The sequence below is a fragment of the Ferdinandcohnia sp. SAFN-114 genome (genome assembly GCF_059415045.1).
In genome coordinates, this window is sequence record NZ_JBPFDQ010000029.1 from 1 (window position 1) to 56448 (window position 56448).

At 36.7% G+C, this 56448-nt stretch carries 58 protein-coding genes and 2 pseudogenes; 21 read left to right on the forward strand and 39 right to left on the reverse strand.

The genetic code is table 11. The features are described from left to right. Positions 1 to 100: 100 nt before the first annotated feature. The gene (locus tag ACR65M_RS11080) at positions 101 to 289 is read right to left on the reverse strand and encodes a YkzI domain-containing protein (protein ID WP_121445020.1); all 189 of its coding nucleotides are present in this window, start codon (positions 287 to 289) and stop codon (positions 101 to 103) included. Positions 290 to 501: 212 nt separating this feature from the next. On the opposite strand from ACR65M_RS11080, the gene ACR65M_RS11085 reads away from it, so the two are divergent. Further along, positions 502 to 1137 carry a YktB family protein gene (locus tag ACR65M_RS11085; RefSeq protein ID WP_440273335.1) on the forward strand — a complete coding sequence of 212 codons (636 nt, stop codon included), beginning with the start codon at positions 502 to 504 and terminating at the stop codon, positions 1135 to 1137. 74 nt (positions 1138 to 1211) lie between these two features. On the opposite strand, the gene ACR65M_RS11090 is transcribed toward ACR65M_RS11085, so the two are convergent. Continuing rightward, positions 1212 to 1475 (reverse strand): UPF0223 family protein, encoded by a 264-nt coding sequence (locus ACR65M_RS11090; RefSeq protein WP_440273336.1) that lies wholly within the window; start codon positions 1473 to 1475, stop codon positions 1212 to 1214. Positions 1476 to 1487: 12 nt separating this feature from the next. Then, on the reverse strand, positions 1488 to 2447 hold the full coding sequence (locus tag ACR65M_RS11095; RefSeq protein ID WP_341332010.1) for an NAD(P)H-dependent flavin oxidoreductase: 960 nt from the start codon (positions 2445 to 2447) through the stop codon (positions 1488 to 1490). 257 nt (positions 2448 to 2704) lie between these two features. Between ACR65M_RS11095 and ACR65M_RS11100 the strand changes: the two genes are divergently transcribed. After that, positions 2705 to 4177, forward strand: coding sequence for an aminotransferase class I/II-fold pyridoxal phosphate-dependent enzyme (locus tag ACR65M_RS11100; RefSeq protein WP_341332011.1), 1473 nt, complete (start codon positions 2705 to 2707; stop codon positions 4175 to 4177). Between the two features lie 53 nt (positions 4178 to 4230). Here ACR65M_RS11100 and ACR65M_RS11105 read toward each other — a convergent pair whose 3' ends face one another. Further along, entirely contained in the window at positions 4231 to 4347 is a 117-nt protein-coding gene (locus ACR65M_RS11105) for a GapA-binding peptide SR1P (RefSeq protein ID WP_099363145.1), read from the reverse strand. 280 nt (positions 4348 to 4627) lie between these two features. Between ACR65M_RS11105 and ACR65M_RS11110 the strand changes: the two genes are divergently transcribed. Beyond that, entirely contained in the window at positions 4628 to 5056 is a 429-nt protein-coding gene (locus tag ACR65M_RS11110; RefSeq protein WP_440273337.1) for a DUF1885 family protein, read from the forward strand. 81 nt (positions 5057 to 5137) lie between these two features. Here ACR65M_RS11110 and ACR65M_RS11115 read toward each other — a convergent pair whose 3' ends face one another. Further along, positions 5138 to 5377 (reverse strand): hypothetical protein, encoded by a 240-nt coding sequence (locus ACR65M_RS11115; protein ID WP_121445026.1) that lies wholly within the window; start codon positions 5375 to 5377, stop codon positions 5138 to 5140. Positions 5378 to 5643: 266 nt separating this feature from the next. Here ACR65M_RS11115 and ACR65M_RS11120 point away from each other — a divergent pair, with 266 nt between their 5' ends. Next, positions 5644 to 6024 (forward strand): hypothetical protein, encoded by a 381-nt coding sequence (locus ACR65M_RS11120; protein WP_341332013.1) that lies wholly within the window; start codon positions 5644 to 5646, stop codon positions 6022 to 6024. 38 nt (positions 6025 to 6062) lie between these two features. On the opposite strand, the gene lpdA is transcribed toward ACR65M_RS11120, so the two are convergent. The 5 genes from lpdA to ACR65M_RS11145 form a co-directional block, all read right to left on the reverse strand. Continuing rightward, complete coding sequence (gene lpdA, locus ACR65M_RS11125) at positions 6063 to 7472, reverse strand: dihydrolipoyl dehydrogenase (RefSeq protein WP_341332014.1); 1410 nt, start codon at positions 7470 to 7472, stop codon at positions 6063 to 6065. 6 nt (positions 7473 to 7478) lie between these two features. Further along, positions 7479 to 8774, reverse strand: a complete 1296-nt coding sequence (locus ACR65M_RS11130; RefSeq protein ID WP_341332015.1) for a dihydrolipoamide acetyltransferase family protein — start codon at positions 8772 to 8774, stop codon at positions 7479 to 7481. Between the two features lie 136 nt (positions 8775 to 8910). Continuing rightward, positions 8911 to 9888 (reverse strand): alpha-ketoacid dehydrogenase subunit beta, encoded by a 978-nt coding sequence (locus tag ACR65M_RS11135; RefSeq protein ID WP_341332016.1) that lies wholly within the window; start codon positions 9886 to 9888, stop codon positions 8911 to 8913. Between the two features lie 3 nt (positions 9889 to 9891). Then, positions 9892 to 11001, reverse strand: coding sequence for a pyruvate dehydrogenase (acetyl-transferring) E1 component subunit alpha (pdhA, locus tag ACR65M_RS11140; RefSeq protein WP_121445031.1), 1110 nt, complete (start codon positions 10999 to 11001; stop codon positions 9892 to 9894). 723 nt (positions 11002 to 11724) lie between these two features. After that, positions 11725 to 12393, reverse strand: a complete 669-nt coding sequence (locus ACR65M_RS11145; RefSeq protein WP_341332017.1) for a YkyA family protein — start codon at positions 12391 to 12393, stop codon at positions 11725 to 11727. 194 nt (positions 12394 to 12587) lie between these two features. Between ACR65M_RS11145 and def the strand changes: the two genes are divergently transcribed. The 3 genes from def (at position 12588) to rnjA (ending at position 15602) form a co-directional block, all read left to right on the forward strand. After that, the gene (gene def, locus ACR65M_RS11150; RefSeq protein ID WP_440273338.1) at positions 12588 to 13142 is read left to right on the forward strand and encodes a peptide deformylase; all 555 of its coding nucleotides are present in this window, start codon (positions 12588 to 12590) and stop codon (positions 13140 to 13142) included. Between the two features lie 576 nt (positions 13143 to 13718). Continuing rightward, positions 13719 to 13928 carry a DNA-dependent RNA polymerase subunit epsilon gene (locus ACR65M_RS11155; RefSeq protein WP_099363155.1) on the forward strand — a complete coding sequence of 70 codons (210 nt, stop codon included), beginning with the start codon at positions 13719 to 13721 and terminating at the stop codon, positions 13926 to 13928. 6 nt (positions 13929 to 13934) lie between these two features. Beyond that, entirely contained in the window at positions 13935 to 15602 is a 1668-nt protein-coding gene (gene rnjA / locus ACR65M_RS11160) for a ribonuclease J1 (RefSeq protein ID WP_121445034.1), read from the forward strand. A gap of 257 nt (positions 15603 to 15859) precedes the next feature. Here rnjA and ACR65M_RS11165 read toward each other — a convergent pair whose 3' ends face one another. The 9 genes from ACR65M_RS11165 to ACR65M_RS11205 all read right to left on the reverse strand — a co-directional run bounded on the left by ACR65M_RS11165 (position 15860) and on the right by ACR65M_RS11205 (position 23950). After that, the gene (locus ACR65M_RS11165) at positions 15860 to 16525 is read right to left on the reverse strand and encodes a potassium channel family protein (protein ID WP_341332019.1); all 666 of its coding nucleotides are present in this window, start codon (positions 16523 to 16525) and stop codon (positions 15860 to 15862) included. A gap of 124 nt (positions 16526 to 16649) precedes the next feature. Beyond that, positions 16650 to 18467, reverse strand: coding sequence for an ABC transporter ATP-binding protein (locus ACR65M_RS11170; RefSeq protein WP_341332020.1), 1818 nt, complete (start codon positions 18465 to 18467; stop codon positions 16650 to 16652). A gap of 14 nt (positions 18468 to 18481) precedes the next feature. After that, entirely contained in the window at positions 18482 to 20236 is a 1755-nt protein-coding gene (locus ACR65M_RS11175) for an ABC transporter ATP-binding protein (RefSeq protein WP_440273339.1), read from the reverse strand. Positions 20237 to 20403: 167 nt separating this feature from the next. After that, positions 20404 to 20859: a TlpA disulfide reductase family protein gene (locus ACR65M_RS11180; RefSeq protein ID WP_341332022.1), complete on the reverse strand. Its 456-nt coding sequence runs from the start codon at positions 20857 to 20859 to the stop codon at positions 20404 to 20406. A gap of 70 nt (positions 20860 to 20929) precedes the next feature. Beyond that, entirely contained in the window at positions 20930 to 21478 is a 549-nt protein-coding gene (locus ACR65M_RS11185) for a peroxiredoxin (RefSeq protein WP_099363161.1), read from the reverse strand. A gap of 268 nt (positions 21479 to 21746) precedes the next feature. Continuing rightward, positions 21747 to 21995 (reverse strand): YkuS family protein, encoded by a 249-nt coding sequence (locus ACR65M_RS11190; RefSeq protein ID WP_099353608.1) that lies wholly within the window; start codon positions 21993 to 21995, stop codon positions 21747 to 21749. Between the two features lie 106 nt (positions 21996 to 22101). Next, positions 22102 to 22980 carry a transcriptional regulator CcpC gene (ccpC, locus tag ACR65M_RS11195; protein ID WP_341332023.1) on the reverse strand — a complete coding sequence of 293 codons (879 nt, stop codon included), beginning with the start codon at positions 22978 to 22980 and terminating at the stop codon, positions 22102 to 22104. A 115-nt stretch (positions 22981 to 23095) separates the two neighbouring features. Continuing rightward, the gene (cbpB, locus tag ACR65M_RS11200; protein ID WP_440273340.1) at positions 23096 to 23533 is read right to left on the reverse strand and encodes a cyclic-di-AMP-binding protein CbpB; all 438 of its coding nucleotides are present in this window, start codon (positions 23531 to 23533) and stop codon (positions 23096 to 23098) included. 180 nt (positions 23534 to 23713) lie between these two features. Then, positions 23714 to 23950: a YkuJ family protein gene (locus ACR65M_RS11205; RefSeq protein ID WP_121445041.1), complete on the reverse strand. Its 237-nt coding sequence runs from the start codon at positions 23948 to 23950 to the stop codon at positions 23714 to 23716. 180 nt (positions 23951 to 24130) lie between these two features. Between ACR65M_RS11205 and ACR65M_RS11210 the strand changes: the two genes are divergently transcribed. After that, positions 24131 to 25087, forward strand: coding sequence for an MBL fold metallo-hydrolase (locus ACR65M_RS11210; RefSeq protein ID WP_440273341.1), 957 nt, complete (start codon positions 24131 to 24133; stop codon positions 25085 to 25087). A 35-nt stretch (positions 25088 to 25122) separates the two neighbouring features. Here the strand turns inward: ACR65M_RS11210 and ACR65M_RS11215 are convergent, their stop codons facing one another. After that, on the reverse strand, positions 25123 to 25764 hold the full coding sequence (locus ACR65M_RS11215) for a DUF3993 domain-containing protein (protein ID WP_440273342.1): 642 nt from the start codon (positions 25762 to 25764) through the stop codon (positions 25123 to 25125). Positions 25765 to 26070: 306 nt separating this feature from the next. Here ACR65M_RS11215 and ACR65M_RS11220 point away from each other — a divergent pair, with 306 nt between their 5' ends. Next, complete coding sequence (locus tag ACR65M_RS11220; RefSeq protein ID WP_440273343.1) at positions 26071 to 26934, forward strand: metallophosphoesterase; 864 nt, start codon at positions 26071 to 26073, stop codon at positions 26932 to 26934. A gap of 28 nt (positions 26935 to 26962) precedes the next feature. Here ACR65M_RS11220 and ACR65M_RS11225 read toward each other — a convergent pair whose 3' ends face one another. Further along, positions 26963 to 28693 (reverse strand): sensor domain-containing protein, encoded by a 1731-nt coding sequence (locus ACR65M_RS11225; RefSeq protein WP_440273344.1) that lies wholly within the window; start codon positions 28691 to 28693, stop codon positions 26963 to 26965. Between the two features lie 181 nt (positions 28694 to 28874). On the opposite strand from ACR65M_RS11225, the gene ACR65M_RS11230 reads away from it, so the two are divergent. Next, positions 28875 to 29342, forward strand: coding sequence for a YkyB family protein (locus ACR65M_RS11230; RefSeq protein WP_341332029.1), 468 nt, complete (start codon positions 28875 to 28877; stop codon positions 29340 to 29342). Between the two features lie 141 nt (positions 29343 to 29483). On the opposite strand, the gene ACR65M_RS11235 is transcribed toward ACR65M_RS11230, so the two are convergent. Both ACR65M_RS11235 and ACR65M_RS11240 read right to left on the reverse strand, forming a co-directional pair. Further along, positions 29484 to 30134, reverse strand: coding sequence for a glycoside hydrolase domain-containing protein (locus tag ACR65M_RS11235; RefSeq protein ID WP_341332030.1), 651 nt, complete (start codon positions 30132 to 30134; stop codon positions 29484 to 29486). Between the two features lie 258 nt (positions 30135 to 30392). Beyond that, positions 30393 to 31661 carry a PLL family lectin gene (locus ACR65M_RS11240; protein ID WP_440273345.1) on the reverse strand — a complete coding sequence of 423 codons (1269 nt, stop codon included), beginning with the start codon at positions 31659 to 31661 and terminating at the stop codon, positions 30393 to 30395. A 320-nt stretch (positions 31662 to 31981) separates the two neighbouring features. On the opposite strand from ACR65M_RS11240, the gene ACR65M_RS11245 reads away from it, so the two are divergent. After that, positions 31982 to 32218, forward strand: coding sequence for an IDEAL domain-containing protein (locus ACR65M_RS11245; protein ID WP_341332032.1), 237 nt, complete (start codon positions 31982 to 31984; stop codon positions 32216 to 32218). Between the two features lie 70 nt (positions 32219 to 32288). Here the strand turns inward: ACR65M_RS11245 and ACR65M_RS11250 are convergent, their stop codons facing one another. The 3 genes from ACR65M_RS11250 to ACR65M_RS11260 form a co-directional block, all read right to left on the reverse strand. Then, the gene (locus tag ACR65M_RS11250) at positions 32289 to 34145 is read right to left on the reverse strand and encodes a PAS domain S-box protein (protein ID WP_341332033.1); all 1857 of its coding nucleotides are present in this window, start codon (positions 34143 to 34145) and stop codon (positions 32289 to 32291) included. A gap of 221 nt (positions 34146 to 34366) precedes the next feature. Next, positions 34367 to 34549 carry a hypothetical protein gene (locus tag ACR65M_RS11255; RefSeq protein WP_341333551.1) on the reverse strand — a complete coding sequence of 61 codons (183 nt, stop codon included), beginning with the start codon at positions 34547 to 34549 and terminating at the stop codon, positions 34367 to 34369. Positions 34550 to 34695: 146 nt separating this feature from the next. Further along, positions 34696 to 35583, reverse strand: a complete 888-nt coding sequence (locus ACR65M_RS11260) for an NAD(P)-dependent oxidoreductase (RefSeq protein ID WP_440273346.1) — start codon at positions 35581 to 35583, stop codon at positions 34696 to 34698. A gap of 139 nt (positions 35584 to 35722) precedes the next feature. Between ACR65M_RS11260 and ACR65M_RS11265 the strand changes: the two genes are divergently transcribed. Both ACR65M_RS11265 and ACR65M_RS11270 read left to right on the forward strand, forming a co-directional pair. Then, positions 35723 to 35824, forward strand: a complete 102-nt coding sequence (locus ACR65M_RS11265) for a YjcZ family sporulation protein (RefSeq protein WP_099353622.1) — start codon at positions 35723 to 35725, stop codon at positions 35822 to 35824. Between the two features lie 89 nt (positions 35825 to 35913). Beyond that, a pseudogene (locus ACR65M_RS11270) lies at positions 35914 to 35997 on the forward strand (YjcZ family sporulation protein); the annotation flags it as partial. Between the two features lie 63 nt (positions 35998 to 36060). Here the strand turns inward: ACR65M_RS11270 and ACR65M_RS11275 are convergent. Then, entirely contained in the window at positions 36061 to 36273 is a 213-nt protein-coding gene (locus tag ACR65M_RS11275; RefSeq protein WP_440273347.1) for a hypothetical protein, read from the reverse strand. A 109-nt stretch (positions 36274 to 36382) separates the two neighbouring features. Here ACR65M_RS11275 and ACR65M_RS11280 point away from each other — a divergent pair, with 109 nt between their 5' ends. Both ACR65M_RS11280 and ACR65M_RS11285 read left to right on the forward strand, forming a co-directional pair. After that, a complete protein-coding gene (locus ACR65M_RS11280; protein WP_440273348.1) occupies positions 36383 to 36574 on the forward strand; it encodes a DUF5370 family protein in 192 nt (63 codons plus the stop codon). 60 nt (positions 36575 to 36634) lie between these two features. Then, on the forward strand, positions 36635 to 37300 hold the full coding sequence (locus ACR65M_RS11285; RefSeq protein ID WP_440273349.1) for a GNAT family N-acetyltransferase: 666 nt from the start codon (positions 36635 to 36637) through the stop codon (positions 37298 to 37300). Positions 37301 to 38455: 1155 nt separating this feature from the next. Here ACR65M_RS11285 and ptsP read toward each other — a convergent pair. Then, complete coding sequence (ptsP, locus tag ACR65M_RS11290) at positions 38456 to 40174, reverse strand: phosphoenolpyruvate--protein phosphotransferase (RefSeq protein ID WP_440273350.1); 1719 nt, start codon at positions 40172 to 40174, stop codon at positions 38456 to 38458. Next, positions 40174 to 40440 (reverse strand): phosphocarrier protein HPr, encoded by a 267-nt coding sequence (locus ACR65M_RS11295; protein ID WP_099353628.1) that lies wholly within the window; start codon positions 40438 to 40440, stop codon positions 40174 to 40176. Before ACR65M_RS11295 ends, ptsP begins: the two co-directional genes overlap by 1 nt. Positions 40441 to 40941: 501 nt before the next feature. On the opposite strand from ACR65M_RS11295, the gene ACR65M_RS11300 reads away from it, so the two are divergent. From ACR65M_RS11300 to ACR65M_RS11310, 3 genes are all read left to right on the forward strand, one after another. Beyond that, entirely contained in the window at positions 40942 to 41739 is a 798-nt protein-coding gene (locus tag ACR65M_RS11300) for an HAD family hydrolase (RefSeq protein WP_341332040.1), read from the forward strand. Positions 41740 to 41839: 100 nt separating this feature from the next. Beyond that, a complete protein-coding gene (locus tag ACR65M_RS11305) occupies positions 41840 to 42607 on the forward strand; it encodes an alpha/beta fold hydrolase (RefSeq protein WP_341332041.1) in 768 nt (255 codons plus the stop codon). Between the two features lie 75 nt (positions 42608 to 42682). Continuing rightward, complete coding sequence (locus tag ACR65M_RS11310) at positions 42683 to 42808, forward strand: hypothetical protein (protein ID WP_440273351.1); 126 nt, start codon at positions 42683 to 42685, stop codon at positions 42806 to 42808. A 42-nt stretch (positions 42809 to 42850) separates the two neighbouring features. On the opposite strand, the gene ACR65M_RS11315 is transcribed toward ACR65M_RS11310, so the two are convergent. From ACR65M_RS11315 to ACR65M_RS11355, 9 genes and pseudogenes are all read right to left on the reverse strand, one after another. Continuing rightward, positions 42851 to 44068 carry a hypothetical protein gene (locus ACR65M_RS11315; RefSeq protein WP_341332043.1) on the reverse strand — a complete coding sequence of 406 codons (1218 nt, stop codon included), beginning with the start codon at positions 44066 to 44068 and terminating at the stop codon, positions 42851 to 42853. Then, positions 44058 to 45248: a DUF58 domain-containing protein gene (locus ACR65M_RS11320; protein ID WP_341332044.1), complete on the reverse strand. Its 1191-nt coding sequence runs from the start codon at positions 45246 to 45248 to the stop codon at positions 44058 to 44060. The genes ACR65M_RS11315 and ACR65M_RS11320 overlap by 11 nt, the downstream gene beginning before the upstream one ends. Then, a complete protein-coding gene (locus ACR65M_RS11325) occupies positions 45248 to 46198 on the reverse strand; it encodes an AAA family ATPase (protein ID WP_440273352.1) in 951 nt (316 codons plus the stop codon). Before ACR65M_RS11325 ends, ACR65M_RS11320 begins: the two co-directional genes overlap by 1 nt. A 150-nt stretch (positions 46199 to 46348) precedes the next feature. Next, positions 46349 to 48382, reverse strand: coding sequence for a glucose-specific PTS transporter subunit IIBC (gene ptsG, locus ACR65M_RS11330; RefSeq protein ID WP_440273353.1), 2034 nt, complete (start codon positions 48380 to 48382; stop codon positions 46349 to 46351). Positions 48383 to 48584: 202 nt separating this feature from the next. Then, positions 48585 to 49427, reverse strand: a complete 843-nt coding sequence (gene glcT, locus ACR65M_RS11335) for a glucose PTS transporter transcription antiterminator GlcT (RefSeq protein WP_440273354.1) — start codon at positions 49425 to 49427, stop codon at positions 48585 to 48587. 138 nt (positions 49428 to 49565) lie between these two features. Further along, entirely contained in the window at positions 49566 to 50840 is a 1275-nt protein-coding gene (locus ACR65M_RS11340) for an ATP-binding protein (protein ID WP_341332048.1), read from the reverse strand. 317 nt (positions 50841 to 51157) lie between these two features. Further along, a pseudogene (locus ACR65M_RS11345) lies at positions 51158 to 51913 on the reverse strand (VOC family protein). Positions 51914 to 51992: 79 nt separating this feature from the next. Next, positions 51993 to 53375: an L-cystine transporter gene (locus ACR65M_RS11350; RefSeq protein ID WP_440273355.1), complete on the reverse strand. Its 1383-nt coding sequence runs from the start codon at positions 53373 to 53375 to the stop codon at positions 51993 to 51995. Positions 53376 to 53532: 157 nt separating this feature from the next. Further along, a complete protein-coding gene (locus tag ACR65M_RS11355) occupies positions 53533 to 53940 on the reverse strand; it encodes a VWA-like domain-containing protein (protein ID WP_099353639.1) in 408 nt (135 codons plus the stop codon). Positions 53941 to 54278: 338 nt separating this feature from the next. On the opposite strand from ACR65M_RS11355, the gene ACR65M_RS11360 reads away from it, so the two are divergent. Together ACR65M_RS11360 and ACR65M_RS11365 are read left to right on the forward strand one after the other, a co-directional pair. Further along, positions 54279 to 54557, forward strand: a complete 279-nt coding sequence (locus tag ACR65M_RS11360; RefSeq protein ID WP_341332052.1) for a hypothetical protein — start codon at positions 54279 to 54281, stop codon at positions 54555 to 54557. Positions 54558 to 54632: 75 nt separating this feature from the next. Then, on the forward strand, positions 54633 to 55193 hold the full coding sequence (locus ACR65M_RS11365) for a thioredoxin family protein (protein WP_341332053.1): 561 nt from the start codon (positions 54633 to 54635) through the stop codon (positions 55191 to 55193). 107 nt (positions 55194 to 55300) lie between these two features. On the opposite strand, the gene ACR65M_RS11370 is transcribed toward ACR65M_RS11365, so the two are convergent. After that, complete coding sequence (locus ACR65M_RS11370) at positions 55301 to 55801, reverse strand: hypothetical protein (protein ID WP_440273356.1); 501 nt, start codon at positions 55799 to 55801, stop codon at positions 55301 to 55303. Positions 55802 to 56121: 320 nt separating this feature from the next. Between ACR65M_RS11370 and ACR65M_RS11375 the strand changes: the two genes are divergently transcribed. Beyond that, a complete protein-coding gene (locus ACR65M_RS11375; protein ID WP_341332055.1) occupies positions 56122 to 56352 on the forward strand; it encodes a hypothetical protein in 231 nt (76 codons plus the stop codon). Positions 56353 to 56448 lie beyond the last annotated feature (96 nt).

Below are 56448 nucleotides of genomic sequence, written 5' to 3' on the forward strand. Positions count from 1 at the left end.
ATGTCACAATACTTATCTCAAGTATTGCCATTTTGGAGGTGTTTTATATTGTCTCACTATTTTAGGTTAGTCCACATCTCAGGTTCGCTTTCGCTCTTTTTTATACTTCAATTTTAATCATTTCTTGGCTTAATTTTTGTAATTTCTTTTTACATTCTGCTTTTTTCGCTTCATCTTTTTCAATCATCGCATCATAAAGGGTTGCCAATTCATAATCTACTTCTAAACGTAACACAGCCAAGCGCTTTTCTCCGTCTTTTCGCTTTAAGTCATTTATCACTTGTTTCAATTTCCGCACCCCTTTCCACTATTTCAATCTACCACTTTCCCTCATTGACTAATTCTGCTAGTTACTTCTATCTTATGAAAAAACTAGAGCATTGTAACAAATATGTGCGTATACCTAGATAAGCTTTAGGTTTAATTATCGAGCAAGCTAGTTTAGCTTTTTTAATGTTTTTGCTAAAATACAAGAAGGAATATCATTAGGAGGAAAGTTCAATGGCTTTTACAGGGTTTACAAAAGAAGACTTTAATGTGTTTACAATAGATGGACTAGAAAATCGCATGGATGCACTAATTAAACAGGTTCGACCAAAATTAGAGGAATTAGGGAATCATTTTGCCCCTACACTCTCGAGTCTTTCAGGAGATGAAATGTTTGCTCATGTAGCAAAACATGCAAGAAGGACGATTAATCCACCTAAAGATACTTGGGTAGCTTTTGCAAATAATAAGCGTGGGTATAAAATGCTGCCTCATTTTCAAATCGGATTATGGAATACACATTTATTTGTTTGGTTTGCTGTCATTTATGAGGCACCTATCAAGGCAGAATTCAGTCATGTATTAATGGAGCACTCGAAAAAAGTTAGAGAAAGTGTCCCAAACCATTTTGTATGGTCAGTAGATCACACAAAACCAGAAACTCTTAAACATCAGGAGTTGAGCGAACAAGAACTTGAATCAATGTTCACAAGACTACAAACTGTTAAAAAGGCAGAAATCCTATGCGGAATAAACATTCCTAGAGATAAAGTGGTTGAAATGAGCGCTGAAGAATTAGTACGAGTAATTGATCAAACTTTCAGAAAGTTACTTCCATTATACCAGTTAGCACACGAAAGTTCAAAGTAAGTTTCAAAAAGAAATTCATTTTTCGACAAGCTTACATAATAAAAAGGATGTCTTCTAGAAGACATCCTTTTTATTTACATTTTGATTAATTCCATATTTTCTTTTGCTTTTTGAATAACACGGTATGCAGAATACCCACTTGTTTCTTCAAATTCTCCGCAAATTTTTTTTTCTTCTGCTTTACTCGGAACAATTTCTTTAAAGCGTTTATAAGCCTGCATCATTTTATCCCTTGCTATTCCTTTCTCGTATGCCCTTTCAACACATTCAAAAAAGGCAATCACATCGACTACCTCGTCTGTGCTCCAGTCATACGAAATCGGGTATTGATAATCCAATCGACTTCACCTCTATTTACTCCACTTAGACCTGATTTGCTCAGCTTCAGTAATCATTCGCTCGAACAGTTCAGCGACTGTTGGTTCATCCTTGATGAGTCCCATTACCTGACCAGCCCAAGCAAATCCCCCATCTAGTTTACCATCATAAATATAACTCATATTAGCTTGACCACTTATGTATTCCCTTAATCCTTCGTATCCACTGTTTGCGGCTTCCAACTCGAGGATTTTTGAGGACCATTCATTAGAAATGACACGACCTGGTGCACCTAGTGATCGTTTAATTACGACTGTATCATTTTCGGTTCCTTTAATCAATGCATCCTTATATCCTTGATGGGCGTGAACGCATTCTTTGGTCGCAATAAAGCGTGTACCCATTTCAATACCTTCTGCCCCCAAACTTAACGCAGCCATCAAACCTCGACCATCACCGATTCCACCGGAAGCAATAACAGGAATGGATACTGCATCGACAACTTGTGGAATGAGAACCATAGTTCCGATATCCTGTCTACCAAGATGGCCACCACCCTCTTGACCAACTACCATAACAGCGTCTGCCCCTAGCTCCTCTGCTTTTTCTGCTTGTCTTCTAGCTGCAACCAAAACAAGCTTCTTCATATTAACACCCTTTAATTGTTCAAAAATAGGTGCAGGATTTCCGCCAGTCATTGTGATAACAGGCACTTCTTCCTCAATAGCTACATCAAGCATGTCCGTAAACGGTCTGCCATGTTGTCCTATTGCATAGTTAACCCCAAATGGTTTGTTTGTTAGTTCTTTTACTTTTTTAATTTCATTGCGAAGATCTTCTGGTGTGTCAAGTGACATAGCTGTAATTTGACCAAGGCCACCTGCATTTGATACTGCTGCTGCAAGTTCCGAATACGCTAAATACGCCAGTCCTCCTTGAATGATTGGATACTTAATTCCTAATAAAGTTGAAACCTTCGTTTCCCAATTCATTGTACTCCCACCTTTCATTAATCCATTTCGATGTCACTTCTTGAAACTCCTCTTTTTCCTTTAGCAAATGTTATAAGCAAAGTTTAACAGTCCAAAAAATGTTTAATAATTACTTGTTGTGACAATTTAAAAGTATGAAATATTTTTATATGCAAACGGTAAGAGAAATGCTATAATTCACTTGTTTTATGTAGAAAAAAGTAGAATAAAACATTCATTTTTAAACTGAAATATAAATAAAGAGGTGTGGTTATCAATTGTCGCAAAATGAAACACCATTATTTACTGGTCTTGTTGAACACTCAAAAAAGAACCCAACTCAATTCCATATACCTGGACATAAAAAAGGTGCAGGAATTGATCCAGAATTTCGAGACTTTATCGGGGACAATGCCCTTTCAATCGATCTCATTAATATCGGACCCTTAGATGATCTTCATCAACCTAAAGGCATCATTAAGCGGGCACAGGACCTTGCAGCTGACGCATTTGGTGCAGATCACACTTTCTTTTCCGTACAAGGTACAAGTGGCGCAATTATGACAATGGTCATGGCAGTATGTGGGCCAGGAGACAAAATTATTGTACCTAGAAATGTCCATAAGTCTGTAATGTCGGCCATTGTCTTTTCCGGTGCAGTGCCAATTTTCATTCATCCAGAGATTGATAATACCTTGGGAATTTCGCATGGAATCACCACAGACTCTGTTAAAAAAGCACTTGAACAGCATCCAGACGCAAAAGGATTACTTGTGATTAATCCAACCTATTTCGGCGTTGCTGCTGACCTAAAAAGGATTGTCGATATTGCTCATTCCTATGAAGTACCAGTACTCGTTGACGAAGCACATGGCGTGCATATTCACTTCCATGATGGGTTACCGCTATCTGCCATGCAGGCTGGAGCAGATATGGCTGCAACAAGCGTCCATAAGTTAGGTGGTTCAATGACACAAAGCTCAATTTTAAACGTTAGAGAGGGCTTAGTGTCAGCTAACAGGGTTCAAACAATCTTAAGTATGTTAACAACAACGTCTACATCATATTTATTATTAGCATCTTTGGATGTTGCGAGAAGACGGTTAGTGACAGAGGGATTCGACCTGATTGAAAAAACAATTCAATTAGCCAACTATACAAGAGAAAAAATCAATGAAATAGAAAAACTTAAATGTATCGGACGCGAAATTTTAGGCTCTAAAGCCACATTTGACTTCGATCCGACAAAATTAATAATTTCTGTAAAAGACCTCGGTATTACAGGTTCAGATGCAGAAGTCTGGCTTCGTGAAAAATACAATATTGAAGTGGAAATGTCCGACCTCTACAACATTCTTTGTATTGTAACACCTGGTGATACTAAGAAAGAGGCTGATTTACTAATTGATGCACTTGCAAATTTATCTGACGAAGTCTCACACCTTTCAGAATCTAGAATTGTACCAGAAGTTTTACTTCCAGATATCCCGGTACTTGCTTTATCACCTCGGGATGCATTTTATTCTGAAACAGAGGTTGTTCCATTTGAAGCATCAGCTGGCAGAGTAATTGCTGAATTTATAATGGTCTATCCACCAGGCATTCCGATTTTCATACCTGGAGAAATTATAACTGAGGAGAACTTAACGTATATTCAAACCAATATTGAAGCAGGTCTCCCCGTTCAAGGACCAGAGGATTATGATTTAAAATACTTGCGAGTTATCAAAGAGCACAAAGCAATTAAATAAAGTCGAAAAAGAAGCATGCAAATTTTTTTGCATGCTTTTAATTTTTTATAAAGTTATTTCTCTTCGTGATTGCAATCGCAATGGTCGCATGTTGAATAAAGTGTTGTAACCTTCTCATACTCAAAATGTTCAATTGTTTCACTACATGTTTGACAGATGATTGTACCCATTATTCAAAGCCCCTTTCGAAAAGTAGATTCATAAACTCCTTTTGAAAACGTTTTATGTTATGTTATTTATATAATAGTATGTCACAATTGGTTCGTCAATAGTTAATTGTATAACATTTTAAATTATTTTCAGTTATTTTTTATCATACTTGATGAATTGCGATACATATTTACTGCACACAACACAAAGTTGTAAGTATTACCCATTCAATGCTAGAATAGTAGTAACTTAGAGATATAAACATACATAATTAATCAATCTGGAGTAGGAGTGAAGAGTTTGGAAAACGCATTCATTAAGCTTGTTCCTGCATCAAATACACAAAGTGTATCACTAGATGTTGTAAAAGATCTCTTTAGCTATTACAAGGAAATTACAAGGAAAACGGGGCAGCAACTAGATTGGGAATACGACAATGCTGCATTTCCATACCACATAAAAGAGACGAACCAAGAACATAATTGGTTTTATTTAAAATCCGATCATCAAAAGTATAATGCAATCATAGTTGGCGTTGGCCAAGAGGCACTTGAAGGTGATAACGGTGAGCAAATCGAGCAATCCTATATCCAAGTAACCCTTCCACATGTGTCAACCACTGGCGATAAAGGAAAAGCTAATGAGTTCTGTAAGTTTTTAGCAAAAAAACTTGAAGGAGAATTACATCTATTTAACGGAAGAATTATGTATTTTTACAAACGAAAATAACGATTAAGGTTCTCTGTTTTCTTTAACTAAATTTTCAAGTGTAAGTAAGAATAGACCATATCATTGTGAGGTGGTCTTTTTCTATGTAAATGCCCAAAAAACCTTTTCAAATGAGAAAAAACATAAAAAGGAAATGAACGTAATCAAGAATGAACTCTTTCTTGTTAGTCCAATTTTGTTTGCTATTAAAAATGCAAGATAACAAAAGATTACTAATAATATCCCTTTCGCAAACAGACTATCGGAACGTGATAACCAAGTAACCAACGAAAATGTACTCCATATTAATACCTGGATTAATCCAATTACATATACCTTCATGAAGAAACTCCCCTTTTATCAGCAATAAAGGAACTATGATCTCGTTTCGCATTCTAGTCTCTATGAATTTCTGTTTACTATATTAATTAATATGCACAGAAATATGGTAGTATTTTTCATTTATGTAACAAATCAATGACATTGGAAAGAATTTTAAGAATACATGATAAAATGAATTTAAATTAAAAAATAGGCGTTTTGTATTATTTAAATTTAGCATTAAAGACCTATACTTTTGACTATTTTATGGAAGAGTGATTAACAAAATGAAAGAATTTACCCTAATCATACTTTCTTTTATTTTCCTTTCCTCATGTTCTTCATACCAAACACAACCTACATTGCCAGAAATCAAAGACAAACAAATCATCTTTTTTTCTGATGAAGATAATATTCATAATGAAAGTAATTATTATGATGCTTTACTGGAGCTTAGAAATAAATTCCCAACTGAAATCGCAAATATGAAGGTTGTTTCGTCTGAAGATAATAGATTGTATACGAAGTATAAGATTGATGAATATCCTTCTTTATTAATTATTGAACAAGATAAAGTCCTTGAAAAAATTGAAGGGAATGTCGACAAAGAAGAAATTATCATACCCCTTGAAAACGTCTTATCGACCTCAACAAGTTCAAAAAAATAAAAAAATCGCCCCATATTCGGAGCGATTTTTTACATTTATTATTTTACAATGTGGATTGGAGATCCTAAAGCAACTTCTGCTGCTTCCATTGTGATTTCACCTAGAGTTGGGTGAGCATGAATTGTCATTGCAATATCTTCAGCTGTCATACCAGCTTCAACAGCAAGGCCTAATTCAGAAATAATATCTGATGCACTTTCCCCTGCTACTTGAGCACCGATTAGTAGTCCATCCTCTTTACGAGTAATTAACTTTACAAAACCGTCAGTAGCTTCAAGTGCTAGCGCACGACCATTTGCTGCATATGGGAATTTAGCTGCTACAATTTCAATTCCTTCTTCTTTAGCTTGTTGCTCAGTGTATCCAACTGTAGCTAGTTCAGGCTCAGAGAATACAACAGCAGGAATACCTAAGTAGTCAATTTCTGATGACTCACCAGCAATTGCTTCTGCTGCAATTTTACCTTCATATGATGCTTTATGTGCTAATTGAGGTCCGGGAACAATATCACCGATTGCGTAAATATTACTTACACTTGTACGGCATTGTTTATCGATCTCAATAACGCCTCTTTCATTCATTTTAACACCAGCAAGCTCTAATCCAAGCTCATCAGTATTAGGACGACGACCTACCATTACGAATACATAGTCTGCGTCAATTGAATGTTCTTCGCCTTTTGCTTCATACTTCACAGTTACACCATTTTCAGTCTCTTCAACACCTTTAGCAAGAGCCTTAGTGATGATTTCCGCACCTTTTTTCTTAAGGTTCTTTTTAACAATTGTAGTCATTTGCTTTTCAAAACCAAGAAGGATATCATCTGCTCCCTCTAGAATTGTTACTTGTGATCCAAAGTTTGCATAAGCACCGCCAAGTTCAATACCAATTACACCACCGCCGATTACGACGATTTTTTCTGGTACTTCCTTAAGTCCAAGTGCGCCAGTTGAATCAAGAACACGTTTTGAATATTTGAAAGATGGTATTTCGATTGGACGAGAACCTGTAGCAATAATTGCATTTTTGAAATTGTAAGTTTGTGCAGAGTCTTCGTTCATTACACGTAAAGAGTTTGCGTCTACGAAATATGCTTCCCCTTTTACAACTTCAACCTTATTACCTTTTAATAGTCCTGAAACTCCACCAGTTAATTTCTTAACAACACTATCTTTAAAAGCTTGAACTTTTGTAAAATCAAGTGTTACATTTTCAGCTTTGATTCCCATTGAATCAGAATTCTTAGCTGTTTCATAACGGTGTCCAGCGGAGATTAGCGCCTTAGAAGGGATACATCCAACGTTAAGACAAACACCACCAACAGTGTCTTTCTCTACAATCGTAACTTTTTGTCCTAGTTGTGCAGCACGAATCGCTGCAACATATCCACCAGGTCCAGCACCAATAACTATTGTATCTGTTTCAATTGGGAAATCTCCTACTACCATGTTGTATTACGCCTCCATTAATAATAATTGTGGATCATTTAACAAACGTTTGATTTGGTTGAGTGCGTTCTGTGCAGTAGCACCATCAATCATACGGTGATCAAAGCTTAATGATAAAGCAAGGACTGGAGCTACAACAATTTCACCATTTTTAACAACAGGCTTCTCTGCAATTCGGCCTACTCCTAGGATTGCAACTTCTGGATGGTTAATAACAGGAGTGAACCATTGTCCACCAGCTGATCCAATGTTACTGATAGTACATGAAGCACCTTTCATTTCATTAGGAGCTAACTTACCATCACGAGCTTTTCCTGCTAATTCATTGATTTCATTAGAGATAGAGAAAATTGACTTACGATCCGCATCTTTAACAACAGGAACAAGAAGACCTTTTTCTGTATCAGCAGCAATACCAATATTGAAGTAGTGCTTATGAATAATTTCGCTAGTTGCATCATCAAGTGATGTATTTAACGCAGGGAAATCACGTAATGCCGCAGTTAAAGCTTTTACGATATATGGTAGGTATGTTAATTTAATACCTTTTTCAGCTGCAACAGCCTTAAATTTCTTACGGTGTGCAACCAACTCTGTCACATCTACTTCGTCCATTAACGTTACGTGTGGAGCTGTATGTTTTGAGTTAACCATTGCTTTGGCGATTGCTTTACGAATTCCACTCATCTTTTCACGAGTTTCAGGGTATTCGCCCGCAGGAATTGGTTGTTTTGCAGGAGCTGTCGTTGCTTCTGCCGCTGTTGATTTTGGAGCTTCAGCTGCAGGTGTTTCTGTAGCAACAGTTGCACCGCCAGAAGTGAACGCATCAATATCCGACTTCATTATTCTACCATTTTCGCCACTTCCTGCAACCTTTTTAATGTCAATTCCTTTTTCTCGTGCATATTTTCGAACAGAAGGCATAGCAATGATACGACGATTTACATCAACATCAGCTGCAGGTTCTGTTGCTTCTGGTGCAGCCTCAGCTGTTTTTTCTTCCTGAACTTCTTGTTTAGGAGCCTCATCAGATTCGTCGCCTTTAAATTTAAGGTCCTCATATCCTGGAGCATCAAACTTAATAAGCGTATCTCCTACAATTGCAACAGTACCTTCTTCTACAAGTACTTCAAGTACTTTCCCTTTAACAGGAGAAGGAATCTCTACTACTGCTTTATCATTTTGGACCTCACATAGTACATCGTCCTCATTTACTTCATCGCCTGGTTTTACAAACCATTTTACGATTTCACCTTCATGGATACCTTCACCGATATCTGGCAACTTAAATTCAAATGCCACGGTTTTCGCCTCCTAAAATTGTTAGATTCTTGTCAAAAGATGACCTGTCGGCGCATGACTACTTGTTGAACTTTCATACGCCACAGGCTTATTTATTCCGTTAAGGATAGTTAATCCTCGATTAATTGGTTATATATTAGAAGTTCAATACTTTCTTCGCAGTTTCAATTACATCCTTGAAGTTTGGTAACCAAACTGATTCTGCTTGAGAGAACGGATATACTGTATCAGCTGCAGCTACACGTAATACTGGAGCTTCTAAACTTAAGATTGCACGATCGTTGATTTCAGCAACAACGTTTGCTGCAATTCCAGCTTGTTTTTGTGCCTCTTGAACAACGATAGCTCGTCCTGTTTTTTCAACAGAACTAATGATCGTTGGAATATCTAATGGGCTTACTGTACGTAAGTCAATAACTTCTGCAGAAACGCCCTCTTTTTCTAATTCAGTAGCAGCCTTTAAGCATTCGTGTACCATCGCACCATATGAAATCATAGTAATATCTGTACCTTCGCGCTTAACTTCTGCTTTCCCAAGTTCAATTGTATATTCGCCCTCTGGAACCTCCTGGCGGAATGAACGATAAAGTTTCATATGCTCAAGGAAGACAACTGGGTCATTATCGCGAATTGCGGAAATTAATAGACCTTTTGCATCATAAGGTGTTGATGGAATAACAACCTTTAGCCCAGGTTGCTGTGCCATTAAACCTTCTAAGCTATCTGCGTGAAGTTCTGGTGTATGTACACCGCCACCAAAAGGTGAACGAATCGTTACTGGAGCAGTGTAACGACCACCTGAACGATAACGCATACGAGCTAATTGACCACTAATAGAATCAATAACCTCATAGACAAATCCAAAGAATTGGATTTCTGGAACTGGACGATAGCCTTGTAAGCTTAGACCAACAGCAAGACCACCAATACCTGATTCAGCTAGTGGTGTATCAAACACGCGATCTTCACCGAATTCAGCCTGTAGACCTTCAGTAGCACGGAACACACCGCCGTTAACTCCAACGTCTTCACCGAAAACTAAGACATCTGGGTTATTCTTTAATTCTGTGCGTAACGCATCAGTGATTGCTTGAATCATTGTCATTTGCGCCATGGCTTACTTCGACTCCTTCGCTTTATAGATTTCCATTTGCTCCTCTAAATTTAAAGGAAGCTCTTCAAACATATGTGAAATAAGGTCAGTAACCTTTTGTTTTGGTGTTTCGTCCGCTTTTTTAATTGCGTTCTTGATGTCTTCTTTAGCTTCTTCGATGACTTGGTTTTCTAACTCTTCATTCCAAATTCCTTTTCCTTCAAGGTACTTACGGAAACGAACGAGTGGATCTTTCTTTTCCCATTCATTGTCAAGTTCAGAAGTACGATATCTTGTTGGATCATCTCCAGCCATTGTATGTGGACCGTAACGGTAAGTCATTGTTTCAATCAACGTTGGACCTTCTCCATTTACTGCACGCTCACGAGCTTCTTTAACTGCTACATATACAGCTAGTGGATCCATCCCATCAACTTGGATTCCAGGGATACCAGCTGCAACTGCTTTTTGAGCTAAAGTATTGGCTGCAGATTGTTTTTCAACTGGAGTAGAGATAGCAAAACGGTTATTTTGAACAATAAATACTGCTGGTGCTTTGAAAGCTCCTGCAAAGTTAATACCTTCATAGAAATCACCTTGAGAAGTACCGCCATCCCCTGTATAAGTAATAGCAATTGACTTCTTGCCACGCTTTTTCATCCCTAAAGCAACACCAGCACATTGTATGTATTGTGCACCAATAATGATTTGTGGAGAAATTACATTAACACCTTCAGGAACTTGGTTCCCATGAAAATGTCCGCGTGAGAACAAGAATGCTTGATATAGTGGTAAACCATGCCAAACGATTTGAGGTACATCACGGTAACCTGGTAAAATAAAATCTTCTTTTTCTAGTGCAAATTGAGATGCAAGTTGTGAAGCTTCTTGACCTGCAGTAGGTGCATAGAAACCTAAACGTCCTTGACGGTTTAACGAAATTGAACGTTGATCAAGGATTCTTGTATAAACCATTCTTCTCATTAATTCTTTTAATTGATCATCACTTAAATCAGGAACAGCATCTTTGTTAACTACTTCTCCTTCTTCATTTAAGATCTGAAACATAGGAAAGTTTTCAGCAACTTTATCCAGTTGCCCTTGTAAATCAAAGACATTTGCTTTTACAGCCATCTTTTTTCGCTTCCTTTCTTACCCTATTTTCTTTAATCAAATGCACCCGACCATTTATGGTAGGGGGCTTTAACTTTACGATGGAGAAGAACCCAGTATAAAGTTAAGGTTGATACAAAACATACAGCATTAGGTTACCCAAAAATATATCTTTTCAAAGACATAATTAAGAGGAAGTTCAAAAAATCGAATGAATATGACACATCTAATTTCTTCGTTGGCTTGTTTTTCCGTTCCTCACGTATTAAAGGCATACGTTACGGTACTCAAAGCTGCGCCGCCTTGAACTCTCGACGCACAGGATGTGCTAGTGTCGACAATGCCACAGGACGTGGCGTTTTTGTCAACGCGGTCCTCATTCTCTTTTTTGAACACCACTATTATCCATTCGGACGAAGTCTTTAGATGTAATAATTTTTTGTCATGCTCGAAAAAGATATTCTGACTCCTAAATGAACCTGTATTAATTATTTTAGTAAAGCAATTAATACAACTGCTCCCTATCCATTTCCAAGTTTACAACAACGTAAGACACACGTCAAATTGTTTGTTTACTGTTTTATTACTTGTCCACCATTTTTTTCTGTTTTGTATAAATTCCCATTTTTACAATCTGTATCAGTACACATTTAGCATCTGTACTATAAAAACCTTACTTTTTTCGTAAAATAGTCAAAACAAAAGGGCTATCACAATGATAGCCCTTTCACGGTATTAATATTTTTATTCCTCTTTAAAGACAACTTCTAGTCCAGCATTTTGATAAAAAGTAACCTTTGCTTTGTTGTATTGGTCAGTCAATTTATTAAACGTTTCATTTGCGGCAACTACTTTTTCATACGTTTCATTTATAAGATTAATTTGTTTTTCTAATTCATCCAATGTTAATTCTTCATTTTGAAACATTTCATATAATTTTTTATCATGCTCTATGGCTTCTTTATATACAGTGTATAGATCCTCGTAGCTTTCGTAACGCTTGTTCATCAACGATACAAGTTCGTTACCTTCTTCCTTTACACTGTCCTCTTTTATTTCAGAAATAATTGCATCAACCTTTTGAAATTCCTTCTTGGATGCTTCGATGCTCTTTTGTTCATTGTTAATTCGAGTTTCGCGGTCTCCAACAATTGCCAATGCTTCATTCGATAAGGAAACAATTTGATCAAATTCTTTCATACCCAATGTTAAAATTTTATCATAAAGCTCTTTCTCTTTTTTCTCAAGCTCCACCAATGGGTTTTGTTGTTTTTCAAAGTCCTTTTCTACTGCTACCACTTTTTCTAAAGTCTCATAAACCTGTTCTTCAGGTGTGGGGCCGCCCAAACACCCCATTAAGAGAAAACTCATACAAACACAAAGAAATACAACTTTTAACGTTTTATTTTTCAATATCTGCTCCCCCTTAGCTACTTCAAATATACTATATTATAATACGATTTCATAACATTTTTTAGGTTTCAACTAAATATATGAATTTGTACATGCTTTAGAACAGACTAGAGTCCTACTTTTATATTTGAAAATGAAAAAACCTTTGTTAAACTTAAGATAGATATAAGCATCAAGACCAGGAAGTGATAAAAATGATAACAATGGATAATATTATCCGGGAAGGACATCCAACTTTACGGAAGGTTGCAGATGAGGTTCCTTTACCTGCATCAGAGGAAGACCGCAAGATACTTAAAGAACTATTAGAATATGTGAAAAACAGTCAGAACCCTGAAATTGCTGAAAAATACGGATTAAGACCAGGTATAGGGCTTGCTGCACCGCAAATTAATGTGTCAAAGCGTATGATTGCTGTACATTTAAAAGATGAAAATGACGAACTACACAGTTATGCTTTGTTTAATCCAAAGATTATTAGTCATTCTATAAAAAAGAGTTATTTAACAACTGGTGAAGGTTGTTTGTCTGTTGACAGAGCTGTACCAGGATATGTACCGCGTTACCTAAAAATTAAGGTAAAAGGAACTACCATAGACGGCGATGAAGTGATTGTGAAATTAAAAGGTTTACCTGCTATTTGTTTTCAGCATGAAATAGATCACTTAAATGGAGTTATGTTCTATGATCATATCAATGAGGAAAATCCGTTTGCCGAACCGGACAACGCGATCCCTATCGAGCGTTAGTAAGTAATTATTTATACGTTAAGTTTATAGTGCTTTTGTTTGGCCAAATTGACTTATTCATCTTCGCCAAAATTACCTTTCTTTTATTAGCTATGATAATTTGACCCTTTTTTCCACATAATAAGGACAAAACTTTAACCCAAAATCAACGTTCTTGAGATGTTTAAAGTTTGAGAAAAAAGGAGATGATAGTCATGCTAAAAAAGTTACGGAAAAAATTAATTAAGCAGTGGCAAGATTTATTAAAAAGGAAATCAATAGCATAAGAATTAATAACAAAAAAATTGCCTCCTAGTGAAGTTGAAACTAATAATGACGAAAAGAGCCCTTCGTTATGGAGGGCTTGTTATATACTATCATGCTTTTCAATGGTATAATAGACATTTAGGTGTACGGTTCAATAATTTTAGAATAAATTACATAGTAACCCCTAAACTAACCCCCTCTTTTTACCTATAAGCAATGCAATGTTAAGAAATATTTAGGAAAAGCAAGAAAAAACATGAAAAACTTGTTATATTTTTATATAATAGAAAAAGTTACTCTAACTTTCGGAAATTAAGGAGAGATTTGGCAATGATTTTTAAAGTTTACTACCAAGAGGATGTATTAGAAGTTCCAGTAAGAGAACATACAAAAACTTTGTATATTGAGGCAGAATCTCAAGTTGAGGTTCGCCAAAAATTAAAGGAACGGAAAATTAACATTGAATATATTCAAAAGGTGGAAGGGGCCTATCTTGAGTATGAGCAACTAAATGAAGATTATAATGTATTGGAGATTTGATGAATTATGAAATTTGTAAAGAACGATCAAACAGCTGTTTTCGCCTTAGGTGGACTCGGGGAAATTGGTAAAAACACTTATGGCGTACAGTTTCAGGACGAAATTATCCTGATTGATGCTGGGATTAAATTCCCGGAGGACGAGCTGTTAGGAATAGACTATGTTATTCCTGATTACAGCTATTTAGTCAAGAACGAGGACAAGATTAAAGGTTTATTCATAACGCACGGTCACGAGGATCATATTGGCGGAATCCCGTATTTACTTCGTGAAATCAATGTACCGATTTATGGAGGTAAGCTTGCCCTAGGTTTAATTCGTAACAAACTAGAAGAGCACGGACTACTTCGCCAGGCAAAGTTGATTGAAATTAAGGAAGATGACATAATAAAATTCCGTAAAACATCGGTAACTTTTTTTAGAACGACGCATAGTATTCCAGATTCATACGGAATTGTAGTAAAAACGCCTCCTGGACAAGTCGTACATACAGGGGATTTCAAATTTGATTTCACACCTGTTGGGGAGCCAGCGAATCTTCAAAAAATGGCGGAAATCGGCAGAGATGGAGTACTATGCCTGCTCTCAGATAGTACAAATGCGGAAATACCACATTTTACAATGTCTGAAAGACGTGTAGGAGAAAGTATTCAGGATATTTTCCGAACGGTAGATGGCCGAATCATATTTGCTACTTTTGCATCTAATATTCATCGCCTACAGCAGGTGGTTGAAGCTGCTGTTCAAAACGATCGAAAAATCGCAGTATTTGGAAGAAGTATGGAATCAGCAATCACAATTGGATATGATTTAGGTTATATTCAATGCCCAAAGGATACGTTTATTGATGCTAACCAAATCAATCGTCTCCCAGCAAATAAGGTTGTTATTCTTTGTACTGGAAGTCAAGGGGAACCAATGGCTGCCCTTTCAAGAATTGCGAATGGTACACACCGACAAATTCAAATCATTCCTGGGGATACAGTCGTATTTTCATCATCACCTATTCCAGGAAATACACTGAGCGTTAGTCGAATCATCAATATGCTTTACCGCGCAGGCGCCGATGTTATTCATGGAACACTAAGTAACATCCATACATCGGGTCATGGCGGCCAAGAGGAGCAAAAATTAATGCTTCGTCTAATGCAACCAAAGTATTTTATGCCAATTCATGGTGAATACCGGATGCAAAAGATGCACGCGAAATCTGCTGTAGATTGTGGTGTATTTGAAGAAAACTGCTTTATTATGGACAATGGAGAGGTTCTTGCCTTAAGTGAGAATGAAGCATCTGTTGCAGGAAAAATTCCATCAGGAAATGTGTATATCGATGGTAGCGGTATTGGTGATATCGGAAATATTGTGTTGCGAGACCGCCGCATCCTTTCCGAGGAAGGTCTTGTGATAGTTGTCGTAAGTATTAATATGAAGGACTTTAAGATTGCTGCAGGACCTGACTTAATTTCTCGAGGATTTGTGTATATGCGTGAGTCTGGAGATTTAATCAATGATGCACAGAGTCTTATTACAAAACATTTAAATAAAGTAATGGAGCGTCGCACGACCCAATGGTCTGAAATTAAGAATGAAATCACAGACACGCTTGCACCGTTCCTATATGAAAAGACAAAACGCCGTCCAATGATTTTACCAATCATTATGGAGGTTTAAGCTAGTCCGTTAACCCTTGTAATATTCAATGTTGATTCCCACTGAGGCTTCCCTCAGTGGGTTTTTACTTTCACCATTACACAAATAAACCAAGTTTAGTTTAGATCTCAATTCTTTTTTTACTCAAGTTTGTCAGTCTAGAGGCTTCTCGCGGGACATACTTCCATATTTTTACGTGAGCATGCTTTTCAATGCATGAAAACTAAGCGTACTCTAAATTTTTTTGTCCATAATAAAAACGCCTCATACTGAGACGTTTATTCTACGATTAGATTTTTTTCAAAACGGCTAATATCTGTGTCAGCCCCGATAATAATTAGGATATCCCCTTTATGTATTTGCTCGGTTGCTGATGGAGATACAATAATGTCTTTTCCTCTTTTCATCGCGACGATGGTTACCCCATACTTCGCACGTACATCTAATTCAATTAAAGATTTCCCGTCAATCTTTTTTCCTGCAACAATTTCAATAATACTATGCTCATCAGAAAGTTCCAGATAATCCAAGACATTGTTTGAAATAATATTATGGGCAATTCGTTTTCCCATATCTCGCTCTGGATGTACAATCCGGTCCGCTCCAATTTTACTTAAAATTTTCTCATGATAGTCATTTTGTGCTTTCACCCAAATTTGCTTGACCCCTAATTCCTTTAGAATAATAGTCGTTAATATACTCGCTTTCAGATTGTCCCCGATAGCAACAATAACTAAGTCAAAATTTCGAATCCCTATGCTCTTGAGTACTGATTCATCAGTTGAATCACCAACAACTGCATGAGAAGCTATCGTTGAAAACTCATTTACTTTATCTTCATCAAGGTCCATGGCCATGACTTCCATACCTTCATCACTTAATGCGCGGCATATGCTACCTCCAAAGCGCCCAAGGCCTATTACCGCAAACTCTTTTTTGTTCACTACCTATTCCCCCATCAAATTGAGATACCTTAGATTGTATCACAATTAATCTATAATTTGGAAGCATCACTGAAAAGCACTTTAAAACAAAAAGACTAGGGTTTCCTAGTCCTTTTAAGGTTTTCTAAATTGCCTCAAGCATCTTAAACTGTGCTTTTACCAATCCAAAATATTCGCCTTGCTGGTTCATTAATTCATGGTGATTTCCTTGTTCGATGATTTCACCATGATCTAATACGAAAATATTATCAGCTTCACGAATAGTCGATAGCCTATGGGCAATGATGATTGCTGTACGCCCCTTTAATAATTGCTTTAAAGCCTGTTGTATTTTGACTTCAGTTTCAGTATCAATACTTGCAGTTGCTTCATCTAAGATTAAGATTTTAGGATCTGCAAGCAGTGCACGAGCGAAAGACAATAATTGTCGTTCCCCAACTGATAGGATATTCCCTCTTTCCTCAACTTCCGTGTCATACCCATTTACGAGTTTCTCAATAAACTGATGGGCACCCACTGCTTGTGCAGCGGCTATTATCTCTTCATCCGTTGCGTCTGGTCTCCCAAACCGGATATTGTCTTTTATTGTACCAGAGAAAATAAACGTATCTTGTAGGACTACACTTATTTGAGAACGAACACTCTGGAGAGATAATTCTTTTATATTTATTCCGTCGATTTTTACTTCACCAGATGTTACATCATAGAAGCGGCTGATCAGATTAGCGATCGTCGTTTTACCTGAACCAGTATGACCCACGAGGGCGATGGTTTGACCTGCGTCTATCGTCAAGGAAATGCCTTTCAAAGCTTTTCGACTTTCATCATATGCGAATTCCACATGGTCGAATTCAATCTTTCCTTTCATATCAGACAAGTGAATTGGGTTTTCTTTTTCACCAACAATTGGTTCTTCATCAATAAATTCGAAAATACGTTCGGAAGAGGCCATCCCCACGAGTAATTGATTATATACTTGACCTAAACGTGAAATAGGCTCCCAAAACATTCCTAAATAGAAGGCAAATGAGACAAATACCCCAATTGTTAGTCCGTCAGCTTGGATTAGTGTAGCCCCGAACCAAATCAAAATTGCAGTTCCAACCGCATTTGTCATTTCAACAAATGGACGGAACATCGCATTTTTCTGGGTAGCATCTCTCCAACTTTCAAAGTTTTGATTATTAATTCCATCAAAGAACTCAATATTTTCCTTTTCCTGAGTAAATGCTTGTGTCACACGAATCCCTTGAATACTTTCATTTAGATGCGAGTTTAGCATGGATTGCTTAATTCTTACTGTTTGCCAAGATCTTCTAATTTTTCTTCTTAATTTAGTTGTAATTAAGACCATCAGTGGCAGAATAATTAAGATTGCCAATGTAAGCTTTGGACTTAAACCAAAAAGAATAAAAATGACCCCAAACAGGAGCACGAAATCCATTAATAGATTAATTACCCCATTCGTGAATAATTCCTGTAGTGAGTTCACATCATTTAGGATTCGAACTAAGATAGAACCTGCTGAACGCTTATCAAAGAATCGATGTGATAGACCTTGAACGTGTGTAAAAAGATGCTTTCGTAAATCGTAAATAATATTTTGACCAAGCATATTGGTCCATTTGATACGATAAATGTTGGCAACATAATTAATTGCATATAACCCAGCAATCGTAGAAACTAAGACCATTAATAAATCTGTATCTTTATTCGCAATCGCATGGTCAATTGTATATTTCCCAATTAGAATAGGTGCGATCAACCGAACAGCGGTTGTTAATAATACCATGATTATTGCTAAAGGCAATAAATTTTTTGAATATGGTTTCATATAGCCTAATAATCTGAGCATTTGTTTCCAGTTAAACGGTTTTTCGATTGCTTGGTCCGTTGAATAATGGAACCGATGTTTTATATCTTGTTTTTCATTTTTTGACATTTAATCTCACCTACCTAACCTACTTGTGACTGTAAGACAACTTTTTGATCCTTATACTGAATATCATAGATGCGTTGATATGGTCCTTCATTTTTCAATAATTCCTCGTGTGTTCCACGTTCAACGATGGCTCCATTTTCTAATACCAATATCTCATCAGCATGTTTCAAAGAAGAAATGCGATGTGCAATGATAAATGTAGTCCGTCCCTTCATTACTTCCTTTAAGGCTTGTTGAATTGAAAATTCTGTTTCCATATCTACCGCGCTTGTTGCATCATCTAAAATGAGAATACTAGGATCAATACAGATTGACCTTGCTATCGCAATTCGTTGCTTTTGTCCACCAGATAATCCCATGCCACGTTCACCAAGCATCGTATCATATCCATTAGGAAGCTCCATGATAAACTCGTGTGCTTGGGCTCTTTTTGCTGCATCAATAATTTCTTCCAATGAAGCATTAGGCTTACCATATGCTATATTCGCACGAATTGTGGAAGAGAATAAGAATGATTCCTGCATAACAAATCCAATATTGCTCCTTAAAGTAGCAATCGAATAGTCTGAAACATCTTTGCCATCAATAAAGACTTTGCCTTTTACCGGTTCATAAAATCTCGTCATTAGCTGTGTAATACTTGTTTTCCCTGATCCTGTTGCCCCAATTAACCCAATAACTTTACCTGGTTCAGCTGTAAATGAAATCGACTGTAATGCTGCCTCATCATCCTCTGTATACTTTAAGGTAACGTCTTTAAATTCTACATGCCCCTGCAAGTTATCACTGTTAACAACATCTTTTTGATCAATAATTTTTTCATCTGCTTCAAGAATCTCTAGTAAACGTTCGCCAGATGCCTTGGCTTGAGAAAACATATTAATAATAAAACCAAGGTTCATAATTGGGTTGAGCAGGTACCACACTAAACTAAAAAATGCGACGAGTTCCCCGTAAGAGACAGACCCACCAATTACTAGATATCCCCCATAAGATAATAGAGCGACAACACAGACATTTCCAATAAACTCCATTAAAGGGAAAAACTTTGCCCAAATCTTTGAGGTAGCAAGTGATACATCTCGGTAATCCTCATTGGAATGATTGAATTTATTAATTTGAAATTCTTCTCGTGATAATGACTTTACCGTATTAATCCCGCTGATATTTTCTTGTACATTCGTGTTCAAACGACCAAATGTTTTTCTAACCTTACGAAATGCTGGGTGGACCCGCTTATCAAAACGATAAACAACAATTGCGAGAAATGGTAATGCCAAAATTGTTACCAATGTAAGTGAAATGGAATACGAAAACATCACGATTAAACTGAAAACAATTAAAAGTGTAAAACGAAGTAGTTCGGCAAACCCAAATGAAAGGAAGAATCGAATTCCCTCAACGTCGGCAGTTAATCTTGACATAAGATCTCCTGTTTTTGCATTATCATAATAACTAAAGGGTAAGCGTTGCAGTTTTTCATATAATGCATTTCTTACCTTATAAACTGCCGTTATACCAAATAAATCCCCTAAATACTGGTTGAAATATGTGGCTATCCCCTTAATTAACATGATGGCAATAAAACCAAATGCAAGATATGGTACATACTGATAATTTCCTGCCCTGATAACCTCATCTATAGTTATCTGAAGTACGATAGGATAGACAACTGTAATTCCTGTTACAAAAATCATGGCAAATAATGACCAGAAAAAATATTTCCGGTACGGCCAATAAAACCCCTTTAATTTCCTAAAAGTATCCATAAAAGTCCCCCCTCGGTGTTTCCATAAAAAACCTGAAATGTACGTAACATATAATATATCGGTTTTCGAAATAAATATCTAGTGCATTTTCAGAAAATGTTAAATATTTTTTCTAAAAAAAATAAGGCTAAGTCAATTTGACCTAGCCTTGTGAGCAAACCTCATTATTATTCAGCATTTTGAGTTTCTTCTAATACGCGGTTAACTCGTTTGGTTAACATCTTCATGCCACTACCACCTGCTTGAAAATGACGAAGCTTGCCTTCTTTATCAAATACATAATAAGCAGGAACATATTGGTTTTCGAACTTATCATTTAATTTAAGATCACTATCAACAAAGATTGGTTGAGTGATATTATGCTCCTCGGCAACTTGCTTGATTTCATCTAAATCAAGATCATTTTCTGACCTTGGCATATGAACAGCAATAACATTTAACTTGTCCTGATATTGATCACGGAATTCATTCACCTGAGGCATTGCTTCCTTACAAAGACCACAGCTGATTGACCAAAAATGAATGAGAGTTGGTTTTTCACCAACAAGGTCAGCTTTACTAACTTCACCATTTAACCAAGCTTTTTCTCCATCAAGTTCAGGCATTTGATCACGTAATTTCATCGATTTTATCCTCCGAATTATGGATTAAAGGGTCTAACAAACGTTAGACCCTGTTGTTATTTGTTATACATTAGACATTAAGTGTAGCTTGACCAGGTCTCCAGTTAGCAGGGCAAAGGCCACCAGTCTGTAATGCTTGAAGAACTCGTAATGTTTCATCAACATCACGACCAATGTTGTTGTGGTTAACAACAGAATACATCATCTCCCCTTCTGGGCTGATGATGAAAAGACCACGTAATGCAATACCTTCTTCTTCAATTAGAACACCGTATTCTTTGGAAATAGCATGGTTAGTGTCTGCAGCTAGTGGATAGTTCAGATCCCCTAATCCATTGTCTTTACGGTCAGTGTTAATCCAAGCTAGGTGTGTATGAATTGTATCTGTAGAAGCGCCAATAACGATTGCGTCTAGATCTTCAAACTCATCGTAACGATCAGACATTGCTGTAATTTCTGTAGGACATACGAAAGTGAAGTCCATTGGATAGAAAAATAAAACTGTCCACTTATCGTTTTTCATGTTCTCTTCAAGACTAACTTTACCAAATTCTTTATTTGGCATAACAGCATCCATTTCAAAACGAGGAGCTTGTTTACCTACCATACGTTCTGCCATATGTAAAACCTCCATATATTTTTAATAAGTAGATTGATAACGCTAACACCAATATTCAAGTATAACCAGCATTGTACTGTTTAAACATGATAATCGCTATCAACAATGACTAGTTTAACAAAGAGGTGGCTGTCGATTCAAGTAAAACGCCGTCGTTTTTTAAAAATTATATAATCTTTACAATTTTATAATATATTGTTGATAAACGATGGGTTCACAAAAAAAGACTAGGTGAAATACCTAGTCTTGACTTATCCTCTCTCATTGTTTACGCCTGTCCTAAACGACTTTCTACTTGTTGACAAACTTGGTCAGCAGATAGTCCGTTTGCTTCAATGACAGGCCCTTTCATGACAGTATCAGCCATTCCCATTACATTCGAATCTAAGCCTGTAACAACACAACAGTCACAGTTTTGTGCATCACTTTCCTGTTTTAGCTGAACAACTTCATAGCCTTTTTCTTGAAGAGCCTGCTGAACATTTGTTAGAGAACCTTCAACACCAATTTTCGCCATTAATCATCCACCTCCTCATATATGTAATTTGTCACAATCAGACTGTGATTATTCTACACATATTCGTGGATTGAATTCTGCACGATAACGATTTATAGAAATCATTTTATAAAGAATCTATATTTTCTTTAATCATCTCAACAAATGCTTGGACTTGTTTAAGCTCAAATGCATAATCATAACCGACCAACCATGTGTCGCGCTTCATTGGTTCATTATTCTCGTTCATTAAAGGGATTTTATATATGTTTTTCGTTTCATCATCATTTAAAGTGACAGATGGCAAAATCGCATAACCAATTCCATTTAATGTCATTTGCTTACATGTTTCAATTTGGTCAACCACAATGGTGCGACGTGGTGTCGATTGAAAGGTTCGATGCCACCATTCCTGAATTTCTTGATAATAGGTTGAATCACTTTTGAATTGAATAAACGGTCGGTCTGTTTCCCACACCTGCTCGATTTGTTGGATTTCTGTATCAACCATATACATCGTATCGGTTAATAGATGATGCTTTGCACCCTTCCAATCAGGTTTGCCGCGGATAATTCCAATATGTACTGTGTCATCATAAAGATTTTTTAATATTTCACTACTCCAACCGGTAATTAATGAAATTTTAGCATGCGGAAACTTATTTACATATTTTTTTAATACCTTTGGAAGCCAATTTTGTCCGATAATGGACGCACATGCGATTTTAAGGGTGCCGTGCACTTCTTGATTGAGTCCTTGTAGCTGCTCACGTATTTTTTCTTCCTTCTCAACAACCTCTTTAGCAAAATCAATTATTTTTTCTCCAGCAGGTGTTGGTGTGAGTCCTTTTTGTGAACGAATGAATATTTTTGTGTTCCATGCCTTTTCAATCGATTGTAAGCGCTGGGATAACGCAGGTTGTGTAACAAATAAACGTTCAGATGCTTTTCGCATATTTAATTCAGATGATAGTACCACTAATAATTGAAATTCGGAAAATTGCACATTGTTTCCTCCTGAACACAGGTATAAGTTTTACTTATAGTATAAATGATTTATTACAAATTATCATTATACACAGAAAAAAACCCTCCATATCAGCATGAAGGATTTAAGTAACTTATTTAATTTTTAATTGTTTATTAAATTGCTTTAAAATAGTACGGCGGGTAAAAATTCCTTCAAACACTAAATCATCATTTTCAACACAGACAAATGAGTGATCAATGACTAATTGTAGACCCTTTATGACATTGTCATTTAAATTTAACCGGGGTATTTCCCTGTTCATTACTTCTTCAACCTTCATTTTCTCTAGACGTTCAAATTCAATTCGCTCTAGTCCAAGAATTGAGTCTAAAATATGTGTTGAACTAATCAATCCATGCAGTTTATACTTTGGATCCAATACAGGGACTGCGGTATATCCCGTTTTTGTAAGGACAAGTAATGCGTGCTCTAAGCTATTCCCGATTTGAACGTGAGCTACTTTATCTGCAGGAATAAGTAAGTCTTTAATTGTTGTTTCAAATAGATTTTCATTTTGAAGACCAAACATGTAAGCCTCACAACCTCACATTGTAATTATTTTCATATATTACCAGATTTAAATTTTCATTCTCCTCTTTTATTTTAACATAATTTTTGGGTGAGAACTTGTATTATTTAAGGGTGATGTAGAGTTAGTACTTTAGAAGGAAGAAAAGGCTCAGCAGTCTGCCGAGCCTAAGAAGTGTGATTAGCTAATTAAATCGAAAATTTCAATCGCAATCATGTCAATATTATCGAATTGATACGTTTTGGGCTTTTCCCCTTGTTGGTATACTTCGAGTTCAAATGTACTTGTTTTGTTAAAATACTTAACACTACATTTTCTTTCACCATTTACTTCAAAAAAACGTTGTGGGGGCTCCCCACCGTTTGCATTTTCCTGAAGGCTAATAAGACGAGATATGATTCCTTGTAACTGTGACATATGTAGCCTCTCCTTTCTCTACTTTTAGGATTGAGCAATATCCTCTCTTCTATCCACGGTATTGACCATTTTTCTCACGGACGTATATATTCAGAATATTTCTTTCAATACCTTTACAGTAACCACTATGTAACAATACAATAAAATTAGCGATGAAACAATAAAAAATTGGAGGAGAACATGGGAAATCTTACACAACTAAATGAGCGAATATTTCTAATTGACGCACATGATTTGGGGAGAATGGCTCGAACTGGTTCTTACATAATAAAAGAGGATAAAATTACAATTGTTGAAACAAGTGCAAGTCCTTCAATACCGTACATTTTAGATGGGCTTAAGGAACTGAACATTGATCCAATTGATGTTCAGTATATAATTGTAACCCATATTCATTTAGACCATGCTGGAGGAGCTGGCCTCTTATTAGAGCATTGCCCAAATGCAAAAGTGGTTGTTCACCCTAAAGGAGCAAGACATTTGGTTGACCCAACTCGCTTGATTTCTGGAGCAAAGGCCGTATATGGGAAAAATTTTGATTCTTTATTTAATCCAATTTTGCCAATTCCTGAGGAAAAATTAATCATAAAATCAAATCAGGAAGAACTTGAAATAGGACGGAATTGCAGCCTCGTTTTTTTCGATACGCCAGGACATGCCAATCATCACTTTAGTATTTATGAACCTGTTAGTAACGGTATCTTTACCGGTGATACAATCGGCATTTATTATCATGAACTAGTCAAAGACAATATTGAGCTGTTTTTGCCTTCGACATCTCCTAATCAATTCCGTCCTGATGCCATGCTCGAATCTGCAAAAAGAGTGAATGATCTCGGGGTCTCAGCTATATATTTTGGCCATTACGGGATGTCAACAAATGTGAATGAAGTGTTCGCTCAACTACATCAGTGGTTACCTATTTTTGTGAATGCCGGGAAAAAGTCTTTTATCGACCACCCTTTAGCAACTGAAGTTGAACATAAAGAAATTATTAAGGAATTGATCTTAAAGGAAATCACAGCTTATCTTGATGAAAAGAATGTTCCAAGACATCATGAAGTATACGAAATTCTTAGCCTTGACCTTGATATTTGTGCAATGGGAATTGTTGATTTCCTTCAAAAAGAAAAATAGAAATCCCAATTGGGATTTCTATTTTTCTTTGATATTTAGAAGATGCCTTGATAAAGTCCAAAATGAGTGAATGTTCGATTATCCATTTCAAGTAAGGAATAAATCGTCGTTTTTAATGGATTCCACGTTAAAAATGCTGAATCCTGGTTAATCGTTTCCTTATGTGTAGCAGTATCTTTTACAGATGGTGCATCATCTTGTGATTGTAAATCCGTAATAAGCCAGTTTGAGTTTATTTTTTCAATTGTGATAACTTCATAATGATCTTTATAAGCAACAGGACCTGCATCAGGGGATTTAAATAACTCATAGACAAAAATCTTCTTTTCGTTTTGATCGAATAAAATTTTTGTTTCATCTGTATACGAATAAAACGGAACAAAGTAAAGGGCAAAATCGGAACCATACACAATATACCCATCCTTTTCCTTTATTAAATTTTCCTCTAAAAATGTGTTTGCATAATCTGAATGGAAAAAAGGAGCAAGAACTTGTTGAACTTCTTCATAAGTACGAAATTCAGATGTTAGTGAAGATTGCGCTTGAAACGCTTCTTGTAAGAATGTAAACACTTCCTCTTGTGTAAGGGGTTGATTAGATGACGCTTTAGCTGTTGGAACAGAAACTAGTCCGATAAAACAAATGACAATGAGTAGTAATGAGATTCGCTTGCTCAAATTATCATCCTTTCATTAAGTGACTGGTTATGTACAAGTACCCTCATTTTAACAATTTCTTAAAAGCACGTGGATATGAATCGTTCGTTAAATAATTGCAGATTTTGACATGTTTATTTATATACAAACAATAAATTCATAAATCCAATGAAAAAAAGAGTGAATTTTGACATACAAGATGAGAAAGCCGATTCGTAATTAGTATTGTTTACAACTGTAATACATATTTAAAATTTAAGTGAATATGAATATGCTACACTAGTCTCATAACTTCAATTGATTATAAAGAATAGGTTGGCGGTTAGGATGGCAAAAAAATATACAAGAAGACAATTTATTAAACGGGCATTTGCCACAACAGCAACAATTGCAATTGCGTCCTCATTAGGGTATTTGTATGCCCGATATATTGAGCCGAAACAGCTAGATATCACATCTCATAAAATTGCACATCCTACTATTCCAAAAGACTTTGACAACCTTAGAATTGTCCAATTTAGTGATACTCATGTTGGGCATTATTACACACTAGAACAACTCACTCTTCTAGTTGATCGAATAAATAGCTACAAACCAGATCTTCTATTTTTCACCGGAGATTTAATGGATGAGCCTAATAAATATGCAGCTGCCAATCATCTCATCCCGATCCTAAAACGGTTAGAAGCTCCTCTTGGGAAATTTGCCATTTACGGTAACCATGACCATGGGGGTTACGGATCGGAGATTTATAAAAAACTAATGGAACAAACTGGTTTTAATCTCTTAATGAACAGCTCGAAGGAAATTCACTTAAGAGATTCAAAAATTACCATTGTGGGGTTAGATGATGTCATGCTCGGACGTCCTAGTTTTGAACAAGCATTCCAAAACGTAGATTCGTCTAGTTATACGATTCTACTTGCTCATGAGCCCGATATTGCTGATCGAGCAGCTAAAGTGGGAGCACATATGCAACTATCCGGTCACAGTCATGGTGGACAAATTCAGCTGCCATTTTTAGGCCCACTGATTACTCCCCCGCTTGGAAGTATATATTATGAAGGTGCCCATGAAATCGGCACTACAAAAATGTTCCTCTATGTAAACCGCGGACTTGGAACAACTAGGCTTCCATTACGATTTCTAGCAAAACCTGAAATATCCATTTTTACATTACAATCGACATAAAGAAAGAGGATGACCCCAGGTCGTCCTCTTACTTATTTGTTAAATAATGCTCTATCAACTCATCTTCTGGTATTGGTTTACTAAAGAAATAACCTTGAACTTTATGACACCCCATAATCTTGAAAAATTCAACCTGTTGTTCTTCTTCAACACCTTCAGCGATTACAGACAGTCCTAAACTTTGGGCTAAGTGAATGATTGTAGTTGTAATCGCAGCATCCTTTTCATCACGGAGAACATCTTTTACAAAGGATTTATCGATTTTTAATGTATCGATAGGAAGTTTTTTTATATAACTTAAAGAGGAATAGCCTGTGCCAAAGTCATCCACGGCAATTCGAACACCAATTTCCTTTAACTTCGCCAATGTGAGCATCGTTTTCTTTGGGTCTAACATCGCTCCCTCGGTAAGCTCAATTTCAAGACTGCCTGGATAGATTTGATTCTCCTCAATATTTTGTTGAATCATACTAACTAATTCAGGTTGCTGGAATTGTTTTGGTGATAAATTGACACCAATGGATACAGTCCCATATCCACTCTCTTTCCAGTGTTTTAATTTCTGACATACTGTGTGAATTAGCCATTCTCCAATTGATAAAATGAGCCCAGTGTCCTCGGCAATCGGTATGAATTCTGCAGGTGACACAAAACCTAGTGTGGGATGATTCCATCTTAACAGTGCCTCAAAGCTTGTAACCTTGCCTGAACTAAGATCCAACTGTGGTTGATAGTAGATTTCAAGTTCATTCTTTTCAATAGCCCTTCTAAGACTTGTCTCAAGGTGCATTAAATGGGAAGACTGCTTTTGTAAATCAGTACTATAAAATTGATAGAGCGCCCTGCCTAATTCCTTTGCACGATACAAGGCTGTATCAGCATTTTTGACTAGTGTATCTACGTCATTGCCATCGGTCGGATAGAGACTAATTCCAATACTCGCTGAAATAAAGAATTCCTTTCTTTCTAAACTGAAAGGCTTTTCAAACAATCGGGTCACGTTCTGCGCAAACTTTTCGGAATGATCTCTTGAAGAGTTTGGTAGAATCATAATGAATTCATCCCCGCCTTGACGGAAAACCTTATAGCCTTTTTGACTAATTGATGATAACCTTCTTCCAACTTCTTTTAATAAATGATCCCCTGCGACATGTCCCATAGAATCATTGAAAAATTTAAAACGATCAAGATCTATGAACATTAATGCAAATTCTTGTTCAAGATCGATGGCTTCTGTAACTGCATTATCTAACTCCTTCTTTAATGAGCTGCGATTAGGTAAACCTGTAAGTTGATCATGATAGGCCATATAGGTAATCATTTCCTTATCGGCAACCCTTGCAGAGATGTCTCGAGTGACACTTACGATGAATAGAATATTTCCTTTGTCATCAAAGACTGGGGTTAAAAGCGATTCACCGTGTACGACTTTTTTATCAGGTAGAATCACAACATCCTGAAACGAGACTGCTTCTCTTTTCTCCACAACAGATTTATATTGTGCATGTAAATGATCAGCTGTTTCTTTAGGTAACACCTCGTGAAGTGTTTTCCCAAGGCTAGAGTTAGTTAATTTTGCATGCCCCTTTGCCTCTTCATTTAAGAAAACATAGGTAAAAATGTCTTCTTCCTCTACTTTCATGACATATATTAAATCCTTGATATGTTTAAGGATAATTTCAAAGATAATTGCCTCAATTTTCTCACCAAATTGGCTATATTGCTTATCCTTCAAGATTACATGATTAATGTTGTTCATGAGACCATTCCCTACTGCAGATTAATATTTTACCTCTTCGGCATATATTGACAAAAACCTTTATTTTTTCAATCATTATTTTTATTTAATCGTATGAAAGATTTAATAAATACTTTGTTCCAGTTGAATTTGTAAAAATACACTACTACCAGTATAATAAAAGATAGAAAGGAGAGAAAGTATGAAAAAACAAGTAAATCAAGCACCGCTTGAACCAAATGTGGACAACCTTGCACGTGCCATATTTGTTGTAAACCGACATGCCAAAACGGCTACAAATCCTAAATTCTTATACTTACTAAAACGAAAAGCACTTGAAAAGCTTTTATCCGAAGGGAAAGCCAAAAAGGAAGGACTACATTTTTCCAGAAATCCGAAAAATAGTCAACAACAATCCGATGTCTTAATTTCAGCCGGAGACTATTATTTTCACATGCCTCCTACAAAAGAAGACTTCTCTCGCCTACCACACCTTGGACAATTGAATCAGACATACCGAAATCCAAAAACCTATCTATCACTTTCTCTAGCAAAAAGCCTGCTACAGCAATACGTTGGTATTGAAGAAAAAATCGAGAATACTAACCGATCAAACAAACGGACATACCAAAAACCCGTATTCAAAAAACTAGGTGAAAGCTATCGTTAATAACCAAAAGTGCGAGCGCCTTATTCAGTCCCAACAAACACAAGACGAGCTAGCGAGAAGGTTGCTACTTGACATTCTTGATGGGTTGGCTTGTGACCTCAACACGCAAATAAAAAACCAGGACGATGTACCTGGTTTTTTTTAGTATAGGTAATGTAAAGCCCGCTGGTCAGCTAAATTTGTATTAATTGGACAGTCTACCGAATCTCTTCCATATTGCCAAATCCATACATTTGCCTTACATTTTGGTGATATTGGCTTAAATTTAGGTGCATTTCGTTCCTTTGTCACTCCAGGCTCAGGTTCAGCACTCCATAGAATCGTTTGAACAGCTACCTGTTTATTTTTTCTGACAGCCTCACAATAAGCTACAGAAAAATCGCCTTTGACAGGATCGTTGTATATCCCTGGACGGAAGCCGCTAGGGTAAATTGATTCCACCCACCCCCGAATCCAAGCCTCGTCTACAACCAAAAAGCGCTCTACATTTGCAAACAATCCTACATTATTTGGAATGCCAAGACGTCTTGCATTAAATATAGCATTTCTTGCAGCAAGCTGCCCTTTTTCAAATCCTGTAGCGTCAGAAAAAATATTATAGATAGGTAAAACCTTGATTCCTCTGTTCCGCAAAAATGAAATTTCTGCTCTTGTTAATCCCGCTGAAACATTAGGACTTTCACTTAAATAACGGCCCCAGAATTTTGGTTTCCCAAGTTTAGATTTAACACATGTATATAGCTCTTCATCAGCAGTTGCCGCTGAATCCACTCCCCACACATATCTAGGCATATCCACAACCCCTGTCATATAATCAAATGCGCCTTTGCATGTTTGCTCCCGATTTTAGGCCCACAGGAAGTGGGTCATAAAGACGTTGCCACAGCTTGTGGCATTCTTTCACTTTGAACTTCCCGCTCGAAAAATTCCCTTTGAAAAATCGTGGCATCCGCCGGAGGCTTTAACTTTATTCATTCGGTTTTGATTCACAATTGAATGAATAGCACTCCTCTTTTATCCCAGCAACTTTAGTTTCTATGCTGAATATAGTTATGATTTCCATTTATGGATAAGTTGGTTGTTCTCTCCTCTAGCGAATACATCAATTCGGTTTCGATTCCATGAGGCTGAAGATGGTTCGGATGTTAATGTACCACCCTGGTCTTCCCATTCATTCCAACGGCTTCCATCCCAATTTTTTACATATAAATGTTCATCTGTACCCTTTACAAAAACATCAAGGTTATTAGGCTCTCTTGAAGATGCTGCTGGACTTGATGTTAATTGCCCACCTAGATCCTCCCAATTGCTCCAGCTTGAGCCATCCCAATACTTATGATATAGTGCTCTATTTTCACCACGCACAAAAACGTCGATACGATTTGGCCCCCACGATACGGCACCAGGTGCAGACGTAAGAATACCACCTAAGTCCTCCCACTCACTCCAACTATCTCCATCCCAATATTTATGATAAAGATGGCGATCTGTGCCTCTTCCGAATACATCTAGGCGATTCTCACCCCAAGATGAGACAGCAGGTGATGATGTTAAGACTCCACCCAAATCTTCCCACTCACTCCAAGAGGAACCGTTCCAATATTTATGAATCAAGTGGTTATTCTCACCACGAGAAAACACATCTACCCTGCCAGGTCCCCATGAGACTGCAGCAGGTGAAGAAGTAAGAGTACCTCCGAGGCTTTCCCAATCCGTCCAACTAGTTCCATTCCAAAACCGCCGATATAACACACGATTTCTTCCTCGCACATAGACATCTAACTGATTTCTTCCAGGTACAGTTACAGAAGGTCCAGATGTTAAGTAGCCTCCAAGATCTTCCCATTCACTCCAATTCTTTTCAGGTGAAAAGCCAATATTTTCATAAGTAAGTCGAATAATCGCTTTAAATATCCTCTCTAGCTCACGTTCCGGAATTCGGTAAGGTGATAATACCCCAAAGACCCAACTGGCTTGACGACGAAATGCCTGATAGGTTTGATTCACTCTTTGATCCAAAGAACCTGAGAATTGATTTTGAGTCATTAAAGTGTACATGACAAGTTGCATGGCAATATACTGCGATAATCGCTTATTAACATTAAATTCAGCTAAATGATCATAGTGAGGTTTTAAATTTTTTCGAACTTCTTTCCATACATTTTGAAATTCTTCTGTTTGTCTTTGCTGCTGGTCTGTAGTAGGTGTATTTATATAATTAGCCTGTTGGTAGCCATTTGCGGGATAATAAGGATAATAATAGTTTGGAACCACGCGAGTATATGGATTCATTTGATATCCACCATATGGTTGATTCATGACAGGTACCTCCTTTTATTCTTTTAACTTTATTCAGCAAAACTGAATAAAATTAAAAAGTTGCTCATTTCATACTATGAAATTTATAAGGAAAGTAGCCCATTTTTTCGTATTCTCCGAACCTTATATCTGAGCTTGCCAGTTCATCTAAATTCTGACATATCCAAATTTTCTAAAAAAATACTTTACTTTTTGCCTAATTCCCTTCATAATAGAAAGACAACTAGAAATAATTAAATGAAATGATTCTAGTTACACATATAAGGTGAAGGGGTTTTTGATTTATAAAGAAGTGAAAAAATAAAAGGAGTGATTAAGTAATGAACCATTTTAACAAAGAGCAAAAAAATGAGGTAGTCGTAATTTCTCAAACGCCTGATGAAGAAATGTATAAAAAGGTAGCCGAAATGGTTCTCATCCAATCACAGGCCTCCTTTAGAAAAGAACAATTACTTAAACAAATCGACCAATCACTTATTAACAAAGATGAAAACTTATTTATGGAACTTACAAAACAATATAATATGTTACTGTCTCAACATAGCTTTTTACAATAACGAATTGGCTAGTGCGAAGTGCACTGGCCTTTTATTTTTTCCTATTTAAAAACGGTGTAACTTCTAGGAGTTACACCGTCACATCTACACGTGGAAGCTTTATCTCAAAGGTTGTTCCTTCATTTTCTTTGCTATCCACCTTTATTTCACCGTTATGATTTTCTATAATATTATAACTAACCATAAGCCCAAGGCCTGTTCCTTTTTCCTTTGTTGTGTAGAAAGGCTCCCCGATTCGCTCAAGGATTGATTTTGGTATACCACACCCCTCATCTATAAACAAAATATAAATTGAGTCTTCCGTAACCATTGTACGAATAAAGATATTTCCGCCCTTTTCCATTGCATCGATGGAATTCTTTATAAGATTAATAAAGACCTGCTTTATTTGATTTTCATCGCATGTAATAATGGACTCTTTATTCATAAAATCGATATTGATTTGGATATCTTGCAGGATGGCTTGTGTCTCGAGCAATGTAACAACATCTCGCAAAATGATTCGGATATCTTTATTTTTGAATTTAATTTCTGATGGCTTTGCCAATAACAAAAGCTCACTCAGAATCAATTCAATTCGATTCAGTTCTGAAAAGATGATATCGAAATAGTTTTGTTTTCCTTGAAAGTCATTATGAAATAATTGTAAAAATCCTTTTATAGCCGTTAATGGATTTCTAATTTCATGTGCAATACCAGCAGCAAGTTGTCCGGCAATGGACAGTTTCTCAGATTTAATCATTAACTCCTCTGCTTTGATTCGATCAGATATGTCACGAATGATTACTTGAACAGCAGCCTCGCCAAAATATGTAGTTGGAATTCCGATTAATTCTGTATAAACCTGCTTTCCTTGGATCGTATACCAAGATTGCTTGCTAAAATTAACTTCCTTATTTTCAGCATTTACAATTTCAATAAAATCTCTGACCTGGTCGTGATTTTCTGGATGTAAAAAGGTATATATATTTTTCCCGAGCATTTCTGTGTAGCTGTTCGCCCCAAACATCTTTACACCTGAGTCATTAATAAAAACCCAATTATTTTGATAAATAACGGCGATTGTATCAATAGAATTCTGGACAATTCGTTGATATCGTTCACGACTTCTATGGATAATATCATGAAAAGACTTTCTTGATGAAATATCGTGTAGGACAAGATATTCATAGATTTCATCATTAATATAAATCGGTACTTCTTTTACTTCAACAAAGATTTCTTCTTTATTTTGTTTCTTCCACTTTTGTTCAATAATACCTAATCGATATCCGCTTTGTAGCTGTTGTATTCGTTTCTCTACTACTTCATGGAATTCTTGATTGATAAATGAATAAATCGATTTTCCCAATACGTTCATAGGATTCTGAATTTCGAGTAAGGTAGTAACTTCATTATTCATATATAAAATCCTACCGAATTTAGAAATGATAATAGGAAACGGAGCCTCATCGATTAGAATGGAAGCATCTTTTAATCGATTTTGATGAAGTGCAATTTCCGAATTAACAGATGATAATAGGGTATTAGTTAGGATTTCCTCATGTGTCCGACTATTCTCAGGTTCGACAAGCACTCTCATTTTTAATAAGATCTCGTCATATTCGAAGGAATCGGAGTAATAAACAGGTTCAACAGTTGTTTCAAACCAAATAAATTCTTCGTTTGTCTTCATAACCCTAAGTGCACAAACTGAAACTTCATGCTTATTGAAAAAATAGCTTTCAAGCATGAATCGGTCATCCTTATGGATAATGTTTTTAATGGAAGATCCAATTAGTGTTTCTTTTGTGTAACCTAAGATATCCTTACAGTTACTTGATAGATAGAGAATTTTACCGTTTATCGTCACTGTTAATACTAGATTAACAGAGGATTGTGTTTGAGGTAATTGCTGTTGAGCACTATATTGATTGCCAGACTCCATGTGTTGAACCCCCTCCCCTTTCGATTTAGACGTATCATTAAGATAGAAATAGCTATTTAGGATTTTGTAATGGTAACCATTTTTTTACTATACTATTACATTAATTTAGGGTTTAGTTCATATCCATAGGTAGAAAGACCTGTTTTAATTTTTAAAAAGCAAAACATCACCACTAAAAGGTAAAAAACTCGACAAGCACAGAGCTGTCGAGTTTGTAAGTATTAAAGTCCGCCTTCATATTTACCGTCATTCTTAGAGGCTTTTTCTTTTTTCGCTTTTTTCTTATGTGCTTGGTTCGCTGCTGCGCTCCCAAATTCCTTACCGAACTCTGTATCAGTTACGCTAGAATCAAATCCTTTTTTGTTTTTTTGTTCAGGATCATTCTTTTTATTACGCTTTGCCATATTAAAGTGCACCCCCTTAGAGATAATCATCATTATTTTCTTCTCCTAGAGGGATTCCTATGCAACAATAGGTGAACACTTACGCTTGATGTGAATAGAATCGTTATTGCTTTAAGCTAGTCGTGGACAAAGATACCTTTGACTCATTAATCCCACAGTTTATATATGGCTTGAGTACCGCAGTTTTCTTCGCCCTTTTCGGCAAGTTCTTCATACATTTGTATTGCAAGTTCTAGTCCTGGTGTATCCATCTCCATTGCTTTTGCTTCTTCGAGTGCAATTCCCATATCTTTAATGAAATGTTTGATATAAAAACCTGGTTCAAAATTGCCTGATATCATTCTTGGTGCAAGATTGCTTAAAGACCAACTTCCAGCTGCTCCTGTTGAAATACTTTTTAAAACCGTTTCAGGGTCGAGTCCGGATTTTTTAGCATAAACCATTGCTTCAGCGACACCAATCATATTGGAGGCAATTGCAATTTGGTTACACATTTTTGTATGCTGTCCAGACCCCGCAGGACCTTGATATACAATATTCTGTCCCATGATTTCAAATAATGACCTGCAAGCTTCGAAAACCTCTTCGTCCCCACCAACCATAATAGCTAACCTTGCTTCTTTTGCACCAACATCTCCGCCAGAAACAGGCGCGTCTAAGGAATACAATCCCTTTTGTTTTGCTTCTTCGTAGATTTTACTTGCTAATGTCGGAGTTGAAGTTGTCATATCTATAAAATAAGTTCCTTCTTTTGCATGTGCCAAAAGTCCATTTTCACCAAGGTAGACCTCTTCCACGTCGTAGGGATAGCCAACCATTGTAATTACGATATTCGCTTCAGATGCGATTTCAGCTACTGACTGTTTCCAAACGGCTCCTTGTTTCACAAGTTCTTCAGCTTTTTCTTGCGTGCGTGTATAGACGAGAACCTTATATCCTTTTGAAAGGATATGTCCTGCCATACTTTTTCCCATAACACCTGTTCCTATAAACCCCACAACTGCATTTTCATTTAAAACATTTTTATGTACCATCACGTTTTCTCCCTTAACTTTTTTATTTTTATCATATCATATATTTCCAAAAAAAAATCTGTGAAAATTGGGGATTTGTACCTTACGAAAACGGCGAATGTTCCATAGGATATAACAAATAGATATGGAGGTGTTCTAAATGAGTGGAGAAAGACACGGAGGATATGGAGCAGGCTTTGCTTTGATTGTTGTATTGTTCATTCTATTGATCATTGTTGGGGCTGCTTACGTAGGTTACTAATTCTTTAAGAAAATTAAAGATTAATGATAAAAAAGAAAGGGAGATGTAATATGAGTTGTTGTGGATACGGATATGGTGGATATGGTTACGGTGGCTATGGTTTTCGCGGAGGCTTTGCGTTGATTGTAGTATTGTTCATTCTACTAATCATCGTTGGAGCTGCTTGGTTCTAAGATAACCATTTAACATGTATGCGAAGGAAGCCAACAACTTTAAAAGGTTGCTGGCTTTTTTCTTTACTCACCTTCAAACATATCATGGAACTTTTTCATTTCTTTATCCACTTTAGGCTTCATATGATAAGGATTTTTCGGTTGAACCATGTTTTCTGTATTCACATCAGATCTAATCCCTATTTTATTTCCTGTTGAGTCATCATTGATTATGCCTTCATAGCGTCCATCGAAATGGGGATCTCTTTCATGATAATCGCGATCATTGTCTGTCATTTTCCATACCTCCTCACCATTAAAGTGGCGTGTTTTATTAAAAATATGTACTTTTTACACAATAAAGAGGAACAATAACAATAAATATATGAATTGAGGAGAGATTGTAATGGGTGCAATTGATCGCGAAGGGTATAGGTTTGAAACAGAATATAGTGTCATTAGTCAAAAAGGGGCAATTCATGTCTATCGGGATGGTGAATTTATCAAGGAATTATCTTTCATTTTTAGTGGGGAGCAACCAGATCCTGCTTTAATAGAAGATGTGGTTGACGAATTTTTTGAAACACACCAAGATTGAGATTAGTTTTACTTCTCATCCCTTTGGATGTAACGTACAATGTGGATGTGAGGTGATAACATGTATCGAAAAGAAATATTTGTGTTTGATGGAAATAGGCCAAAAAAGTGCGTAATTCGTAATTATCAAGAAAATGATTTTGACGACCTTATTCGTGTACAACAAGATTGTTTCCCTCCACCTTTTCCTTCTGAATTATGGTGGAATAAGGAACAATTACATAACCATGTGTCACTATTCCCTGAGGGTGCCCTATGTGTCGAAATTGACGGACTAATATGTGGTTCAATGACTGGATTAATAGTTCAATTTGACCCTAGTCATCCACAACATACTTGGGAGGATATCACAGATAACGGATACATACGAAACCATACTTCAGACGGAAACACATTATACATTGTTGATATTTGTGTGAGCCCAGCATATCGTAAATTTGGCCTAGGGAAATGGTTGATGCAATCAATGTATGAAGTTGTTGTATATTTAAAATTAGAACGGTTACTAGGCGGCGGCCGAATTTCCGGATACTCTAAGTATTCTACAAATTTGAGTGCCGAAGAATACATCGAAAAAGTAATGACAGGTGAATTAAAGGATCCCGTGATTACCTTTCTTCTTCGTTGTGGACGCAGTCCTGTCCAACTTATTGAAAACTACCTCGAGGACGAGGAGTCCTGTAATTATGGATTATTAATGGAATGGAAAAATCCCTTTCACATATGAAAGAAAACGAGTCTAATTACATTACATTAAGTTTTCCAATCTGAGTTGCAGAAATTATTAGGGGTGGTATGAAGTTGAGGCAGCATTAGCCAACATACGACGCTATCAGCTTGGGTGGGGTCCGTAGTTGAAGAATATCTTCGGACAACCGTAGCCATAATCCGGGCGAGTGGGTCCGAAGTTAAGGCTTCTTTGGACAAGCGCACGCTCAATCAACACTTCTGTGTCCAATGCTGTAGTATCTTCGGACAAGCAAACATACAATCATCACTTCTGGGGCCGAAGTTAACGAATCTTTGGACAGGCGCACGCTCAATCAACACTTCTGGGTCCGAAGTTAAAGTATCTTCGGACAAGCAAACATATAATCAGCACAACTGTGTCCGAAGTTGAAGTAACTTCGGACAAGCAAACATATAATCAGCACAACTGTGTCCGAAGTTGAAGTATCTTCGGACAAGCAAACATACAATCATCACACATGTGTCCGAAGTTAAGGTATCTTTGGACAAGCGCACGCTCAATCAGCACTTCTGGGTCCGAAGTTAACGAATCTTTGGACAGGCGAACGCTCAATCAACACTTCTGTGTCCGAAGTTGAAGTAACTTCGGACAACCAAACATACAATCAGCACACATGTGTCTGAAGTTAAGGTATCTTTGGACAGGCGAAGCCATAATCAGCGCGTGTGGGTCCGAAGTTATAGTATCTTCAGACAAGCAAACATACAATCAGCACTTCTGGGTCCGATGTTGAAGTAACTTCGGACAAGCAAACATACAATCAACACTTCTGGGTCCGAAGTTAAGGAATCTTTGGACAGGCGCACGCTCAATCAACGCATCTGTGTCCGAAGTTAACAAATCTTCGGACAGGCGCACGCTCAATCAACGCATCTGTGTCCGAAGTTAAGGCAGCTTCAGACAACATAAGACACTATCAGCCCGGTGGTGCCGATATTTAGGTATCTTCAACCAAGCGCATAGACAATAAGCCGGGGGATGTCCGTTGCTGTGTTTTTTATAAAATCCGCATAAATGTTCAAAAAAATAAAGCGTGAATTCATATATGAATTCACGCTAAAAATATTATGATTTACTTGTTTTGAACCCGAATCGAAATCCCATTATATAAAAGGTAGATTCATTTTTTCTTTAGTTCATGAAGTTAGCTTTTACAAATTCAACTACTTCTTCCGTTGTGCTCATAGAAAGAATCTTTTCTTTGAAGCTTGCGATTTCAGCTTTAGAAAGCTTCTTAATTTGAGTTCTTGCAGGTAAGATTGATGTTGCACTCATACTGAATTCATCTAATCCTAATCCTAACAGAATTGGAATTGCGATCGTATCACCGGCCATTTCACCACACATACCTGCCCATTTGCCTTCCTTATGTGCCGCTTCAATCACCATTGAAATAAGTCGTAAGATTGATGGTGAATATGGCTGATAAAGATATGAGACGCGTTCGTTCATTCGGTCGGCAGCCATTGTATATTGAATTAAATCATTTGTGCCAATACTAAAGAAATCTACTTCTTTAGCAAATTGGTCAGCTAATACAGCAGTGGACGGAATCTCGACCATAATTCCAATTTCAATTGTATCGGATACAGAAGTTCCACTCGCAACAAGCTTTTCTTTTTCATCAAGTAAAATCGCTTTAGCTTGTCTAAACTCATCAAGTGTTGCAATCATTGGAAACATAATTTTTAAGTTTCCATAAGTACTTGCTCTTAGTAACGCACGTAATTGTGTACGGAAAATTTCCTGTTCCTCTAAGCAAAGACGAATTGCTCTAAAACCTAGGAACGGATTTAATTCTTTCGGAAGATTTAAGTATGGAAGCTCTTTATCCCCACCGATGTCTAGTGTACGAACAACAACAGGTTTGCCTTCCATTTTTTCAAGAACTGTTTTATAAGATTCGAATTGTTCTTCCTCTGATGGAAGTTGGTCACGACCCATATAAAGGAACTCTGTACGGTATAGTCCAATCGCCTCTCCGCCGTTTTCGATGACCCCTTTTACATCTTCAGGAGTTCCGATATTTGCAGCAAGTTCCACGTGCTCTCTGTCACTTGTAACAGTTTTTTCATTTTTTAATTTAGCCCATTCCGCTTTCTGTGCTTCATATTGCTCTTTCTTTTGACGGTACTGAGCTAAAACTTCCTCAGATGGATTTACAATGACAGCACCATCAAGTCCATCAACAATAACCATTACCCCAGTTTCAATATCAGAAGTAACCGTTTTTGTTCCAACAACTGCTGGAATCTCCATGGAACGAGCCATAATTGCAGAGTGTGAAGTACGGCCACCAATATCAGTGGTAAAGCCTTTTACATACTTTCGATTTAATTGTGCCGTGTCTGAAGGTGTTAAATCTTCCGCAATTATGATGACTTCTTCTGAAATCATACTCGGATTAGAGATGGTAACACCCAGTAGATGAGCCAATACACGTTTTGTAACATCACGAATATCAGATGCTCTCTCTGCCATATATTCATTTTCCATTCCTTCAAACATGGTAATGAACATATTCGCTACTTCTTGTAACGCAAACTCTGCATTCACATTTTCAGAGCTTATTTTATCTTTAATTGGATTAAGGAGTTCCGGATCACTTAAAACAAGAAGATGGGCTGAAAAGATTGCCGCTTTGTCTTCCCCTAGTTCAACATTTGCTCGATTCTTAATCGCTTCTAATTCTTCTTTTGATTGATTAACTGCTTCTTCAAAACGCTTAATTTCAGCATCCTTGTCACTAATTGTTAGTTTTTCAACGGTTAGATCTGGATGCTCTAAACGAAAGCTTTTTGCTATGGCGATACCCGCTGAAGCAGCAATTCCATTAATCATTTCAGACATTATTCACCAAGTCCTTCATTTGCCATAATTTCTGTCAAGTTAGCAATTACTTCTTCTTCGTCAGACCCTTCTGCAACAATCTTTACCTCTGCACCTTGTCCAATCCCAAGAGACATAACACCCATAATTGACTTAAGATTTACGGACTTTCCGTTGTATTCTAATTGAATGTCTGAGTTATATTTACTAGCAGCCTGTACCAATACTGTGGCTGGACGTGCATGAATACCTGATTCACTTGTAATTTTAAATGTTTTTTCTGCCATGTTTATTTCCCCTTTTCACTAATTTTAAAAATAATTACTTGTAGTATTTGTTCGTTTCCGGTAGATATGTAAAGAAAGAGTATTATTGTGCTCCCTGATTGTAACAAATAAAGGCATGAGAAAGACGATAAAACCTATGCAAAAAAAATGTAATTTTCGCCTAGCTTTTATCAAAACTTTACTCATGCCTGATCGAGTCAGTAACACGTAATACATACAATTATGTAAATTTTAGATTATGATTTGGTTAAAATGCTCTTACCTTTTATACCTAACCTTTTACACGAAAAAGTATAGCATAGGAATAGAACTTATTTCAACAGAAAGGCAAATAATCGTTTTAAAACGAAAATTGAGAATGTTTTTCATTAACAATAACTTATTATTCAAATGTACTATTCTTTACAAACAGTGCATTTAAAGATTACAATCCTTAAAGGTAGTCATGTATAATAAGCAAATATTGTATTTTATCTACATAATAAGTTGGAGGTGCTTTCATTGATCAAACTGATTGTTAGTGATTTAGATGGAACACTATTGCGGGAAGACAATTCTGTAAATCCTGAAGATACTAAAGCATTAACCAAGGCCGCAGAAGATGGACTTCAAATTAGCATCGCCACGGGTCGAATGGATACAGAGATAAAAGAAGTATTAAAATCGATTGGGCAAAACTTCCATCGAATTAGCCAAAATGGGGCATTTGCATCAACCTTAGATGATCGGTCCATTTTTTCTCGTACCTTCACAACCGAAATCGCAGAAACAATCTATAATAACGTATTGAATCCGAAGTTCGTAACGATTGTCTGTAGCTATGACACAAATTACACCCATGAAAATAATGAGTATGTTGAGGGTGTTCAAAAAAGAATGTTCCATCCTATCATCATTGATCCAGAAATAAGTACGAAGTTTAGCGAAATTAAACCATCAAAGATTACCCTGATTGGTTTCGAAAACGATATTGTTGAGACGTACGAAACACTTTCTAATGATTATTCCGATGAAATTGATTTGTTCATTTCCGAGAAACATGTTTTGGATATTATGCCAAAGCAAATTAGCAAAGGGAATGCAATTATAAAACTTCTCGAGGATCTTTCTTTAAATCCAGAGGAAATTGCATGTATTGGGGATTCTTTTAATGATATTCCGATGTTCCGCTTAACTCCTTACAGTTTTGTGATGGAGACTGCACATGAAGAAGTGAAAAAAGAAGCAAAATTCGTTGTTCAATCTGTGGCAGAAGCGGTTGAAATGATCTTAAAAGAAAATAGTAAACAAAGTGTTTAAGTAGACTCGAAGAGATTCGGGTCTTTTTATGTTATAAAAGAATGCATCTAACCAAAAACTAAATAAAATCATTTGCACTGATTTGTTGGAGGAAGAAGAGATGCCATATATAACAGGTACGAATCAGACCCAAATCTACTATGAAACCCATGGTGAAGGGAAACCAATTGTTTTCATTCACCCTCCTGGAATGGGACATGTAACCTTTAAACTGCAACAACCCCTTTCAAAAAAATTTCAAGTTATTACATTTGATCTACGTGGAAATGGGAATAGTGCTCCAGGAACTGAGGATATCACCATTTCATTATTAGCAACTGATATTCTGCAACTGATAGATCAACTAGCTCTCGAAAAAGTCGTTGTATGCGGTTATTCCAATGGCGGATCCATTGCATTGGAATTTGCCCTTTCCAATCCCGAACGTGTTGAAGGCATCATATTAATTGGTGGTTTTTCAGAGGTGAACACATTTTTATTACGGTCTGAATTCAAGCTTGGAATTTCCACCGTTAAAATGAAAGGATTATCTGTTTTAGCAAAGGTATTAGGGAAGGCACATGGTACAACAAAAGAATATAAAAAGGAAATTGAACAATATGTAAAAAAAGCAAATGTAAATATTCTCTATCAAATGTACATAAGAGGACTCGAATATAATTGTTCACATCGATTAAAAGATATAAAAGTCCCTGTTCTATTAGTTGATGGTTCCTTCGATTTCTACATGCACTCCTATCAACGTTTTTTAGAGAAGGAAATTCCAAATGCAGAGAGAGTCTTTGTTAATAAAGCTAGACATCAAGTACCGACGAGACATGCACATACATTCAATCAATTAATTGAGACATTCATAGAAAAACTATAATCGTTCGTTCATTTTATACCGTAAGATAACACATACTAATAATCGAACAAAAATTTAAATAAGGGGGTCAACATAATGGCTAAAAAAGGAAGTCAAAATAAGGTAAGCCAAGAAGTGGCAAACCCAACTGTCTCACATAACGAAGAATTTGGCGAAGAAATTAGCGGAACACCTAAAAAACAGAAAAAGAAGAAAAAATAAGCAACATGAAAAAAGAACCTGGACACCCAGGTTCTTCTTCTTTCATTTCAACTTCTTTAACGATTTAATCTTCTCTTTTAGGTTCTGGACGATCTCCTCACAAGCCTTGTTTTCCTCATCGGTTAATACTTCATCCCCGTAACGTACTCTCTCATAGAGTTCAACAAGTCGGAAGTCAAGGAAATGGGTTCTTCCTAACCATTCTGATACACTTTCATGATGGTATCGTCCAAATCCATGCTTTGCTGAGAGCACCTCAAGTTCAAGGATAAGCTTTCGTACCTTTACTTGTGGTGTCTGTCGTTTTGAACGTCTCCATTTTGCAGTAGGGCTTGTAACCCCTTCTGTAATCGTTGCGTATTGGTATACGTCGCCAACCACAGCAGCTTCTTTTACAAATCTCTTTTTTGCTAGTAAGAAAAGAATCACTGCTAATAGGAGTAGACCAAGAATGGATAAATATAACCAAATATCAAAGCTGCCAAGCAACTCAAAGAATGTATTTTTCTTTTCTGTTTCTTCCCAGTTCAAAGTTCCAACACTTTCACCTTGAGAACTTCTATAGGAATCGATATTTTCGACAGCATTAAAAAGTGGCTTTGAAACCCAGTAAAAGCCCGTTCCGATAATGGATGTAATCAAAGACAAACCCTTAACAAGAACGATTGGAAAAATAACCGCGACACCAATAGCACCCACAAACAAGCCACTAAACAGCCCGACAACGGACCAGGAGTTCTGTTTTGTAGCGATTGTTTTCTTCACGAGTGAACTTGTACTTACACTGTTTAGTATTTTTCCAATCATAAAGAAAAGCAATTGAGTCACAAGTAAATATAAGATAAGGTCACTGTGGACATACCCTTGGACCTTTGCAGCAAAATAAGTTAACCCACCAAATACTAAACTACCATTTAAAATCATAGCTTCCGTCAGCTTAGGATTCTTGTGATAATGGATAATGATTCGATAACAAACAACAGCCGCAATCACAATGCTTTGACCAAACGATAGCCTTATTTCACTGCTAACAAGTGCAAGCAATGGAACGATTAACATAATGAAAAAATACGGGGTATTTGATTTCATCAGTGATAACAGGAATGCAATGATGACTGCTCCGACGCCCGTTAGAAACAGAAATGGTATAATGGGCGGCAAATAGTCTGTGTGAATATAGAACAACATTAGTAAAATATAGAGAAGGATCATCTCCATTACGTATTGATACGACTTCAGTAAAGACTGACTATATCGCATGGGATTTCCCCCTCCTCATTGCCAAGGATGCCTTCTGTAATAAGATGGAGTCATTATTCTCAATTAGTTTAAAACAATCGACACCTTTTCTTGCAAACCTACTGAGAATCAGTTCCTCATTTTCTTCTATTTCACCTATCATAATGACGTAAGGTGAAAGTTGTTGCTGTCTTTCGATAGCGTGAATCATAAAATGAAATGGTATTGTTACACTATGCTTACTGAGACGAGCAATTAATTCCAGTGCTTTCGCTAAATGTTCCTTTCCTTTTCCTACTGGTAGGTGGATAAAAGGGGTTCTCCCTGCCCTTCTGACATTTACATACACTTCAAATGGAATGTTTTTTAACGTAGCTGCTTCAAGCATATACGTTAACCCGCTTAAATACTCTTCTAGTTTTCGTTCGCGCACATTAATGATAATAGTCCAAGAGAATTGAGCTGTTTTATCATAAATCTTCGTTTGTAATTGATTCGTACGAGCACTCGCTTTCCAATGCACCCGGTTAAATGGATCTGTTGGCACATAACCTCTCGTTCCGATTATTTGTGTCATGTTTTCAAAAAACGAACTCCGAATTGGGTACTCTCCTTGATTTTTCGGAACAATTTTTTCAATCCCTCCAACCGTTTCCGGGGAAGAATAAATAATCGTTTCAAAGGCAACCGGTTTCGTATATTGAAGATATGCCTCACCAATGCCAAATAAATGAGGAATTCTTAGCTCAAGCGTACGGATTTTCGCAACTCCCCTTTGCTTCCCTTCAAAAGGCAACATTGTGGTTTGAGCCTGTCTTCCTATTAGAGTAAGTGGTAGTGATAGTTCGATTTGTTCTGTCTCTAGTATTTTTCTTTCATTCTGAAATCCTACTACGTGATCCACAGTTAGCCGAATTTGGCCATTTATGATTGGTAAACGACCTTCTTGCTTTAATGTTAGTGAAAAATCACCATCTTCCCCTTTAAAGAGCTTTACGGTTTCTTTATCGATCGAAACGTTGATTTTATTTCCTACATGTTTTAAATAATATTTGTTCACAAATACATATAAAAGAAACAATACCCCTACAAAAAGAAGCAAAAACACCTGTGAAAGAATCCCTACAAATATAAAAACAGAAGAAAGAAAAGACATATACGACAATTCATTTCCAATGGATATTTGTCGTTTCCAGTCCATTACTTCACTGCTCCGGCTTCCACCGGGACAGAAACCGTTGATAACAGTTCATGTATAACCTGGCGATTCGTTTTCTTAAGTGACCCCTCCATCGTAAGCACAAGGCGATGGGAAATAACATATGGAGCTATATATTTAATATCCTCTGGGGTTACAAACATACGCCCATCCAAATACGCTTTTCCTTGAGCAGCCTTCATAAGTGCTAGAGTCCCCCTTGGACTGACTCCAACTTCAACATCCGTATGCTTTCTTGTTGCGTGTACGATTCTAAGTAAATAGTCTTCTACTTCATCGGAAAGCTTCACTTGCCCGACCTCAGCTTGCATCGATATAATCTCTTCTTTTGTAAGGACCTCCAAAATTTCCTCAATCGGATTATGTTGACGATAGGTTCTCATAATTTGCTTTTCCTCTTCAAAGCTTGGATAACCCAAATCAATTTGGACAAAGAAACGGTCCATTTGCGCCTCTGGTAATGGAAAAGTCCCCTGTTGTGACTCAATTGGATTTTGAGTTGCGATTACTACAAACGGTGATGGAAGTTTTAAAGTTTCTCCATCGATCGTCACCTGACGCTCCTCCATGACCTCAAGCAAACTCGATTGAGTCCTAGGAGTTGCACGGTTAATTTCATCGGCTAATAGAATATGAGTCATTACCGGACCCGGGCGCAGTTGAAATTCCTGCTCTTTCGGATTAAAAAATTGAATCCCAGTAATATCACTAGGTAGCACGTCCGGTGTAAATTGAATGCGCTTAAAATTACCACTAATAGACTTTGCAAAACTCTTAGCAAGCATCGTTTTCCCCGTACCAGGCACACTTTCTAGTAAAATATGACCTTTATTAATAAGGGAATTTAGGACAAGTTCTATCACCTCGTCCTTCCCGATGATGACTTTCCCAATATTCTCTTTGATTTTTAAAACATTCTCTTTTGCAGACATAATTGCCCCCTGTTTTTATTGAATTGGTAATCATGTGACAATTTAAATTTATCAAATAAATAGATGTTTTCCAACATAAATAATTATTTTGGACTATAAATAAAAACAGACAGACCCCTAGAATTAACAATGGTCTGCCTGTTGCATTCATTATCCTTTTGTAATCTCGATGATATTTTCTTCAGAAAGATTAATGTTACCTTGCTTTTTAAGAACGATTTCTTCTCCCTCTGCAAGGTTTGTAAAGACAATCGGTGTAATAATGGACGTTGCATTTTTCTTAATAAAGTCTAAATCAACTTTTAAAAGTTGTTGACCTTTTTCGACCTTATCATTTTCACTCACAAACGTTTCAAACCCTTGTCCTTTAAGATTAACTGTATCAATCCCAACATGAATCAGAATTTCTCGGCCTGAATCAGATAGAATACCAATCGCATGTTTTGTGGGGAACAAGTTGATTACTTTTCCATCAACAGGTGAAACAATGACACCTTCAGATGGTACAATTGCAAACCCATCACCCATCATTTTACCAGAAAACACAGCATCAGGAACTTCCGTAATTGGCTTTATTTCACCTTTAATAGGCGAATTAAAATGATCAGCACCTTGTTGTTCATTACTTACTATATTTGGATTTGTTTTTTCAATTTGGTTCGTTTCTAATTCACGGGGTTTTTTCCCGCTCATTACGTCTTGCATTTGGCTTTTAATGGTTTCAGAACGTGGTCCAAAGATGGCTTGAATATTATTTCCAACTTCTAGTACACCAGCTGCACCTAGTTTTTTCAATTCATCTTTATCGACATTTTTAATATCGTTCACAGAAACACGTAGTCGGGTGATACATGCATCAAGATGGGCAATATTTTCTTGTCCGCCCATTGCATTTAGAATGTTATAAGCGAGATCTCCAGCCTGCCCTTTCTTTTCCTCTTCACCTTTTACTTCGCGTCCAGGTGTCATGAGATTAAACTTCTTTATTGCAAAACGGAAAACAAAATAATAAATAACTGCAAAAACGAGACCTAATAATATTGCGATCCACCAAGGCTCTCTACCTGGCAATATACCAAATAAGAAAAAGTCAATTCCTCCACCGGAGAAAGTGTAGCCTATATTAACACTCAACGCTGTCATTAAAACAAATGATAATCCATCCAGCACTGCATGGATTAAGAAAAGAATAGGTGACACAAACATAAATGAAAATTCAAGTGGCTCTGTGATACCCGTTAAGAACGATGTTAGGGCACCTGAACCTAATAAACCGGCTACAAGTTTTTTATTTTCCGGACGTGCAGCATGATACATAGCAAGCGCAGCAGCCGGTAAACCAAACATCATAATTGGAAATTCACCAGCCATAAAGTTACCAGCGGTAATTTCCACTCCATCTTTCAATTGTGAAAAAAAGATCGTCATATCTCCCCGGACGACTTGGCCAGATGCGGTTGTATAAGAACCGAATTCATACCAGAACGGCGCATGGAAAATATGATGTAAACCAAACGGAATTAATAATCTCTTTATAAATCCAAAGAAAAACACAGCAAAATACGTACCTTCTTCTATCAGCCAAAGTGATGCACTATTCATTGCATCTTGTACTGGTGGCCATACGACCAATAATAAAAGACCGGCTATAAAAGAAAACGCGGCAGTTGCAATCGGAACAAATCGTTTCCCTGCAAAAAATCCAAGAAACGAAGGCATTTCAATGTCATGAAAGCGGTTATAAGCAAAAGCAGCTATAAGACCAACTATAATTCCGCCAAATACACCTGTTTGTAATGTAGGAATTCCTAATACAGATGCAAAAGCAGGATTATCAGTAAGCATATCAGGAGTAACTCCCTGCCATGAACTCATTACCTGATTTAGAACTAAATATCCGACTAAAGCAGCTAGTGCTGCTGCACCGTCTCCAGCTAAACCAATCGCTACCCCAACTGCAAAGAGAAGGGCTAGATTACTAAATATAATCCCCCCAGCATCCTCCATCACCGAAGCAATAAGTTGAATCCAATCTGCTTCCAGGAATGGAAGATATTGAAGCATCGTTTCTTGCTGCATCGCATTTCCTATTCCAAGTAAAAGACCTGCTGCTGGTAAAAGAGCTACAGGTAACATAAGCGCTTTACCAATCTTTTGCAGGACACCAAAAACTTTTTTAAACACGGTTCAAAACCCCCTACTAATTTTTCATTCTCATGAGGTAATCGCATAAACATAAAAAAGGCATGAGAAAGAGGATAATCGAAAGAAGTTACATGAATAATATTCTCCCAATAAAGGGCGCAATATATCCTGTTAAACTTACTTCAATCATTCTCTTTACTCATGCCTGATCGAATCAGTAACACGTTAAAAACAATGTATACTATTTAATTTTCTTCTGAAGCCTTTGCAGATGCATCGTTATATAGACTGCTTCTGCGTCAAAAACTGGTTTCTTCAGCGCTTGCTGTATTACCTTAATGAGTTTCCACGAGAGATTATAACATAATGGATATTCTTCTTTCAAGAGTGAAGTGATTTTTTCTGGTTCTTCTACTTTCTCTCCCACTTTTACACGTTCAATAACGAACCTCAGATGTCGTACAAGTCTCATATAATCAATGCTCTGTTTGTCAATCACCATTTTCAACTGTTCCTCTACCAATTGAACTAATTTTGTCATTAGTTGAGAATGCTGATTTACTTCAGATAAATCTTTATTGGTTATTGCACTGTGGATGTGAAGAGCAATAAAACCAGCTTCTCCCTCTGGCAAGTGTATATTACATTCTACTTTAAATAAATTCATTACTTCCTTTGCTAAATCGTATTCCCTAGGATACATGGTTTTCGTTTCTATTAAAAAGGGATTTCGGATTTCTAACCCTTGTGAAACTCTGGCAACAGTAGTCATCAAGTGATCGGTCAAGGCTACATGGATATGTTCATTCAACGAAGCATCTGTCCTGCTTTTGATTAACTCAATGGCAGAAATAATCACTCTCTGTAAGTCATCTTCTAAATATGGTAGAAGCTTAATATAGTTAGTTTGTATTTTTTCATTTTTAAGGACGAACAGCTTTTCTACGCTAGTCGCATCGAGCACTTCTTTCTGCCTTCGGTTAAAGCCGATGCCCTTTCCTATTAAAACGACCTCCCCATAATCGGAGTGATCTGCAATGACGACATTATTATTCAACACTTTAGATATAGTAATGACAGGCATCTTAATTCCCCACTTTTTATCTTAGACATACAATTCATATCGTATATGAGCAAGAAAAAGAAATCAATAATTTTACCTTTTAATGAATTGTGTAAGTCATAAGAAGACAAAGTGTACGAATAAAAAAAGGAGTTTAATTCAACTATCCTTTTTGTGATGTCTGACAGGTAAAGTAATGACGACTTTTGTTCCGAACCCAACCTTACTTTTAATTTCAAATATTCCTTTATGGTCTTGGATAATTTTGTTACTCATCGTGAGCCCAAGTCCCATTCCTTTTTCTTTTAATGTGAAAAATGGTTCTCCAATTTTTTCAAGGCGCTCTTTAGGGATACCTACCCCTGTGTCGATTACTTCAATTTGAACTTTGTCCTCTATTCTTTTAGTACGAATTTTTGTTCTTCCTCCATTTGGCATCGCATCAATTGAATTTTTAATGACATTGACAAACACTTGGATTAGTTCATTCATATCTCCATAAAGAACTGCATGATCTGCATCATTTTCAATGATAATCTTGACATTATAAAGGGTAGCTTCGTGTGATGTGAGCTTGATGACATAATCGAGTAATTCTTTTAATTCAAATTCCTTTAAAATTTTACTTTGCGGCTTGGAAAATACGAGTAATTCACTAACAATCTGATTAATCCGATCAAGTTCAGAAAGGATAATATTAGAAATTTGAGATGTTGATTCATTCTTTTCCTTTTGCAATTGAACAAAGCCTTTAATCGTTGTCAGTGGATTGCGGATTTCATGGGCTATTCCTGCTGCCAATTCCCCCACTACAGAAAGTTTTTCCCTTCTAAGCGCAAGCTCTTCAGCGGCTTTTAAGTTCGAAATATCCCTTCCAATTAGCACTAGCCCCGTTCTTTGTCCCTCTTCAAATAAAGGTACTCGTATGACATCAAAAGTCTTATGTTCCTCACTTGGGATCATGATGGTTTGCTCTACCCTGGTCTTTATCCCTTTTTGCCAAGCCTCTTCATCTAATTGTGCATTCTCAATTAGATATTTCTCAAACCTTGGATACATTTTAGCCATTTCAAAATCCGTTTTGTTTTTATAAATTTCAAAGTCAAGTTGGAATAGTTCTTTTGCATACCGATTCACTCGAATCCATCTGCCCTTCCCATCTTTGAAACAGACAAAATCAGGCATCGCATTAATAAGTGTCGACAATTCATTCTGTTCTTCTAATGCATGAACATATGCATCATTCTTCTCAATAATAAGATGAATTAGTATGGTCGTGAAAGCGACAAAAATTAACCCCTTCCCAATTTGATAGTAATTAGCATATTCAGAGGGAAAACGATCAATTACGTATTCAGAGAAAGTTATCCATATTAGGCTTGCCAAGAAATAGATAAGCAACAATCTCTTCTTGAAAAGTGTTTTTACAGACATGACAAGCACCCCATTATCATTTGACAACAAGAATATTTTTCTGTATAATAAAAATTTGTTCCCTATTAACTTTAACATAATTATTATATATAGATATAGATAAATTTAATTTTACGTTTTATCTTTTACATTTGAGAAAGACTTATTCACACTGGACCGGCTTCGGAGCCGAAAGGACGAAAGAGAGGTAGGGCTTTCGTTGTTTAAGATTTTCAAATCTACCGCGGCATGTATGTATCATCAATTATGTATCTAAAGTTTTATTACGCCCAAAAAGTGAGAACCAACCCGTGTATTTATGGTTGGTTCTTTTTATTTTACATTAAATACTTAGCGCCATGTAGAATAATCGCCCTTGTTGCTTTTGGTTCTATCCCAACTAGAAAAGGGCGTTCCCCTCTCGGATGGTCCTTAAAGCTAAAATACACATCAATTGTGTCAAAATGGACCTTAAATGCTTTTTGTTCAGTGCCAGGTAGTGTTGAAATGTGGACTTTACCATTTAATACTTTCGCCCATATGTCTGCGAGATTTTCCGGTTGTTTCACAGCGTATGCAATGAAGGAAATGGATTTTGAGTCTGGAACATAAACCCCTATTTCATTAAGCTCTTGTTCCCTAATTCTATCAACACCTTTCCACTCAATAAAAAATGGCATTGGTCGGGTATGATCAATGAAGAGCATCGACCATTTGAGAATAGTCCCATCTGGACGTTTTCTGGAGCCTGGTAAGGGTCCAATTGTTTTGATTCCTTTTTGTGTAAGCTCTTGGTTGGTTTTATCGATTGAGTTGGTCCGGAAGGCAATTTGTGATAGTCCTTCTCCTCGTTTGTAATCCTCATATAAATGACGACTAAATGGGTGGCTACCTTCTTTTGTAACCTCTAGATTGTTAATCCCAATCCACTAGATATAAGTAAGATTCTTAAAATAACATAACGTATTATAGGTACCCCAATTCTCGTGATTACCACCTTTTGCCGTATGGAAACCAAGAAGTTTAAACGCTGTCATTGCCTCAAATGGATCATTTACATAATGGACAACATGGTCAAAACGTATATCCAACAAATCTTCCCCCTAGCGGATTTTTATTATATTTTACCAAAAAAATAAGACCCTTATAATCAGGGTCTTATTTTCGTTTCTGTTATGCACCTAGTTGTTGAGTTGGGTTTGTATAGGTTTCAGTGTCAAGTTCTTTTGTTACTTTACTTGTAAGAACACCTGCTGTCATACTACCGCTAACGTTAAGTGCTGTACGTCCCATGTCAATTAAAGGTTCAACAGATATTAATAAACCTGCTAATGCTACTGGAAGGTCAAGTGCTGATAATACGAGGATGGCAGCAAAAGTTGCTCCTCCTCCAACACCAGCAACACCGAAGGAACTAATCGCTACAATCACTACCACTGTTAAGATAAAACTTGGATCCAACGGATTAATACCCACTGTTGGTGCAATCATTATCGCGAGCATCGCAGGGTACACACCTGCACATCCGTTTTGTCCAATGGAAAGTCCAAATGAACCTGCGAAGTTTGCAATTCCTTCTGGAACACCTAAATCATTTGTTTGTGCTTTAATGTTAAGTGGCAATGTACCTGCACTACTACGAGATGTAAACGCGAAAGTTAATACAGGAAAAGCCTTTTTAACATACGTAATTGGATTCAATCCGGCTAATGTAATTAACAATAAGTGAATCGCAAACACAATCAATAACGCAACATATGATGCTACAACAAATTTACCAAGCTTATAAATCGCACCATAATCACTCGTAGCTGTCACTCGTGTCATAATCGCAAGAACTCCATATGGAGTTAAACGTAAAATTAACGTTACAACGCGCATGATAACCGAGTAAAGTGCATCAATAATTTTCGCAAACAATTCTGCATTCTCAGGATCTTTACGACGAACTCCAAGGAATGCAATTCCTATGAAAGCTGCAAAGATAACAATAGCAATAGTCGATGTGGAACGTGCACCAGTAAAATCTAAGAATGGATTTGCAGGCAATAAGTCAACAATCTGTTCTGGGAATGTTTTATCTTGAATACCCGCATATCGTTCCTCCAACGATGCTCCTCTATCTTGTTCTGCTGCTCCAGCTTCAATTTGAATAGCTTCTAAGTCAAATGCAACCGTTGTTCCAATTGCAACAAGTGCTGAAAGTGCAGTTGTTCCCACTAAAATTCCAAGGATTAAAACACTAATTTTTCCGATGTTATTTGCCATCTTCATTTTTGTAAAAGCTGATACGATGGAAATAAACACTAGTGGCATAACTATCATTTGTAAAAACTTCACATAACCATTTCCGACGATATTAAACCAACTAATTGACTCGGAAATAATTTCTGAATCAACACCATAAATGAGTTGTAGGACGAGACCAAAGACAATCCCTAGTCCTAGTGCTGCAAATACACGTTTTGAAAATGAGACATGTTTTTTCTGCATATAAAACAATAATAGTAATAATAAGACCATCAAAACGATATTTACAATACCAAGTAAACTCATATGTATTACCCCCTTTTTATTTACTAATGTATTAAAATATAATTGCTTACTCACGATACGTCAAGTACAAAATTGCCTAAGTAAAAATATAAAAGGATTTTCTCTCAAAAACTAATACGTCTAGAATCAATTGATGATTCTAGACGCCATCCAATCTTTATGCAACTTTTATAGCCTTTCCAAACGGGACTTTTGGTACATAATCATCCGGAACAAGCCAAAACACTTCAGCTTTTACATCTAACTCATCGTAAAAATAACCGGTAACATCGGTTATATAAAAAAGAGTATCAATTTTCTCTTCGTCCGCCCATTCCAGCACTTCAGTATAGGAGGACTTGCCATGCGTATAATATTTAATGGTAGGGTTTTGAATCGGTGTGATGGTTCTTATTTTAAAATCAGCTTGGACAAGCTGAGTTTCCGGGATCATTTCACCAAAAAACTTTATGATATTGTTAATTAAAACTGAACGGACCTGATTTGTTGATGTATCAATTGCTAATGCTATTTTTTTACCTTTACGGTCCTTAAGTAAACCCATAAGTGACCTTTGCCATCTCACGCATCCTCAACTCCTCATGCATAATAACCAAAGGATGATTACTTGTCTAGTTTAAGCGACTAGAAACTAGAGAAATTTTAACTCCTCGAAAAGAGGCAAAAGGCGCCTCTCTGTCGGGATCTCCGACGCACAGGAATGTTAGTGCCGAATTTGCTACAGGACCTGGAGCCTTTATCGGCCAATTTTCTCATTTCTGGGCGAGTCGCTTTCAGTTTTCTTCCTTGGCTCCACTATTTTGTCACGTTTTTCGACTAAATATGAACAGTTTAAATAACAATACTTGGATTGGTTATAGGCGTACATAAAGGTAAAACTATCAATAATTGGGGGAATGAAAAATGAAAACTTCGAAACAAGAGTTAGTCCAAAAACTTGAATTAAATAATGGATATGGATTTGTTGAATTAAATGGGGTACTTCATGAAATTAGACTCCTTGCTGGAAATCAAATCGCTTTTTCAGGTGCATGTTGGAGATGGGAACAAACAGAGATGCCATCAGCCAATGGGGACTATAACGTGGTAACAGATGTACTTATAGAAGGGGAACCGGTTATACCAAGTTTTCCTACTAAGGATTCCTATGAATTCTACGAAACGGTTTCAGACTTTTCATAAGCATCTTTGTGGTTAGATTTTCCTTTTTCATTTATAGTAAATTTAAACAAATCATATTTGGAGGAGGAGCACATAATGACAAACTTAAAACCATGGTTTGAAAAAGGCATGAACCAATACGAATACATTAACAGCATGCAAGTTCACAAGGAGAACCTATTAAAAGTATATAATGGGTTTCAATTAGACGAAGCTGACAAGGAATTACTGCATCTGCTTCAAGAAAAAGAGTTAAAAGCAATCATTTTAGCAGCTGATTGGTGCGGAGATGCAATGGTCAATCTCCCAATTTTAATGAGAATTGCGGACGAGGCTTTACTTGAAACTCGCTATCTAATCCGTGATGAGAATTTAGAGTTGATGGATCAATACCTTACAAATGGAAAAGCCCGTTCGATTCCAATCATCATTTTCGTTAATAAAGAGTTTGAAGAGGTTGGTAAATGGGGACCTAGATCTCCAGAGGCACAAGCTGTTGCTGATGAATTAAAGGCAAATATACCTGATAAAGATTCTCCTCAATACGACGCGGCTTTCAAAGCATTTATTAAATCGTTCACAGAACGTATCACTACAGACGAAGTGCTTTGGAGAGATATTAAAAATAGCATAATTGCTACAATAAAAAACGCATAATTATTGAACACTAAAACATATACTATATTTGAGACCGTCCACCACTTCCAACTTCGCATCGTTGCGGGACTAACCAGAACGGAAATGCGGGCGGTCTCTTTATGTGTTTAAATGGGTAAAAATAAATGCACCATAAAGAGAATAGTAAAAAGAAAAGCCGATGTATAATGAAACTTCCGGCGAAAACCGGAGGATTTTTTATGACGTAGATATCCCGCAAAAAGAGTAATTGCTAATAATAGAATAGCTAACATCCCGCTCATCATCTTTGGATTTACATACCCTATTAGCTCCCCTAACTTTACGAGCATGATTCCTCCATGAAACAGTATTAATATCGTACCGATGATTGCAAGCTTGATATGAGATTTCATCATTTGTCGTGACATTTTCGCAAGTGTTATTTTGAATTTCCGTACCTTCGTCCTGCGGATGACAAGAAAGATAAAATACATATTCACATTTATGATAAATAGGATGATTGCGATTTGAGCGAAAACCTGCCCTAGTGTGATGATTTGCGAGTCATGCAACCTAAAAATCCATATATATATAATTGTACTAATCACAAGTAGCGCATTTATAATAATCCAAATATAATAGGCCATTTCTTACCTCCCCTTCTATCTAGTTCCCATTTTATCAGATAGTAAGAAAACTAGTTGTGTGTGATGTCACTAGATGTACTTGTAGTACAGGAGCAAATTCTTCTATTTTTTTGCATCTGTGGGGGATTATAGATTTGGTTTGATGGTTAATCTCCCCTAAATTCTTTCGAGTGCTAGGATGTTAACCAGGTTTGCTGGTTCGCTCTCTCCTAATTTCATCCCAGTGGCTACTCATTTGCTGTATATTAGTTTCTATCCTCCTAATCTACTTTCATACGTGCTAAAATTAATATAGAAATAAGTAAAATGGAGGGAATTTGATGTCTACATGTAATATCGATCATTCAAAAGATGACGTTGTTAAAAAGCTCCAGAGCCAGGAAAGCTTTTTGCCCAAAGAGCTCTATCACAAGGCTGCTCAGTTTTTAGAGCATGGGCAAACACAACTAACATTAAATGAATTGTTTCACCTATTAAAGAAATATGATTTAATGTCTGAAGAAGAACAACAAAAGCGTAATCTTGCAATGGTGGAACTATTCCAAGCATAATGAAAGGCACCACAACTTATGAACTGCACCCTGTCAAGTAGACAGTGGAAATAATAAAAATGATTTAAGCGGCTCTAGCTCTATATTCCATAGGGC

Excerpts from the sequence above, each read along its gene's own strand:
- ACR65M_RS11085 (WP_440273335.1), top strand. The coding sequence starts at position 502 with ATGGCTTTTACAGGGTTTACAAAAGAAGACTTTAATGTGTTTACAATA.
- ACR65M_RS11095 (WP_341332010.1), bottom strand. The coding sequence starts at position 2,447 with ATGAATTGGGAAACGAAGGTTTCAACTTTATTAGGAATTAAGTATCCA.
- ACR65M_RS11105 (WP_099363145.1), bottom strand. The coding sequence starts at position 4,347 with ATGGGTACAATCATCTGTCAAACATGTAGTGAAACAATTGAACATTTT.
- ACR65M_RS11115 (WP_121445026.1), bottom strand. The coding sequence starts at position 5,377 with ATGAAGGTATATGTAATTGGATTAATCCAGGTATTAATATGGAGTACA.
- ACR65M_RS11120 (WP_341332013.1), top strand. The coding sequence starts at position 5,644 with ATGAAAGAATTTACCCTAATCATACTTTCTTTTATTTTCCTTTCCTCA.
- lpdA (WP_341332014.1), bottom strand. The coding sequence starts at position 7,472 with ATGGTAGTAGGAGATTTCCCAATTGAAACAGATACAATAGTTATTGGT.
- ACR65M_RS11135 (WP_341332016.1), bottom strand. The coding sequence starts at position 9,888 with ATGGCGCAAATGACAATGATTCAAGCAATCACTGATGCGTTACGCACA.
- pdhA (WP_121445031.1), bottom strand. The coding sequence starts at position 11,001 with ATGGCTGTAAAAGCAAATGTCTTTGATTTACAAGGGCAACTGGATAAA.
- def (WP_440273338.1), top strand. The coding sequence starts at position 12,588 with ATGATAACAATGGATAATATTATCCGGGAAGGACATCCAACTTTACGG.
- ACR65M_RS11155 (WP_099363155.1), top strand. The coding sequence starts at position 13,719 with ATGATTTTTAAAGTTTACTACCAAGAGGATGTATTAGAAGTTCCAGTA.
- rnjA (WP_121445034.1), top strand. The coding sequence starts at position 13,935 with ATGAAATTTGTAAAGAACGATCAAACAGCTGTTTTCGCCTTAGGTGGA.
- ACR65M_RS11170 (WP_341332020.1), bottom strand. The coding sequence starts at position 18,467 with ATGTCAAAAAATGAAAAACAAGATATAAAACATCGGTTCCATTATTCA.
- ACR65M_RS11175 (WP_440273339.1), bottom strand. The coding sequence starts at position 20,236 with ATGGATACTTTTAGGAAATTAAAGGGGTTTTATTGGCCGTACCGGAAA.
- ACR65M_RS11180 (WP_341332022.1), bottom strand. The coding sequence starts at position 20,859 with ATGAAATTACGTGATCAAATGCCTGAACTTGATGGAGAAAAAGCTTGG.
- ACR65M_RS11185 (WP_099363161.1), bottom strand. The coding sequence starts at position 21,478 with ATGGCAGAACGTATGGTAGGTAAACAAGCTCCTCGTTTTGAAATGGAT.
- ACR65M_RS11190 (WP_099353608.1), bottom strand. The coding sequence starts at position 21,995 with ATGGCGAAAATTGGTGTTGAAGGTTCTCTAACAAATGTTCAGCAGGCT.
- cbpB (WP_440273340.1), bottom strand. The coding sequence starts at position 23,533 with ATGTTTGGTCTTCAAAATGAAAATCTATTTGAAACAACAATTAAAGAC.
- ACR65M_RS11205 (WP_121445041.1), bottom strand. The coding sequence starts at position 23,950 with ATGTCACAGTTACAAGGAATCATATCTCGTCTTATTAGCCTTCAGGAA.
- ACR65M_RS11210 (WP_440273341.1), top strand. The coding sequence starts at position 24,131 with ATGGGAAATCTTACACAACTAAATGAGCGAATATTTCTAATTGACGCA.
- ACR65M_RS11220 (WP_440273343.1), top strand. The coding sequence starts at position 26,071 with ATGGCAAAAAAATATACAAGAAGACAATTTATTAAACGGGCATTTGCC.
- ACR65M_RS11225 (WP_440273344.1), bottom strand. The coding sequence starts at position 28,693 with ATGAACAACATTAATCATGTAATCTTGAAGGATAAGCAATATAGCCAA.
- ACR65M_RS11230 (WP_341332029.1), top strand. The coding sequence starts at position 28,875 with ATGAAAAAACAAGTAAATCAAGCACCGCTTGAACCAAATGTGGACAAC.
- ACR65M_RS11235 (WP_341332030.1), bottom strand. The coding sequence starts at position 30,134 with ATGCCTAGATATGTGTGGGGAGTGGATTCAGCGGCAACTGCTGATGAA.
- ACR65M_RS11240 (WP_440273345.1), bottom strand. The coding sequence starts at position 31,661 with ATGAATCAACCATATGGTGGATATCAAATGAATCCATATACTCGCGTG.
- ACR65M_RS11245 (WP_341332032.1), top strand. The coding sequence starts at position 31,982 with ATGAACCATTTTAACAAAGAGCAAAAAAATGAGGTAGTCGTAATTTCT.
- ACR65M_RS11250 (WP_341332033.1), bottom strand. The coding sequence starts at position 34,145 with ATGGAGTCTGGCAATCAATATAGTGCTCAACAGCAATTACCTCAAACA.
- ACR65M_RS11255 (WP_341333551.1), bottom strand. The coding sequence starts at position 34,549 with ATGGCAAAGCGTAATAAAAAGAATGATCCTGAACAAAAAAACAAAAAA.
- ACR65M_RS11260 (WP_440273346.1), bottom strand. The coding sequence starts at position 35,583 with ATGGTACATAAAAATGTTTTAAATGAAAATGCAGTTGTGGGGTTTATA.
- ACR65M_RS11265 (WP_099353622.1), top strand. The coding sequence starts at position 35,723 with ATGAGTGGAGAAAGACACGGAGGATATGGAGCAGGCTTTGCTTTGATT.
- ACR65M_RS11275 (WP_440273347.1), bottom strand. The coding sequence starts at position 36,273 with ATGACAGACAATGATCGCGATTATCATGAAAGAGATCCCCATTTCGAT.
- ACR65M_RS11280 (WP_440273348.1), top strand. The coding sequence starts at position 36,383 with ATGGGTGCAATTGATCGCGAAGGGTATAGGTTTGAAACAGAATATAGT.
- ACR65M_RS11285 (WP_440273349.1), top strand. The coding sequence starts at position 36,635 with ATGTATCGAAAAGAAATATTTGTGTTTGATGGAAATAGGCCAAAAAAG.
- ptsP (WP_440273350.1), bottom strand. The coding sequence starts at position 40,174 with ATGTCTGAAATGATTAATGGAATTGCTGCTTCAGCGGGTATCGCCATA.
- ACR65M_RS11295 (WP_099353628.1), bottom strand. The coding sequence starts at position 40,440 with ATGGCAGAAAAAACATTTAAAATTACAAGTGAATCAGGTATTCATGCA.
- ACR65M_RS11305 (WP_341332041.1), top strand. The coding sequence starts at position 41,840 with ATGCCATATATAACAGGTACGAATCAGACCCAAATCTACTATGAAACC.
- ACR65M_RS11310 (WP_440273351.1), top strand. The coding sequence starts at position 42,683 with ATGGCTAAAAAAGGAAGTCAAAATAAGGTAAGCCAAGAAGTGGCAAAC.
- ACR65M_RS11315 (WP_341332043.1), bottom strand. The coding sequence starts at position 44,068 with ATGCGATATAGTCAGTCTTTACTGAAGTCGTATCAATACGTAATGGAG.
- ACR65M_RS11320 (WP_341332044.1), bottom strand. The coding sequence starts at position 45,248 with ATGGACTGGAAACGACAAATATCCATTGGAAATGAATTGTCGTATATG.
- ACR65M_RS11325 (WP_440273352.1), bottom strand. The coding sequence starts at position 46,198 with ATGTCTGCAAAAGAGAATGTTTTAAAAATCAAAGAGAATATTGGGAAA.
- glcT (WP_440273354.1), bottom strand. The coding sequence starts at position 49,427 with ATGCCTGTCATTACTATATCTAAAGTGTTGAATAATAATGTCGTCATT.
- ACR65M_RS11340 (WP_341332048.1), bottom strand. The coding sequence starts at position 50,840 with ATGTCTGTAAAAACACTTTTCAAGAAGAGATTGTTGCTTATCTATTTC.
- ACR65M_RS11350 (WP_440273355.1), bottom strand. The coding sequence starts at position 53,375 with ATGAGTTTACTTGGTATTGTAAATATCGTTTTGATGGTCTTATTATTA.
- ACR65M_RS11360 (WP_341332052.1), top strand. The coding sequence starts at position 54,279 with ATGAAAACTTCGAAACAAGAGTTAGTCCAAAAACTTGAATTAAATAAT.
- ACR65M_RS11365 (WP_341332053.1), top strand. The coding sequence starts at position 54,633 with ATGACAAACTTAAAACCATGGTTTGAAAAAGGCATGAACCAATACGAA.
- ACR65M_RS11370 (WP_440273356.1), bottom strand. The coding sequence starts at position 55,801 with ATGGCCTATTATATTTGGATTATTATAAATGCGCTACTTGTGATTAGT.
- ACR65M_RS11375 (WP_341332055.1), top strand. The coding sequence starts at position 56,122 with ATGTCTACATGTAATATCGATCATTCAAAAGATGACGTTGTTAAAAAG.